The sequence below is a fragment of the Clostridium sp. KNHs205 genome, assembly GCF_000702945.1.
In the GTDB taxonomy this organism is placed as follows: domain Bacteria; phylum Bacillota; class Clostridia; order Lachnospirales; family Lachnospiraceae; genus Anaerocolumna.
In genome coordinates, this window is the sequence record NZ_JNLE01000003.1 from 3,976,419 (window position 1) to 4,034,089 (window position 57,671).

43 protein-coding genes (2 of these 43 cut by a window edge) are annotated in these 57,671 nt (G+C 38.8%); 10 read left to right on the forward strand and 33 right to left on the reverse strand.

The window, feature by feature from the left end; genetic code table 11:
* On the reverse strand, positions 1 to 446 hold the 5' portion of the coding sequence (gene rimO / locus BR73_RS0116455; RefSeq protein WP_033166428.1) for a 30S ribosomal protein S12 methylthiotransferase RimO. It extends 916 nt beyond the left edge of the window; only the first 446 of its 1,362 coding nucleotides appear in the window; its start codon is at positions 444 to 446; its stop codon lies off the left edge, out of view.
* A gap of 176 nt (positions 447 to 622) precedes the next feature.
* On the opposite strand from rimO, the gene BR73_RS0116460 reads away from it, so the two are divergent.
* Positions 623 to 2,233: a hypothetical protein gene (locus BR73_RS0116460; protein ID WP_033166429.1), complete on the forward strand. Its 1,611-nt coding sequence runs from the start codon at positions 623 to 625 to the stop codon at positions 2,231 to 2,233.
* A 295-nt stretch (positions 2,234 to 2,528) separates the two neighbouring features.
* Positions 2,529 to 3,464, forward strand: a complete 936-nt coding sequence (locus tag BR73_RS0116465) for a hypothetical protein (RefSeq protein ID WP_033166430.1) — start codon at positions 2,529 to 2,531, stop codon at positions 3,462 to 3,464.
* On the opposite strand, the gene BR73_RS0116470 is transcribed toward BR73_RS0116465, so the two are convergent.
* From BR73_RS0116470 to BR73_RS0116500, 7 genes are all read right to left on the reverse strand, one after another.
* Entirely contained in the window at positions 3,451 to 4,041 is a 591-nt protein-coding gene (locus BR73_RS0116470; protein ID WP_033166431.1) for a tetratricopeptide repeat protein, read from the reverse strand. The two genes, BR73_RS0116465 and BR73_RS0116470, sit on opposite strands and share 14 nt — an antisense overlap.
* A 274-nt stretch (positions 4,042 to 4,315) precedes the next feature.
* A complete protein-coding gene (locus BR73_RS0116475; RefSeq protein ID WP_033166432.1) occupies positions 4,316 to 4,957 on the reverse strand; it encodes a hypothetical protein in 642 nt (213 codons plus the stop codon).
* A 27-nt stretch (positions 4,958 to 4,984) separates the two neighbouring features.
* Entirely contained in the window at positions 4,985 to 5,842 is an 858-nt protein-coding gene (gene folD / locus BR73_RS0116480) for a bifunctional methylenetetrahydrofolate dehydrogenase/methenyltetrahydrofolate cyclohydrolase FolD (RefSeq protein WP_033166433.1), read from the reverse strand.
* A gap of 352 nt (positions 5,843 to 6,194) precedes the next feature.
* A complete protein-coding gene (locus tag BR73_RS0116485) occupies positions 6,195 to 8,492 on the reverse strand; it encodes a hydratase (protein WP_033166434.1) in 2,298 nt (765 codons plus the stop codon).
* Positions 8,493 to 9,183: 691 nt separating this feature from the next.
* Positions 9,184 to 10,119 (reverse strand): sugar phosphate isomerase/epimerase family protein, encoded by a 936-nt coding sequence (locus BR73_RS0116490; protein WP_242860691.1) that lies wholly within the window; start codon positions 10,117 to 10,119, stop codon positions 9,184 to 9,186.
* Positions 10,094 to 11,116 (reverse strand): sugar kinase, encoded by a 1,023-nt coding sequence (locus BR73_RS0116495; RefSeq protein WP_033166435.1) that lies wholly within the window; start codon positions 11,114 to 11,116, stop codon positions 10,094 to 10,096. The genes BR73_RS0116490 and BR73_RS0116495 overlap by 26 nt, the downstream gene beginning before the upstream one ends.
* Positions 11,117 to 11,304: 188 nt before the next feature.
* Entirely contained in the window at positions 11,305 to 12,786 is a 1,482-nt protein-coding gene (locus BR73_RS0116500) for an altronate dehydratase family protein (RefSeq protein WP_033166436.1), read from the reverse strand.
* 335 nt (positions 12,787 to 13,121) lie between these two features.
* Between BR73_RS0116500 and uxaC the strand changes: the two genes are divergently transcribed.
* Positions 13,122 to 14,522: a glucuronate isomerase gene (gene uxaC, locus BR73_RS0116505; protein WP_033166437.1), complete on the forward strand. Its 1,401-nt coding sequence runs from the start codon at positions 13,122 to 13,124 to the stop codon at positions 14,520 to 14,522.
* 386 nt (positions 14,523 to 14,908) lie between these two features.
* On the opposite strand, the gene BR73_RS0116510 is transcribed toward uxaC, so the two are convergent.
* Positions 14,909 to 16,369, reverse strand: coding sequence for a tagaturonate reductase (locus BR73_RS0116510; protein ID WP_033166438.1), 1,461 nt, complete (start codon positions 16,367 to 16,369; stop codon positions 14,909 to 14,911).
* A gap of 303 nt (positions 16,370 to 16,672) precedes the next feature.
* On the opposite strand from BR73_RS0116510, the gene BR73_RS0116515 reads away from it, so the two are divergent.
* The 3 genes from BR73_RS0116515 to BR73_RS0116525 all read left to right on the forward strand — a co-directional run bounded on the left by BR73_RS0116515 (position 16,673) and on the right by BR73_RS0116525 (position 21,378).
* A complete protein-coding gene (locus BR73_RS0116515) occupies positions 16,673 to 17,677 on the forward strand; it encodes a LacI family DNA-binding transcriptional regulator (protein ID WP_033166439.1) in 1,005 nt (334 codons plus the stop codon).
* 528 nt (positions 17,678 to 18,205) lie between these two features.
* A complete protein-coding gene (locus tag BR73_RS0116520; RefSeq protein WP_156034745.1) occupies positions 18,206 to 19,744 on the forward strand; it encodes an alkaline phosphatase in 1,539 nt (512 codons plus the stop codon).
* A 410-nt stretch (positions 19,745 to 20,154) separates the two neighbouring features.
* Positions 20,155 to 21,378: a YibE/F family protein gene (locus BR73_RS0116525; RefSeq protein WP_051685258.1), complete on the forward strand. Its 1,224-nt coding sequence runs from the start codon at positions 20,155 to 20,157 to the stop codon at positions 21,376 to 21,378.
* Between the two features lie 77 nt (positions 21,379 to 21,455).
* On the opposite strand, the gene BR73_RS0116530 is transcribed toward BR73_RS0116525, so the two are convergent.
* The 16 genes from BR73_RS0116530 to BR73_RS0116605 all read right to left on the reverse strand — a co-directional run bounded on the left by BR73_RS0116530 (position 21,456) and on the right by BR73_RS0116605 (position 43,848).
* On the reverse strand, positions 21,456 to 21,644 hold the full coding sequence (locus tag BR73_RS0116530; RefSeq protein WP_033166440.1) for a ferredoxin: 189 nt from the start codon (positions 21,642 to 21,644) through the stop codon (positions 21,456 to 21,458).
* Between the two features lie 138 nt (positions 21,645 to 21,782).
* On the reverse strand, positions 21,783 to 22,103 hold the full coding sequence (locus tag BR73_RS0116535; RefSeq protein WP_347463450.1) for a DUF3892 domain-containing protein: 321 nt from the start codon (positions 22,101 to 22,103) through the stop codon (positions 21,783 to 21,785).
* A 328-nt stretch (positions 22,104 to 22,431) separates the two neighbouring features.
* Positions 22,432 to 23,598: a PQQ-dependent sugar dehydrogenase gene (locus BR73_RS0116540; RefSeq protein ID WP_242860692.1), complete on the reverse strand. Its 1,167-nt coding sequence runs from the start codon at positions 23,596 to 23,598 to the stop codon at positions 22,432 to 22,434.
* 104 nt (positions 23,599 to 23,702) lie between these two features.
* Positions 23,703 to 24,347: a hypothetical protein gene (locus BR73_RS27535; RefSeq protein WP_051685259.1), complete on the reverse strand. Its 645-nt coding sequence runs from the start codon at positions 24,345 to 24,347 to the stop codon at positions 23,703 to 23,705.
* A gap of 370 nt (positions 24,348 to 24,717) precedes the next feature.
* Positions 24,718 to 26,469 (reverse strand): beta-galactosidase family protein, encoded by a 1,752-nt coding sequence (locus BR73_RS0116550; RefSeq protein ID WP_033166441.1) that lies wholly within the window; start codon positions 26,467 to 26,469, stop codon positions 24,718 to 24,720.
* A gap of 287 nt (positions 26,470 to 26,756) precedes the next feature.
* A complete protein-coding gene (locus BR73_RS0116555) occupies positions 26,757 to 27,788 on the reverse strand; it encodes a LacI family DNA-binding transcriptional regulator (protein ID WP_033166442.1) in 1,032 nt (343 codons plus the stop codon).
* Between the two features lie 23 nt (positions 27,789 to 27,811).
* A complete protein-coding gene (locus BR73_RS0116560) occupies positions 27,812 to 29,365 on the reverse strand; it encodes a glycoside hydrolase (protein WP_051685260.1) in 1,554 nt (517 codons plus the stop codon).
* Between the two features lie 344 nt (positions 29,366 to 29,709).
* Positions 29,710 to 30,711 (reverse strand): carbohydrate ABC transporter permease, encoded by a 1,002-nt coding sequence (locus BR73_RS0116565; RefSeq protein WP_033166443.1) that lies wholly within the window; start codon positions 30,709 to 30,711, stop codon positions 29,710 to 29,712.
* On the reverse strand, positions 30,701 to 31,606 hold the full coding sequence (locus BR73_RS0116570) for a sugar ABC transporter permease (RefSeq protein ID WP_033166444.1): 906 nt from the start codon (positions 31,604 to 31,606) through the stop codon (positions 30,701 to 30,703). Before BR73_RS0116570 ends, BR73_RS0116565 begins: the two co-directional genes overlap by 11 nt.
* 11 nt (positions 31,607 to 31,617) lie before the next feature.
* Positions 31,618 to 34,266 (reverse strand): DUF5696 domain-containing protein, encoded by a 2,649-nt coding sequence (locus BR73_RS0116575; protein ID WP_033166445.1) that lies wholly within the window; start codon positions 34,264 to 34,266, stop codon positions 31,618 to 31,620.
* A gap of 236 nt (positions 34,267 to 34,502) precedes the next feature.
* Positions 34,503 to 35,138 carry a Yip1 family protein gene (locus BR73_RS0116580; RefSeq protein ID WP_033166446.1) on the reverse strand — a complete coding sequence of 212 codons (636 nt, stop codon included), beginning with the start codon at positions 35,136 to 35,138 and terminating at the stop codon, positions 34,503 to 34,505.
* Positions 35,135 to 36,604, reverse strand: a complete 1,470-nt coding sequence (locus BR73_RS0116585; protein ID WP_033166447.1) for a hypothetical protein — start codon at positions 36,602 to 36,604, stop codon at positions 35,135 to 35,137. The genes BR73_RS0116580 and BR73_RS0116585 overlap by 4 nt, the downstream gene beginning before the upstream one ends.
* A 14-nt stretch (positions 36,605 to 36,618) precedes the next feature.
* A complete protein-coding gene (locus tag BR73_RS0116590) occupies positions 36,619 to 37,509 on the reverse strand; it encodes a carbohydrate ABC transporter permease (protein WP_033166448.1) in 891 nt (296 codons plus the stop codon).
* Positions 37,510 to 37,545: 36 nt separating this feature from the next.
* Complete coding sequence (locus tag BR73_RS0116595) at positions 37,546 to 38,448, reverse strand: sugar ABC transporter permease (protein WP_242860693.1); 903 nt, start codon at positions 38,446 to 38,448, stop codon at positions 37,546 to 37,548.
* A 56-nt stretch (positions 38,449 to 38,504) separates the two neighbouring features.
* Positions 38,505 to 41,414, reverse strand: a complete 2,910-nt coding sequence (locus BR73_RS0116600; protein WP_156034747.1) for an extracellular solute-binding protein — start codon at positions 41,412 to 41,414, stop codon at positions 38,505 to 38,507.
* A gap of 355 nt (positions 41,415 to 41,769) precedes the next feature.
* On the reverse strand, positions 41,770 to 43,848 hold the full coding sequence (locus BR73_RS0116605) for an immunoglobulin-like domain-containing protein (RefSeq protein ID WP_033166451.1): 2,079 nt from the start codon (positions 43,846 to 43,848) through the stop codon (positions 41,770 to 41,772).
* 579 nt (positions 43,849 to 44,427) lie between these two features.
* Between BR73_RS0116605 and pyrB the strand changes: the two genes are divergently transcribed.
* Together pyrB and BR73_RS0116615 are read left to right on the forward strand one after the other, a co-directional pair.
* Entirely contained in the window at positions 44,428 to 45,342 is a 915-nt protein-coding gene (gene pyrB, locus BR73_RS0116610) for an aspartate carbamoyltransferase (protein ID WP_033166452.1), read from the forward strand.
* A complete protein-coding gene (locus tag BR73_RS0116615) occupies positions 45,342 to 45,767 on the forward strand; it encodes an aspartate carbamoyltransferase regulatory subunit (protein WP_033166453.1) in 426 nt (141 codons plus the stop codon). Before pyrB ends, BR73_RS0116615 begins: the two co-directional genes overlap by 1 nt.
* Positions 45,768 to 45,908: 141 nt before the next feature.
* Here BR73_RS0116615 and BR73_RS0116620 read toward each other — a convergent pair whose 3' ends face one another.
* The 6 genes from BR73_RS0116620 to BR73_RS0116645 form a co-directional block, all read right to left on the reverse strand.
* Positions 45,909 to 46,385 (reverse strand): GNAT family N-acetyltransferase, encoded by a 477-nt coding sequence (locus BR73_RS0116620; RefSeq protein WP_033166454.1) that lies wholly within the window; start codon positions 46,383 to 46,385, stop codon positions 45,909 to 45,911.
* Positions 46,386 to 46,763: 378 nt separating this feature from the next.
* Positions 46,764 to 47,288 carry a GNAT family protein gene (locus BR73_RS0116625; RefSeq protein ID WP_033166455.1) on the reverse strand — a complete coding sequence of 175 codons (525 nt, stop codon included), beginning with the start codon at positions 47,286 to 47,288 and terminating at the stop codon, positions 46,764 to 46,766.
* A gap of 4 nt (positions 47,289 to 47,292) precedes the next feature.
* A complete protein-coding gene (gene recQ, locus BR73_RS0116630) occupies positions 47,293 to 49,599 on the reverse strand; it encodes a DNA helicase RecQ (RefSeq protein WP_033166456.1) in 2,307 nt (768 codons plus the stop codon).
* Positions 49,600 to 49,844: 245 nt separating this feature from the next.
* The gene (locus tag BR73_RS0116635; RefSeq protein WP_033166457.1) at positions 49,845 to 51,929 is read right to left on the reverse strand and encodes a class I SAM-dependent methyltransferase; all 2,085 of its coding nucleotides are present in this window, start codon (positions 51,927 to 51,929) and stop codon (positions 49,845 to 49,847) included.
* An 83-nt stretch (positions 51,930 to 52,012) separates the two neighbouring features.
* On the reverse strand, positions 52,013 to 52,699 hold the full coding sequence (locus BR73_RS0116640; protein WP_033166458.1) for an isochorismatase family cysteine hydrolase: 687 nt from the start codon (positions 52,697 to 52,699) through the stop codon (positions 52,013 to 52,015).
* Positions 52,700 to 52,741: 42 nt separating this feature from the next.
* Positions 52,742 to 53,650, reverse strand: coding sequence for an NUDIX domain-containing protein (locus BR73_RS0116645; RefSeq protein WP_051685261.1), 909 nt, complete (start codon positions 53,648 to 53,650; stop codon positions 52,742 to 52,744).
* Positions 53,651 to 54,220: 570 nt separating this feature from the next.
* Between BR73_RS0116645 and BR73_RS0116650 the strand changes: the two genes are divergently transcribed.
* Positions 54,221 to 55,945 carry a GMC family oxidoreductase gene (locus BR73_RS0116650; protein ID WP_033166460.1) on the forward strand — a complete coding sequence of 575 codons (1,725 nt, stop codon included), beginning with the start codon at positions 54,221 to 54,223 and terminating at the stop codon, positions 55,943 to 55,945.
* A gap of 7 nt (positions 55,946 to 55,952) precedes the next feature.
* Here BR73_RS0116650 and BR73_RS0116655 read toward each other — a convergent pair whose 3' ends face one another.
* Both BR73_RS0116655 and BR73_RS0116660 read right to left on the reverse strand, forming a co-directional pair.
* Complete coding sequence (locus BR73_RS0116655; RefSeq protein ID WP_033166461.1) at positions 55,953 to 56,567, reverse strand: hypothetical protein; 615 nt, start codon at positions 56,565 to 56,567, stop codon at positions 55,953 to 55,955.
* An 81-nt stretch (positions 56,568 to 56,648) separates the two neighbouring features.
* Positions 56,649 to 57,236, reverse strand: coding sequence for a Fe-Mn family superoxide dismutase (locus BR73_RS0116660; protein WP_033166462.1), 588 nt, complete (start codon positions 57,234 to 57,236; stop codon positions 56,649 to 56,651).
* Positions 57,237 to 57,627: 391 nt separating this feature from the next.
* Between BR73_RS0116660 and BR73_RS0116665 the strand changes: the two genes are divergently transcribed.
* Positions 57,628 to 57,671 carry the beginning of an autorepressor SdpR family transcription factor gene (locus tag BR73_RS0116665; RefSeq protein WP_033166463.1) on the forward strand. It continues 229 nt past the right edge of the window, so 44 of the gene's 273 nt are visible here — the first part of the coding sequence; it begins with the start codon at positions 57,628 to 57,630; the stop codon falls past the right edge of the window.

Genomic DNA, 57,671 nt, shown 5'->3' on the forward strand with positions numbered 1-57,671 from the left:
TAGGAGAAGTAACCACCAGTAGTATTAATACGTTTATGCTTTTCTGTCTGTATATTTTCTGTGGCAGTTTCTTCCACTTTGACGGACTTGCTTCCATTTAATACATCTTCAATAACAGTTGCTATTTCTTCATATCTCTTTGTTCCGACTACCGCATCCACTTCAGGTATCTCATTTAAGATATCTTCTTTATAGCGCTGTGCAAGACATCCGGTAACAATAAGACCCTTTAATATTCCTGTTTTCTTATACTGCCCCATTTCAAGGATAGTATTAATACTTTCTTCTTTTGCATCATTGATAAAGCAGCAGGTATTTACAATAATAATATCCGCTTTATCTTCCTCATCGGTTATGGTAAAACCATATTCTTTAATTATTCCAAGCATTATCTCACTGTCCACCAGATTCTTATCGCAACCCAGCGAAACAAAAAATATATTCATTCATACCTCCAAATATTCGTATACTAAAATGTTACCTTTGACATTTTAACAGCTTTTTGCTGAAAAGGAAACATTTTTTATTTTTATTTAATCTTTTGCAAATTTTAATCTGATTATAATTGACTTTTATCCTTTATTTGTTAAGATAGAAGAAATCAAACGAAAGGTTATGAAATATGAAAAAAACAAGAAATATTATTATAGGATTATTATCCTTCTTTGTTCTGGTATTTTGTTATTATTATGCAACACTTCCAGCTGTAAACATCCATTCTCATGGTTTTTGGATATTTGTGATAACAGCGCTGATCCTCTTAACTGTCATCGTTGGTTTTGCCACCAACAAAAGCCGAAGTGTTAATTCAGTTCAAGATTTGATTGCCGGAATGCCCGTTAAGATATCCGTCGGAATTACATTAATCGTAGTTATATTTTATATTGCCGGCTCATTGCTTTCCTCTCCTATTATTAACTCCGGTAAATATCAGAAGCTTTTAACGGTTAACGAAGGAGACTTTAAGACTGATATAGAAGAAATCTCTTATTCAGAGATCCCTGTACTGGACAAAGATTCTGCAAGTCTTTTAGGCTCCAGAAAGATGGGCAGCATAACAGAATATGTATCACAGTTTGAGGTGGCAGACAATTATACCCAGATCAACTATCAGGGTGCGCCAACCCGTGTTACTCCTTTAGAATACGGTAATACCATTAAATGGCTTACAAACAGAGGTGAAGGTATTCCTGCTTATATGCGTATCGATATGGCAACAGAAAATGTGGAGCTTATTAAGCTTTCCGAAGGAATAAAATACTCCATGTCCGATCACTTCGGCAGATATTTACCCCGTTATTTAAGATTCCATTATCCAACTTATGTGTTTTCTTCCTATAATTTTGAAATCGATGAAGCAGGAGTTCCTTACTGGGTATGCCCGGTTAAGGATTATACCATTGGTTTGTTCGGCGGTGAAACCGTTGGCAGGGTTATACTTGTAAATGCTGTTACAGGTGATCTTACCAATTATAAAGTTTCCGAAGTCCCCCAATGGGTTGACCGTGTTTATTCCGCTGAATTGTTAATCAGTCAGTATAATTATTACGGCACCTTAAAACATGGTTATTTTAACTCAGTCTTCAGCCAGAAGGATTCCTTAAAAACTACGGAAGGTTATAATTATCTGGCACTGGAGGATGATGTCTGGGTATATACCGGTATTACTTCAGTAGGCGGTGATGAATCCAACGTAGGTTTTGTCCTAATGAATCAGCGAACAGCAGAGACAAGATATTATCCTATTCCCGGTGCGGAAGAATACTCCGCTATGGCCTCTGCTGAGGGTCAGGTACAGCACCTTGGTTATACGGCTACTTTTCCTCTTCTTTTAAATATTGGCGGGGAACCCACTTATTTTATTGCATTAAAAGATGCCGCCGGACTTGTTAAGAGTTATGCTATGGTTAATATCTCCAGGTATCAGATCGTTGCCACTGCAGAAACCATCAAGGAATGTGAAAAGTTATATCTGGCAAAATTAAAAGATGACAATATCATTACGGAAGACACCGGAGCTCAGCTTACTATAAGCGGTTATATCAGTAAAATTTCCGATGTGGTTATAGACGGAAATTCCCACTATTATATACTGCTCCAGGGAAATGATGAGATCTTTGATGTTAATGTTTCTAAATTCCCTCAAATTATTAAATATAATGTTGAAGATTCCATTAGCTTCTCCTACAGCGCCGGTTCCAGCTACAATACTGTAGATGAAATAACAGAATAATAATTTAAGTCATAATGCGGATTCTTCGGAGTCCGCATTTTTATTTCTATCATTTATTACTAATTATCTATACATACTGCTGTTCTTCAACTACTGCTTGATTAATTCAACGACGGCTTGATAGTATTTACATAATTATTACTTTATCATATGAATATGCAGCTGGCTATTCATACATAGCTGTATAATTTAAGAATAATGAAAGGGTCACTGCCAAATATTGATTCAGTACCTGAAATAAGCATCACTTATTATTAATCAGCACTGCGGTCTTTGGTGATGAATTGGTAAAATTATGGATTATGATTATTTTTATACCCTTTGTATTCAGGGTAAGGTCTTACAGGCTATAGCTTATTTAGACCAGGAACCGGATACAGCTACCGATGAAAGCGAATTAAGGGAGCAATATTACAAAAGGTTCTGCTGGGGAAAACAACGTTATGACTTTCAAACACAGGACTTGTTATTAGAAGAGATATTAAACGGCTATTGTGAGTACTACCGCCAGGTATTAACCAGTACACCTCTTCTGGAAGCTGAAAAATATTTGACTGACACCTTAATTCAAATTCTTTCCTTAGATGAAGGGGTCGATATGGAGAATATAGAAAATCTGCTTGCACCTTTGTTTGAGGAAAGGGGTTATCACTACTTAGGGGGACAAACACTTCCCTATTGGGGGCCTTATATCTGGAAAAATACAGAAAAGGAGGTCTTTGAAGTTGACTTAAGCGATGGCAGGGAAAATGTTAACGTGTTCTTTCTTTCAGATTTTCTTATGCTTAGCTGGCTTCATTTCGCTACCTTCGGAAAATATCACACCGGTGGATATGCCAAACCCGAGGGGCTTTATTATATTGTACCTCCAAACGGTGTATTTGATATAAATGCTCCTGCATTCCAGGTGAGCTTCCTGAAACATGAAGCAAGGCACCTTAAAGACTACAGGGATTTCCCGGAGCTTAGCGGCTGGGAACTTGAATACCGGGCTAAGCTAACCGAACTAATTCATCATCCGGCTCCAGCAGAATTATTACTTAAATTTAACAGGCAGAAATCAGAGGATCAGAATACCCCCCATGCTTATGCCTCTTTACTTTTGATCAATAACATTCTGCCTATATTAAATATAGGTGAGGTCAGTCTTAGCTCATTAACAGACTTTTCACCATTAATAATCCAACAGTCAGCTCTTCAGCTATTAGAGCTTTCGATTAAACCAAGTTGAAATTCTTTAATATTTCACCTGTTTCTTCATCCTTTGTAAGCTGGTACAGAAACAGTAAAAGATAACAGGCGTATTCTGTATTGTTCTTTTCCAGTTCCAGCATGCCTGTCTTATACAAGATACCAAGGGTTTCATTTTTTCCGCCCAAGGGGATACCCTCTTTCATTAGAATATTCTGCAGGTCTTGTATATTATTAAATGCAAATTTCTTATTCATTGCTTTTTCCAGGAACCGAATCTCTTTATCGGCAGTTTCAGTTTGGTTGAAAAAATTACTATAGGTATAAGCTGCCACTGAAACTTCCGGTTTGTAGGTTTCAAGATAATACTCACCGAGAATCCGATAATATCTGCTTAAATCACTGGTGGTATAGCAAAAGGGATACAACTCCTCTGCTGTTTTATACAGCAAATCCCACTTACCGGTTCTGCGGTATACTTTCGCTAACCCGCTTCGGGTCTCTATTTCCAAAGGATTAACAGCCAGTGATTTTTCAAAGAATTCAATTGCTTCCTGAACCCTGTCCTTTTTACTGTATTTATCCGCCATTAGCCGATATAAAACATGCATTTTCATATCAGTTATTTCAAAACCTTCACTGCCAATATAATATTGATATAAATAGAGCTCAAGTAAGTGGTTTGGGCTAAAGATAATTCTGCCTTGTGACTCTTTTTCATAAAGTGCTAAAAATTCTTTCAGTTCTTTGGCAGTAACCTTATCTTCTTTCTCAAGTATTGTAAGATAATGAGATTTTAAATTATTATTTAACGTGATATTTCACCCTTTCGAAACAGGTGTGTCCGAAAAGCAAATACCGCTTTTGAACACACCTTTTTAATATGCCTTATTATTCTGTTACTTTTTTGAGTTTCTTAATATAGTTATTGATATTAATAAGTTTCATTTTCTTATGTTTTCCCGGATGTTCATAATCTCCTATAAAAGAAGTTTTTATGAAATGCCTGATACATTTTACATCTCTTTCTTTTTCAAGAGACCGCAGTCCCAGATCCAGATTCTTTCTGATCCTTGCCATAGCTTTGCTATGATCTATTTCCGTTACCAGTCTTCCGTCCTGAAAGATCAGCTCTACCACTGTCTGATAGCAATGCATTGGTTCATAATAACGTCCTGAACAAATCATGCCCGTATCATATTCTTTTATTAGTCCATTTCCGGCAATTAAACCACCGGTGAATTTAAGCGGTATATGGATTCCCTCGTAACTTGCATGGGTAATACCATAACTTATCTCACTGATTGTGGGTTTAATATCCCCGATTTCCGGGAATTTACGGTCACAAAAGACGGATAAATCCTTTAGATACAACTGGTACTCCTTTATCTCAAGATTTCCGCTGTATTGAAAGTTCTTATCCTTTTCCCATACCGGATAAATACAGAAATCTGCTGGCACATAGGGACTGTCTTCATATTTCAGAACCATATAACTGGTTCCGTCCTTTATAATATGGTTACTGCCTGTCATAATTGTTCAACCTTTCTTCTTCACTTTTTATGATATCAGTGGAACCTTATTTTTTGCACTCTCCAAACAGTTTCTCATCAGCATGGCAATAGTCATGGGGCCAACTCCTCCGGGAACAGGTGTTATAGCACTGATATGGTCTATTACATCTTCAAAGTCAACGTCTCCACAAAGCTTATTATCTGCACCTCTGTGAATACCTACATCTATTATAACAGCGCCTTCCTTCACATAATCTTTTGTTATAAATTTAGGTTTTCCAAGTGCTGCCACCAGAATATCCGCGCGTTTTGTTACCGCCTTCAAATCCTGAGTCCTTGAATGGCATATGGTAACGGTTGCATCCTCCCTTAGCAAAAGAGCTGCCATGGGTTTGCCTACAATATTGCTCCTGCCAATTATCACACACTCTTTCCCGCTAATAGAAATTCCGGAGCGTTTCAGCAGTTCAATTACACCAGCCGGTGTACAGGATACGAAGCCCTTCTGTCCGGTGCTTAAATATCCTACATTTTCAGGATGAAAACCATCTACATCCTTTGCAGGTGTTATAGCCTTTATAATAACATCCTCATTTATATGCTCAGGTAACGGAAGCTGAACAAGAATTCCGTTTACTTCCTTCTTTTCATTCAGTTCCCCAATTAAAGCAAGGAGTTCTTCCTGGGTGGTATCTTCCTTTAATTCATAGGAAAGTGATTCGAAGCCTACATATTCACAGGCTTTCTTTTTATTTTTAACATACACACCGGAGGCAGGGTCACTGCCCACCTGAACAACCGCCAGGGTAACTGTTACTCCCTGCTCTTTTAACCTTGCAGTCTCTTCTTTTACTTCATTTTTGATTTGCTCAGATATCATCTTACCGTCAATTATTTTATTCATAAACTCACTCCTGATTATACATTTCCTAGTATGGGTATTCAATCTCATATTTTACCACAGCCTGTCTACAGAAGCAATACGAAGAACCCTTATATAAGGAAAGAATCCTGTTTTCAATCATGGTATAATAATTTACAGGTAGCACTATGCTGCGCCTTTGCAAATTACAAGTCATACTGAAAATATTATCCATGCTTGGGGTCCTCCTTTCATGTTTTTTTTGCAGTATAGCACTTCATTCATATATTGTCGATATGTTTAGAAATTAATAAAATAAAAAAACCGGAAAAAACATCTCCTAAACGAGCCTCTGTTTTTTCCGGTTCAATTATTCCTGTACAATTATTTGCTATTAGCGATTATTTTCGCTTCTGTAATAGTTAATCAGACAGCCTTTTTCAATTATCTCTCTTTCGTCATCGGTTAATTCTCCCAGTCTTAGAGTGAATTCTTTCATGCCTTTTCCTACTACATAGGCTTTTATTTCAGCAGTCTTATGTGCTATGGCTTTCTTTATATCTTTGATAAACAGATAATCTCCATTTTCAAAGGGCAGTTCTCCCTCCTGTAACAGAAACGGAAGCATCCCCCAATTAATCAGATTTGAACGGTATCTCTTCGTGGCGTATTCTTTTGCGATGTTTGCAAGGCCTCCAAGAACCTTCTGACAGCTTGCTGCCTGTTCTCTGGCTGATCCGTCTCCCGGTTTAACCGCGTAAATTACACTGCCGATTTCCGTCTGCAAAGGATCTATATTAAATACTTTTTCAATTGCTTCGTATATAGGTTTTAATTCTTTACAAGCTTCAAAGATGCTTTCTCCTTTAATTCTGGCTTTCTCTGCTAACTGAATTTCTTTGGCACGCCCCACATAAGCCGGGTCTTTTCTTGAAAGGGTGAATTCAGCAAGTCCTAACGGATTAGAACGATAGGAAGAAGTCTCTCCGGAGGGAATAAGTTCATCTGTTGTAGTTACAGGGTCCTTAATTACAGATACAACCTTTAATACCAGATGCGCTGTAAGCCCTGACATGGCAGGCCAATCCACGATTCCTGGACCAAATTTGATGTCTGTTTCAGGAATCGGGTTATTGGTACCATCATAGACACGGTTATCATAAATCTTACTGTCAAAGTAATATTTGGGCTTAAGGAATTCTGTATCAATATTTTCTGCTGAAGTCAGGTAGCCTTTATTAGCTGCAGTAGCAGCGATCGATCTGGCATCCATCAGTGCTACAGAAGCAATCTGACCGCTGGTGATCTTTGAGCCTTCTCTGTTAGGGAAGTTTCTGGTTGTATGTCTGATACTGAAGCTGTTGTTGGAAGGAACATCTCCCGCACCAAAACAGGGACCGCAGAAGGCTGTTCTGATGGTTGCACCGGTTTCCATCAAGCTGGCTACGGAACCGTTCTTCACAAGTTCCATATACACAGGCTGGCTGGCAGGATAAACACTTAAGGAGAACTCATCGGCACCGATGTATTTTCCTCTTAAGATATCCGTTGCATCACAGATATTCTCAAAGCCGCCGCCGGCACATCCGGCAATAACACCCTGATCCACATAAAGTCTGTTATTTCTTATTTTCTCCTTTAAACTATATGTAATATTGCTGTTGTCAAGGCTGATGGCTGCTTTCTTCTCTGCTTCTGACAATACATCATACAGATTTTCATTCAGTTCATCAATGGTATAAACATTACTTGGATGAAAAGGCATTGCAATCATAGGTTTTATCTCAGACAAATCCACATAGATCAGACCATCATAATATACGGTTTTGTCAAGAGTAAGTTCTTTGTAATCTTCCGGTCTGTTATGTATCTCATAGAATTCTTTTACCTTAGAATCAGTGGTCCAGACGGAGGATAAACAGGTAGTTTCTGTTGTCATTACATCGATTCCGATTCTGAAATCCACAGATAATTTTCCTACGCCATCTCCGAAAAATTCCATTATCTTATTGTTAACATAACCTTTTTCAAACACTGCACCGATAATTGCAAGGGCAACATCCTGAGGACCTACACCTTTTCTGGGCTCTCCGGTTAGATAAACACCCACAACCCCAGGCATATTAATATCATAAGTTCTGTTTAAAAGCTGCTTTACCAGCTCAGGTCCGCCTTCTCCTACTGCCATGGTTCCCAGAGCACCGTAACGTGTATGGCTGTCAGAGCCTAAGATCATCTTACCGCCGCCTGCAAGCATCTCTCTTGCAAATTGATGGATAACTGCCTGATGAGGAGGTACATAGATTCCACCGTATTTCTTGGCACAGGAAAGTCCAAACATGTGGTCATCTTCGTTAATGGTACCACCTACCGCACATAAACTGTTATGACAGTTGGTAAGCACATAAGGAACCGGGAACTTTTCTAAACCGCTGGCTCTGGCAGTCTGTATGATTCCTACAAAAGTGATATCATGTGAGGTAAGTTTATCAAATTTTATTTTTAACTTCTCCATATTGCCGGAAGTATTATGTTCCTTTAAAATAGAATATGCCAGAGTATGTTTTGCTGCTTCTTCTTTCGTACAGACTTCTCCGGTTTTGGCTGTCAGTAAATCACTTGTTACTTCTCTTTCATCAAATACCTCTGTGCCGTTAAGGACGTAGGCACCTTTTTCGAAAAGCTTTATCATTCTATCGTCTCCTTTATGCTGCAGTTTCCGGCTTCAGATCTTATGAAACTGCTTATTTACAGGAAGAGTTTTAACCCTCCCTGATTCTTCTGATGTTGAGTTTATACATTTTGATTTATAAATAATAGGAATTAGAAATTCCAATAAACAGCTACCCCAATATCATAATAGTTATAGTAATAATAATCAAGATTTATTTTTAAATTTTCTTATTTTAACACTATCTTTCGTTTTTTTCTACTAGTTGAAATTTGTAAATAATCAGGAAATTAAAAGCTCTGATTCATCAGGAAAATTAACCCATATCCTATAGCAGAATGTATATATATTCAAACCATAATTTCTATAGCAATGGAAATCTTAAAGCAGTACGAAAAGAATAGGAACCTTCAGATTGGATTATTAACCAATTAGGAGCTTATAGAATAGCAAGATAAAAAAAAGGATTATTGAGATAGAAGATAAAATTACATACCGTGAAAATTTATTGATATGCTCTATTAGTCATTTGGTATATTATCCTGTATGACATCTTAATTCACAACATATCAACAGCAAACTTAAGGAGGAAAATTATCCCTCCTTCGTTTATATTCTTATAACAATAATATTATCTGACAGAGCTATAAATTAATAATTATCTTAATAGCTTTTTGTAAAAATTGAAAGCACCTAATCAACTTAAATATTCTTAATCTGCATAATAAATGTTCTTTAGATAACCAATAGCCTGAAATACATTATCCGGTGTCGTATCCTCCATTAGGATATGAATATAAGGCTTTTTCTCTTTGATCAGCTTGAATAACAACTCATAGTTGAAATCCCCCTGACCACTGGGAAGGGGCTTGAAGGTATCTCCCACCATTTTAAAATCCTTAACATGAATGGCAGCAATATTCTTTCCAAACAACTCAAAAGCACCTTTGATAATATCATCCTGTTCTTTGTAGTTACCTGCATGCAGAATATTCACCGGATCAAATATCACCTGCAGATTTGGTGAATTCACCGCCTGAAGTACCTGATAAGTTCTGTCAAGGCTGCTCATAATGTGGGTATATACGGGTTCAATACTAAAGATTACACCCATGCGTTCCGCATAATCAACAATTCTCTTAACATTCTCTATTAACCAGTCAAGTGCCTCTTTGGAGTGATTGGCTTCCTCAAAAGCATAAGCAGAATTCACTGCACCGGTTTCGGTTCCTACCATCCCACAGCCTAAATGTCTGGCAAAACGTATATGTGCTTTATAGATATCATGTATCTTCTCTCTAGAAGCCGCATCCGGATCCGTCATGTTAAGATAACAGCCCAGTACTGCTATGTCTACCTGATTTTTTGCAAATATATCCCTGATATGAAATGCCATTCCCGGTGTGAGAGCAGCAGCTTCCACATTAAAGGTGTCGATAACTTTGCTTAAAGCCAACTGGGTACAGGTCAGCCCTTTATTTTTAATATTCGCCACAAGAGTCTCTAACGGCGCTCGCTCCATATCATGGGCACGAATACCTAATTTCATATTTAATACCATGCCTTTCTCACAGCCTGCAGACTTAAGCCCGCAGGCACACATCCACCTTTGATTTGTGCTATTACCTCTGCACTCTGCCGGAAGCATCTCCTCCCACTAAGGCCTCTACATCACTTCTGGATACCAGGTTGAAGTCTCCTGGGATAGTGTGCTTTAACGCTGAAGCAGCAACTGCGAATTCCAGAGAAGCCTTCATATCTTTTCCTTCCACCAATCCGCAGATAAGTCCGGCTGCAAAGGAATCACCGCCGCCTACACGGTCAACGATACGTACCTCATACTTTTTGCTGTGATAAAACTCTTTTCCATCATAGATGCAGGCAGACCAGCCGTTATCAGAAGCTGAATAACTCTCTCTTAAAGAGCTGATAACATATTTGAAACCAAATTTATCTATCATCTGTTTAAAGATATCTTCATAACCAGCCAGCTCCAGTTCACCGCTTGTTACATTGGTACCGCTTGGCTTAAAGCCCAGAACTTTCTCTGCATCCTCTTCATTACCGATGCATACATCAACGTACTGCATTAGATTTGACATAACTTTCTGAGCTTTTTCAGAAGACCATAGTTTCTTTCTGAAGTTTAAGTCTACGGATACAGTGATGCCCTTAGCTTTCGCTGCTTTTAAGGCAAGCTCTGTAAGTTCTGCTGCTTTATCGCTGACAGCGGGTGTGATACCTGTAAAATGGAACCAGTCAGCACCTTCAAAAATAGCATCGAAATCGAAATCTTTCTCCTGTGCTTCCGCAATGGAGGAATGCGCTCTGTCATATACTACATTGGAAGCACGCATGGAAGCACCGGTCTCAAGGTAGTAGATACCTAGTCTTTCACCGCCTTTGGCAACATGGTCACAGTTAACATTATATTTTCTTAAAGCTGCTACTGCACACTCACCAATGGGATTGTTAGGTACTTTTGATACAAAATAAGCCTTATGTCCATAGTTAGCAAGAGAAACCGCTACATTTGCTTCTCCTCCACCATAATTAACATCAAAACTGTCTGATTGGATAAACTTCTGAAATCCTGGAGTAGATAAACGAAGCATGATTTCACCCATAGTAATAATTTTTGCCATTTTAATTCTCCTTTATATTGGTTTATTCATACCTGGTACAGAGCAGCACTTTAATATCAATTCAGCGCCTGGTAAAATGTTCCATCCTGTACCAGTGTAATTTAGCCTGTTTTACAGTCAGATTCAGGTTCTCATTCATGGAGATGTTTGAAACTCATCTGGGAAAAATATAAAATATCTCCTCTATTTTAGAGAGTTACGCCATCCTTCCACACAGCCATATCGTGGAAACCTTCAATTTCAGATTTTACCGTTTTTCCGGAGGCAGTGTCAAGGACAAAGCTGAATAAATTCTGGGCTATATTGTCCATTTTACCATCTTCCAGTAACACCCCTGCATTAAAATCGATCCAATTGCTCTTTCTTTCATAAAGCTTTGAGTTACTGGATATTTTCACTGTTGGTACAGGACATGCAAATGGTGTGCCCCTGCCGGTGGTAAACAGTACAATATGGGCCCCTGAGGCAGCAAGGGCTGTTGCGGCAACCAGGTCATTTCCGGGTGCGGTTAAAAGGTTCAAGCCTTTACTCTTAACTGGCGAGCCGTAAGGAAGTACATCAGAAACTGGTGCATTGCCCGATTTTTGCGTACACCCCAGGGATTTGTCTTCCAAAGTTGAAATACCGCCTTGTTTATTTCCAGGAGAAGGATTTTCATAAATTGTCTGATTATGTGAAGTATAATAATCTTTAAAACCATTGATCATGGCAACTGTTTTATCAAAGGTTCCTTCTTCTCTGCAACGGCTCATCAGAAGAGTCTCTGCTCCAAACATCTCAGGGACCTCTGTTAAGATAGTCGTGCCGCCTTTTGAAATCAGAATATCCGAAAAGGCTCCCACTAACGGATTTGCAGTAATACCGGAAAAACCGTCGCTGCCTCCGCATTTCAGTCCGATAATAAGCTCTTTTACATGGATTTCTTCTCTTGCAAAAGTGGAAGCATATTCTATCAGACCACTCAGCAGTTTAAGCGCTGCCTCAACTTCATCTTCTTCCTCCTGGCAGATAAGAAATTTCACCCTGTTCTCGTCGTATTTGCCGATGTGTTCCTTTAACTGTTCTACACCGCTGTTCTCACAACCCAGCCCAAGCACCAGAACGCCTCCTGCATTGGGATGATTCACAAGTCCTGCCAATATTTTCTTCGTGTTTTCCTGGTCCTCACCCATCTGGGAACAACCATAGGGATGCTCGAAAGCACAGACCTTTTCCACATTGTCCGACAACATTGAATTACCCTTTCTCTCCAGCAGCGCCGCTATCTTATTAACACAGCCTACCGTAGGAATAATCCATATTTCATTTCGAATACCCACCTTGCCATCTTTTCTTCGGTACCCTCTAAAATAGGCATCTTCGGTGCTTTCTAATTCTTTATAGTCTTTTTCGTATACGTAGGAGCAGAATTCACCAAGCCCGGTCTTGATATTGTGAGTGTGAACCCAGGTTCCTGCTTCAATATCTGCTTTGGCAAGACCAATTGGATTACCGTATTTTATAACCTTCTCTCCTTCTGTAATAAACTGAAGGGCGATTTTATGGCCGGAGGGAATGGCCTCTTTCACTATGAGATCAATCGTGCCAGCTTGTATTCTGTCCCCTTCTTTAAAATCTCTTAATGCAACTACCACATTATCCTGTTCATTAATTTTGATATATTCCTTCATAAAGCTCCTCTTTTCTGGAATCTGCTTCCTGCTCCGATCTTTTATATCCCGTTACATTTCGTAATAAATAAAATTTCGTTACTTCTTTGTTCCATTTCATCCAGTTATTAGGATTGTTACTCCTGATTTTACTCCCATATCCATAACCTCTGTAATATAACTATATGTAAGCTCTTACATTTAGTTTAATACAGGATTAATATAAAGTCAATTAGGTATTTTAACGATTCATCCCTTGCACCTGACTTTTAACTATGTTATAATAATTCTTAAGTTTTATTTAAAATGTAAGCACTTACAAGTAGAAATTAAAACAACAAAGCAGGAGGATAAACATGCAAAAATTTATGGATCAGGATTTTCTTTTAACCACAGAAACCGCTAAAATCTTATATCACCAGTATGCGGCCAAGCTTCCTATTATCGATTACCACTGCCATATCAGTCCAAAGGAAATTGCCGAAGATAAACAGTTCGGGAACATTACACAGGTATGGCTGGGTGGAGACCATTATAAATGGCGCCTTATGCGAGCAAACGGAATAGACGAAGCATACATTACCGGAGATGCACCGGATTACGATAAATTCTTAAGCTGGGCAAAGACATTGCAAAGAGCTATCGGAAATCCTGTATACCACTGGAGCCATCTGGAACTCCAGAGATTCTTTGGTTATTACGGAGCTTTAAATGAATCCACGGCAGAGGAAGTATGGAATCTGTGCAATGAAAAACTGGCTTCCCCTGAATTTAGCGCAAGGAATCTGATGAAGCTGTCCAATGTAGAAACCATATGTACGACGGATGATCCCATTGATTCTCTGGAGTGGCATAAACAGATTAAAGAAGATTCCTCCTTTTCCATAAAAGTGCTACCTGCTTTTCGCCCGGACAAAGCTTTAAACATTGAAAAGCCTGACTTTACAGACTATCTGCAAAAGCTTGCTGACGTTAGCAATATTTCAATCAACAGCTTTGCAGCCCTGAAGGACGCCCTAAAGAACCGAATTGATTTCTTTACCTCCTTGGGATGCTGTATCTCCGACCATGCACTGGAATATGTTATGTACATACCTGCAGAAGCTGAGAAAATCGAAGAGATTTTTCAGAAAAAGTTAAGCAGTAATACCTTAACAGAGCAGGAAATCCTTCAGTATAAAACTGCTTTCATGGTATTTGTAGGTAAGGCTTACAAGGAAGCAGGCTGGGTTATGCAGCTGCATTATGGTACCAAGAGAGACAACAACAAAAGAAGCTTTCGTTCTCTGGGTCCTGATACCGGTTATGACTGTATTAATAATATTAGCTTTTCTTCTCAATTAGCTGATTACCTAAATGCACTTCATGAAACAGATGAACTGCCAAAAACCATTGTTTATTCTTTAAATCCCAACGATAACGCTGCTATCGTAACAGTCCTTGGATGTTTCCAGGATGGCAGTGTACGAGGTAAGCTCCAGCATGGTTCTGCCTGGTGGTTTAATGATCATAAAACCGGTATGACCGATCAGATGGTTACTCTGGCCAATAGTGGACTGCTCTCTGCTTTTGTTGGAATGCTTACTGATTCCAGAAGTTTTCTCTCCTACCCCAGACACGAGTACTTCCGCAGGATTCTTAGCGACCTTATCGGCCAGTGGGTGGAAAAAGGAGAATATCCCAATGATCTGCCTCAGTTAGCTGGAATTGTTGAAGATATCTCCTATTACAATGCGAAGAAATACTTTCAGTTCTAATCTTACTAATATTGATTAGGCAAGTGAGTTGCACTAAAATGCTTAAAACAGCTGTTATCAAAGTTGATGTGACCCCTGAAGTTAAACTTTTGTCTAACATATGGGGTCGATTCAAGAATTTCTTTGATGACAGCTGTTTTCATTTGATTTCGCTTTATAATGATTGTTATGTTATATATGATCTGGTCTTATCTGATTGCATCATTTCGTTATTTTTAACTTGATAATATTTGTTATTGCATTATATTATGTTTTGTATCCTGTCTTCAATTAAATTGTTTCTTCGTAATTCTATAGCTTATTTCATGATATTAATCAACTTAATACAAGCTAAATATTCTGGTTAATTCTCGTGTACTACTATAAAGTCAACTTATTATCAGGAATCATCCCAGGATTTCCAGGCTCTTTCTCATCCCCTTCTGTTTCATGCTTTCCAGATATTCCGTTACTTTATCACTTAGGGCAGGTATAAGGGATAAATCCTGTCCATGGAAGGCTGCGTTGCTTAAGTACAATTTTACCAATTCATTTGAGGCCTTGGCAGAATTCTCTGCAAAGAACTCCAGCACCTCCTTATCATCCTGAATAATATATCCTTCTCCATTTCTTCTTCCAACTAAACTGCCGTCCTTCCATTCACTACTGCTATAGAAAGATAATAAAGCTGCTATGGAAAATACCAGATGCTCAGGCAGGGATTTATATTTTTCAAAATATCCCAGTAAACTGGGCAGACAGCGGGCTCTCCACTTGGATACGGAATTAAGGGATATTGACAGTAATGCATGCTTAATGTGTGGATTCTCAAACCTCTCAATTACCGAATCCGCAAATGTTTTAAGTTCCTCTTCGGGCAATGACAGTGTAGGAATAACCTCCTCATAGATTACCTTCTGCATGAAGTTACGTATTGCTTCATCTTTCATGGATTCTAATACATAATCATTGCCAGCCAGATAAGAAGCCAGGACAAAAGAGGTATGGGCACCATTTAAGATACGTACCTTTCTCTGTTTATAAGGTTTTTGATTATCCGTAAAAATAACCGGGAGTCCAGCCTTATCAAGTGGCAGTTCTTTACTGATATCTTTTTCGCTTTCAATTACCCATAAACCAAAAGGTTCTGCTGTCACAAGAAGATTATCCCGATAACCAAGCTTCTCCCAGATAGCTTCTGCTTCATCTTTAGGATAACCGGTAACAATCCGATCTACCAGCGTACTGCAAAATACACAAGCTTCTAAAAGCCATGTTATAAAGTCCTCCTCCAGACTCCAGATCCTGGCATATTTTAATACATATTCTTTTAATAAGATACCATTATCATCAATTAGCTCAACAGGCAGAATAATTAAGCCTTTCTCCCTGTCACCTGAGAAAGCTTTGTATCTTTCAAATAAGAACTTCGTCAATTTAGCCGGATAGGTTTTAGGCGGCAGTGCATCAAAAGAATCCTTTTCATCAAAAGCAATTCCTGCCTCAGTGGTATTCGATACCACAAATCTAAGTGTTTCTATTCTGGCAAGCCCGATAAATTTCTCATACTCATCATACACGCTGACTGCATCTTTTACAGAGGTGATAATTCGGCTTTCATTAACCTCCTTACCCTCCTGCTTACCCCGCAGCGTTAGTGTATACTGGTATTTCTGCTCATGGAACATGTCAAGGTTTCCGTATTCGATAGCCTTGAGTATAACTATGCTGCCATAAAACAGCTCCTTTTCATTGGCAACGTCAATCATATAATCCACAAATGCACGCAAAAAATTACCTTCGCCAAACTGAACGACCTTTACAGGTCTGTCTTTGGCCTTTGAAATACTGTCATCCAATAATACCATCTCTCTACCTCGTTTATCTTTTTCTTTTCTGCCAGCCAGTGTTCAGTAAATCTCCTAATGGATATAACAACACGCTGTCATGTGGGGATATTAGCACCTTGTTTCAAATAAATTATTGCATATGTAAGCGCTTACATTATTACTTTATCGTTCACACATCTGTTTGTCAAGTAATAATTCATAACTCGGCAGCAGAAAAAAATTGTTACTTGCCATATTTTAAGAATATCTGTATAATCAAACCTATGTAAGTTCTTACAATCAGTTAAGAACGAATGATTGAAAAAGGAAAAGGGGTATGGCATGAATATATATGATATCTCAAAAAAAGCAGGTGTTTCCATCGCAACTGTATCCCGGGTATTAAATAACAGTCCCAGTGTCAGTACAAAAACCAGAAATAAAGTGTTATCCATAATAGAAGAAAGCGGTTATATGCCGAACGCTTATGCAAGGGGTCTGGGGCTTAACTCTATGAATACCATCGGTATCCTATGTGCCGATTCATCTGATATCTATCTTGCCAATGCAGTATTTTATTTAGAGCGGGAATTGAAAAATAATGGCTATAACTCCATTTTGTGCTGTACAGGCTATGAGCCAAAGGACAAAGAAAATTGCCTGAAACTGCTCTTATCAAAGAAGGTAGATGCACTTATTTTAGTAGGATCAAATTTTGTAGAAAAAAATGCTGCTGACAATAATTATATTCTGGAAGCAGCCAACCAGGTACCTGTAATGCTGATCAACGGTTATCTGAAGGCTCCCAATATATTCTGTATCCTGTGCGATGAGCATCAGGCGGTTTATGATATTACAGATAAATTAATTAAGAGCGGTTATTCAGACCCTATTTTCTTATACCGATTAATGTCCTTCAGCGGTATCCAGAAAAAAGACGGATTTCTTCAGGCGATTCAAGAGAACAAAATAGAAAACCAGAACCGGGTTTATGAATGCTCCGGAGATGTGACTGATATTAAGAATTATCTTATTTCTCTCTATAAATGCGGCCGGCACTTTAACGGAATTATAGCTGCTGATGATGAAATTGCAATCGGGGCGGTCAAATTTGCTAAAGCCACGAAATTAGCTATTCCCAAAAATATTTCCATCGTAGGACATAACAATTCCAAACTTGCAAAATGCTGTGAACCGGAGCTGACCTCTATTGACAATAAGTTAGAGACTATATGTATCCAAACTGTTCTGACTTTAATGCGTATCTTTAATAATGAAAATGTTGCCGGCAGAACAGTCTTTTCAGCAGATTTAGTCCTTCGGGAAACTACCAATCTGAAGACCTGATAATATTTTCTTATTTTGAGTTATGACATTTATTCTTAAAATTTAATAAAGCTGATCTCTAATTGAACTTCCTCCTTTGATTATCTGTATGCTGTCACAACAGATTTTCAAAGGAGTTTTTTATTTGAGGATATACAGATTTGAAGATTAGTTCGGATTATCATAAAGCTTATTTCATACTCTGTTTCTTGGGTATACCACACGGCAGGCAGCTGTGGCATGTAATAAGAGTTAGATAAAAAAAGAAGCTCACATTACTCCCAGGTATTCTGTATTACTAATCAAAGGTTTTTATATTGATAAGGGGTTATATGCAGATATTGTTAAATTTTAATCTCTCTGTAAACATAATGTTAAATATTACCATGGTGTATTGTTTTTTTTGTTTGCTTATGTTATTTATGAATTAACAGTTCTTCTTAGATTGGCTCCGGAAATGCATGCAGGCTAATGTTAGGACAGGATTTGTTCTGTTACTTTAAAAAATAGGAAATGGGTCTTATGAAAGCCCAGAAGGAGTAAGAAAGTATGATGAATAAAACCTTTAAGAGAATATCTGCCTGTGCCCTGGCAGGTGTCCTTCTCTTATCCTTTGCATTCACCAATGATTTTAACAGTGCAAAAAGTACTGCTGCCGGAAGCAAGAAAGAAACACAGGCAACCAATCTTAAAGCCCCCAAGTATGTATTTATGTTTATCGGTGATGGTATGAGCTATCCCCAGATTCAGGCAGCAAGTGATTACCTCGGTGCCATTAACCAGCAAAAGGATTCCAAAGTCCTTACCGGTAACAAATATCTGAATTTTATGAAATTCCCTGTAGCAGGTTCAGCTGTTACCTATGATTCCACCTCTTTTTGTCCCGACTCCGCTTCTACTGCCACCTCACTTTCAACAGGTCATAAGACCTACAGCGGAACCATTAATATGGACGAAAACAAAAAAATATCTTATGAGACTATCTCCGAAAAAGTGAAAGAGCAGTTAGGCTATAAGGTTGGTATCATCTCCTCCGTTAACTTAAATCATGCAACTCCTGCTGCTTACTATGCTCATCAGGCCTCCAGAAATAACTATTATGCCATCGGTCTTGAAATGGTTAACAGTGGCTTTGAATATTTCGCAGGCGGTGCTTTAATCAATCCTGACGGAGACAATAAGAATGCTCCTCAGACCAGCCTTTATCAGGTAGCAAAAGATAAAGGCTACAAGGTGGTAACAACCCAAAAGGAGGCAGTAAATGTAAAAGCTTCCGATGGAAAGACGATAATTATCGGTGAGACACTGGCGGACAGCAATTCACTTTCCTATGCAAACGATGCCAAATCCAGTGAATGGAAGTTAAAGGACTACGTTAAGAAAGGCATTGATGTCCTTTATAACGAAAAAGGATTTTTTATGATGGTGGAAGGCGGTAAGATTGACTGGGCCTGTCATGCAAATGATGCCGGTTCTACTATAGCAGATACCGTTGCACTTGATGATGCAGTATCAGAAGCTATTGCTTTCTATAAAAAATACCCAAATGATACTTTAATCATCGTAACCGGAGATCATGAGACCGGAGGTCTGACAATTGGTTATGCAGGAACAGATTATGATACTTTCCTTGACAACCTGTCCAATCAGAAACTCTCCTATGCCAAATTTGATACCGATTATGTGAAGAAATACAAAGAAAACGGAACTGCTTTTGAAACAGTTCTTCAGGATATCAAAAAGAACTTTGGCCTTATAACGGACAAAGATTCCAGCGCCAAAACCAATCCTGATCTGGTACTCACCTCTTACGATTATGAGAAATTAAAAGATGCTTATATAAAAACCATAAGCGGTAAACGTGCAGAAAACAGCGAGGAATATCTCCTTTATGGCTCCTATGAGCCCCTGACTGTTACAATTACCCATATACTGAATAACAAATCCGGTATTAATTTTTCCTCCTATGCCCATACAGGGCTTCCTGTAGGTGTATTTGCACAAGGTCAGGGTGCGGATCTTTTCTCTGGCTACTATGATAATACACAGATTTATTTTAATCTTGAAAGTCTCCTGAAGGTGAAATAATACCTGTTCCAATAAGATATCATCTGCCATTTAAAAAGGAAATGGATTACTGCTGATTACTGTTAAACTTATTGTTAATCGCATTTAAATGCCATATGCAGGATATGCCTGCAAGCAGTAATCCATTTCTTTGTAAATCGATAAATCTTGTAAGTTATCTGGTAAATTATCTAAATGCACTTATGTCTTAGCAAAATTGACTTATTCCAAGACATAATATCTTAAGTTGATCTCACCATGCTTTTAATTAAAGCTATTATTTTCTTGAATTTTGCACTCAAGAACTTCAACTTATACAGATTCCATGAACATGGATTTTCAGATTCAGGTATTAGATCCATGATAGATTATTCAAATATTTTTTTAAACCTAAGTAAATAATATAATTATGAATTGAGGAAGGAATTCCCATGAGGCCTTTTAATAATAAATTTAAGTTATACATAAGTAACTTCCATAACAACTTATCCTACCATCTGCCGGTACTCATATCTATTATTGTTTTGGTATTCCTTATTCTACTGCCTACCGGTTACGAGGGTGCTATTATTTATCAGGGCACTGACCGCAGCTCGGCAAGAGTAATATCTGTTGATAATAAAAATATCATCGATACCGGACTAATTCGTTCCGGTGAACAGACCTGTGTGGTAGAATTATTAGGCGGAAAATTTAAAGGGCAGCAGGTGGAAGGTTTTAATCTCTTAAATGGCTCCCTGGAGACCGATAAGATTTTCTCCCCCGGAGATAAAGTTCTGGTGGTGATTAATTATAATGATTCCGAAATCCTCTCAGTAAATCTTATCGATCACTACCGTATAGGCAAGGAGGTATTCCTGGCAGCAATATTTGCAATTTTGCTAATTGTTGTAGCAGGAGGAACAGGTTTTAGAGCCTTAATTTCCTTTGCTACAAGCATCCTGATGATCTGGAAGGTCTTAGTCCCCTTTTATTTAAACGGCCATAATCCGATTTACTTCGGACTTCTTATCACTGTTTTTCTTACGGTATTGATTCTTTCTCTTGTATTTGGCTTCAACCGAAAGGCCCTTGCTGCCATTTCCGGTGCATCTCTTGGAATCCTCGTAACCTGTATTCTTGGAATGCTGTTTACTACAAGTTACAAGATACATGGTGCTATCATGCCAAATTCAGAAAGTCTGCTTTACAGTGGATATGAAGGGCTGAACCTTACCAAAATATTTATGGCAAGTATATTTATCGGCTCTTCCGGTGCTGTTATGGACCTGGCTGTTGATATTACTTCGGCTATTACAGAAGTAATTTCTAAGAAACCTGAAATGAAATGGAAAGAAGCTTTTCTCTCCGGTATGAATGTCGGACGTGCTGCCATGGGAACCATGACCACCACTCTCCTGCTTGCATATTCCGGAGGTTATATTGCACTGTTAATGGTATTTATGGCTCAAGGTACACCAATCTATAATATATTGAATTACAAATATGTATCCGCAGAAATTCTTGATACCTTTATCGGAAGCATTGGTCTGGTGCTGGTAGCGCCATTTACTGCATTTACCAGCAGTGTTCTCTTAACCGGGCAAAAACAAAAAGCCTCTCTCGCAGGAAGTGAAGCTGATGGCGAGGCTGTGGAATCCATTGCTCAGGAATAAAAGGGATATTTACATGAGAAAAATAAGCAGCTGCCGGTTGAGTATTTCGAACCGAACAGCTGCTTTTATTTCTGTTATTAATCAATATCAATTGCACTGGTAGGACAGCTGTCTCTGGCATCTTCAGCTTCGGATTCCTTGTCTGCCGGAATTTCATCGTCTATACCATGGGCAAAACCGTCATCACCCATACTAAAAACGTCGGGACATAGGTTTGTGCATAATTCACAGCTTATGCAAAGATCAGGACTAACACTAGCTTTCATTTTAGATTACCTTATTACCATTACAAAGCAATGGTTCCTTTCATTCAATAATAATGCTCTGACATATTTATTATTGTTAGATAAAGGACTTTTATACATATTTTGTTAAGAAACCTTATCTTTTTGTGATTACTGTTTTTAGGATAGCTTTTCATCTGTAATTGAAGGAAGATTTGACAAATTATTTTCCTCTTTGCCATCGGGTAAAGATTTTAAATATTCATTCCCTTTCCGGGTGGCAATTCCTACTCCTTTGATTTCACCCTGTCTGGCTGCTTCCACTCCTTCTTCTTTATTCAGTACTTGGCCATCAGAAAGCTGATAACCGGTAACTTTCCCGCTGTCCTTTACCAGTGCAACAATTTCCTTTGCATCCGGTTTACTCTCAGGGATATCGCTTAGAGCCATCATAGGCAGTACAGAGGATAACTCTGTTTGATTTGCATTCATATTCTCCATATGTGGAACCTCACATTCTAAATTCATTTTAACAGTTGCATTTAGTAAACCATTATTATTTTCTGTAATTATCTTTTTTTTACTCATTTTTAAAATAGCACAAAAAGAGCTGTCCTGAAAATAAACACAAAGCGGCAAGATGCTTCTTGATTTTCCTGTAATGCACTTCTTGAAAGATACGTAGCCGTTTTGTGTGATTAAAGCAAATAATTTTTGTTTAATTATAAATCACAAAATGGTTAATTGTCTTTCGCTGGTGTGTATAAGGAAGGCCAGGAAGCTTCTTGCCGCAACATTACTTAAATGCAACAGTCCTTTACCACAGATACTATTCTTCATTTATAGGTACCAATCGGATAATTTTGTCATCTCCTTCCCGAGGCTGTTCCCTGCCATCCCGGTTACTGGTAGTTATATACACAGATCCGTCAGCAGCGCTAAAGGCTTCTCTCAATCTTCCATATTGATTCTGTAGTCGCGGGATTACCTGTACTACCTGCTTACCATCTGGCGATAGCAGCATTTCTAATACTTCCATCCCTCTTAGTGCAGAAACCAGTAACCTGCCTTTTAAAGGTCCTTCTTCTATAAAGGTGATACCCGATGGTGCCCAGGTCTCTGTCTCACTGCTGATGACAGAGGTTTGAAAGCCCTGTTCTGACAAATCCTCCTCCGCATCCGTCAAAGGCCATCCATAATTTCCTCCGGGTACAATAATATTTATTTTATCTCTTCCCCAATTTCCGTGAACCGAAGCATACAAGACCCCCTCTTCACTCCAGGCAAGTCCTTGCGGATTTCGAAGACCCAGGGCATATACAGGAGAGCCAGGGAAAGGATTATCGACAGGAATACTGCCATCCAGATTTATACGAAGAATTTTCCCGGAGAGAAGCTCAGGATTCTGTGCTGATTCCGGTACATCACCATCACCGGTTGTTATATAAAGTAAGTTATCGGGTCCAATCTTTATTCTGCCTCCGTTATGTCCTCTTCCACCTGGTATATTATCAAGTAATATACTGTCTTCCCTTGTAATTCCTTCTTCATAATGCATGCGTACTACCCTGTTATAGAATTTATCTTCTGCCTGGAAGGTATACATAACATAGAAATAGCCATTGTTATCAAATTCAGGGTCCAATACCAATCCCAGTAATCCTCCCTCCCCCTGAGCGGTAAACGGAGCTGTAAAGGTATATATCGTTTCAGCTCCTTTGTTATCCTTATAAATCAGGCGGATGTTACCTATTCGCTCTGTTACAAAGATTCTTCCGTCCTTTGTAATATCTATTGCCCAGGGTACAGTCAACTCTTCACTTATTATCTCTGCAGCATATGGAAATTCACTTTGGTCTGCAACCTCTGTTTTCAGAATATTGGAACACTCAACCTGTAAATTATCAAATCTTTGAGAAATGAAGGGATACATACCTTTTTTCTTTTTAAACCAGTCTGCCATGCTCTTAATCTTATAAGAATTATTATATTCCATATTCCACCTTCCCTCCGGCTTCAGTTAAACGTGAAAATCGAAGTTTGTCATACAATCCTATATTACTATTGTATGGATTGAAAGGTAAAAAATTCCTTAATAGCTTATAGCTTTACATCAAAATCTGCTGTATCTCCTTTTCTCAAAACACCTTTACCGTTATATTCCTCTGAGTTAAGGCTTTCATATCTACCGCCTCTCTTCTCTTCACTTTCCTGCGGAAGGCTCTTATACTTATCACTTTTCTTAAATTCTTTCACAACCTCGTTAACAGCATTCGTCAAAGCTTCCCGGTCAGGATCCTTGTCATTGATCATGCCTAATTGAAGACCTGCTACCTCTTCAACTTCCTTTTTCGATTTACAATTCTTAAGGCTATTTTCTACCATCTCCCGTTTCATTTGAATACGCAAGGCTTTCATATACATATCAGGATTGGTTCTTCGCAGAAAATCCATCTCACTGGCAGTGAGCTTTTTACCGGCATTAAGCTTTTGGCTGATCTTTTCTGCTTTTCTTTTCTCTGACTCTTCATCTTCTGCACGAGATACCCTTAAAGCCTCTCTATGCTGATCTAATACAGCTTTCAGGCTGCTTCTGGCATTTTGTCTCTTTGTACTCTTTGTTTTTAAAATTGCATTTGTATTAGTATTTGTACTTTTATTTGTACTTGAATCTATATTTGTACTTTTATTTATATTTTTACTTGCATTTATAATTTCATTATTGTTTCTTAAATTAATATTCATACCTGCCCTCATTCCCATTACAAGTCATCTGATATTACCAGAGCTGCAATTTATAATTCTTATGTTTGCAAAGCTGCATGACCATGACGCTTATAGGAATATTATCGGTAAAATAATCCAATTACTTTAAGCTGTTTTTCTTCTTTCAGCATGTTCTCCAACTGCAAGGAAATCGATTATATCACAGATTATAATAGACTTCTTACTCATCTTAATATTGAAGTCAGCCAGTTAATCGCCAAAAGACTTTACAAGTAACTAAACGTTAAATAAATTTCAATTATCTCTGCTGTTTCTGCAAATAAAAGGAAAGCAAGCCCTTCCAAAAAAATTGCGAAACTTTTTAAGGAAAGTGCTTGCTTTTATTTAATTAACCCAGATCCGGTTTATCACAAAGGACTAACTCCTCCGATGCTTTTCCTTCTGTCTCGAATACGATAATTTCATTGATACCGTCTTTCAGTAATGGCGCAGGCAGGTACAATCTCTTCTGAGGTCCAATCTCCCAGAAGCGTCCCAGGTTAAAGCCGTTTATAAAGACGCAGCCTTTTCCCCAGCCTTCCATATCAACAAAGGTATCTCCTTTTTCTTCTGCCAGGAACTCAAAGCGGTAGAAAGCAGGTTTCTGCTCTTTAAAGCCTTTGGTAAAATCCAATTTATGAAGATTATCCAAGGGCAAGGTATAGTGTTCCCAGTTCATATGCTGATGACCGTTGATTACAACACTTCCGTCTATTCCTTTGCGCTGCTTATCCAGATAAGGTCCAAAATTTACTCTTCCCATATTCTCCATAAGAATATCAATAGAACTGCCTTTTTCAAAATCATAAGATATCTCGTGTTCAGTAAGCAGCTCTCTATCGTACAGTGTTGCAACAGGTTCCTGTGAAATATACATTTTTGCCCTGTCGTTTGCATTGTATAAACGAATTTTTTCCAGCTTTTTCTCTTTTACAAGAGATGAACGGTATAAGGTATAACCATAGCTTTGTCCGAGCTTTTCCATGGATTTTGGATATAAATCAGTAACAGGTGCGGATATATCCTCAAGACTTTCAAACAAGCCTACCTTTTCCTTACAGCTAAGCTTTCCATAAGCTTTTTTCTCAATCTTTGTGGTGAATTCTATCTCCGGAAGTTTTGCGTACTTACCGATGATTTCCTTGAACGCTTCGTATTTAGGTGTAATATCACCGCACTCTGTCAGTACAGCATCATAGTCATAGGAGGTTACATCCGGCGTAAGCTCATCATAATAATTAGAGCCGTTCATAAAACCGAAGTTTGTTCCACCGATGAACATGTAGATGTTAATATTACCATACTGTAAGGCTTCGTCTAAATCCTTGCAGTTCTCCTCCATATTAGAGGTTTTATGTCCTCCATTACCCCAATGATCAAACCAGCCCACCCAGAATTCCATGCACATAAGTGGTCCGCCATTGGTATGCTCTTTTAATACCGCAAACTGCTCCTTCATCTTGGAGCCGAAGTTTCCTGTGGGCAATACACCTTCTATCTTACCGCACTCCAAGGCATCTCCCCAGGGACCGTCCGAGGTGACAAAAGGGACACAGGCTCCGTTATCAACCATCAGCTGTTTCATCTGTTCCAGGTAAGCTGTATCATCTGCATAATAACCATATTCGTTTTCAATCTGAATCAATATGATTGGGCCTCCTAAGGGAAGCTGTAAAGGTGCTGTAATCTCAAAGAGTTTCTTATAATAATCAGCCGTATGCTTCATAAAGCTGGGATGACTGCTCCTAAAACGCATTCCGTCTTCTGCAAGGAGCCAGGCTGGAAGCCCGCCAAATTCCCATTCTGCGCAAATATAAGGGGAGGGTCTGAAAATTACCCATAATTCAAGTTCAGCTGCAAGCTCTAAGAATTTCTTAATATCCAGAATCCCCTCAAAGCAATAAGTTCCTTTTTGGGGTTCATGAAGATTCCAGGGCACATAGGTTTCTACCGTATTGCAGCCCATAGCCTTTAACTTCTCCAGGCGATCCCTCCAGTACTCCGGAACGATTCTGAAATAGTGTATGGCACCTGATATAATCTGCACAGGTTTACCATTTACATAAAACTTATCCTTGATTTCTATTGTGTTAGATAACATTTTTTGTCTCCTTTTTGTCAAAATACTATGTAACCGATTACATATATTTTATAAAAAAATAGCCCTGTTTCTTATAAGCTGACTACCATTACCAAACTTCACCCTTGAGCGTGTAAATTATTCATACACGTTCTTACATAGAACAGAACTTTTATTTTTCCCAATATACGTATTATGATGATACCTATATTGGGAGAAGCTTAAAATTCTGTATCCTATCCAAAGATGCAAGCATTTGCTCAAATACATGGGGTAATATTGTCTCAAATTTAAACAGGGCTAATCTCTTATCTCGTACTACCTCTGATAATAATCTCAGGTTTTATTAAAGAAGTCTTACCTGTTGTTAAGGTCTTGGCTTGCATTAGCTTATGAAGGCTGTTAAATACCTTCTTACCAAAGTACTCATACCTTGGACTGATGGATGTTATATGAACCGGTGTCATAGTTGTTATACTGACATCATCAAATCCGGTGACAGCTATATCCTCCGGTATTTTCAGTCCTCTCTCCAGAGCACAGTTAACTGCTCCTAGTGCAACATAATCGTTGATACCACAGATAACTTCCGGTAAAGGCCCGCCTTCCTCTATCAGTATTTTCAGGCTGTCATAACCTGCACTGAAGCTGAATACGTCATTGCCTGTAAGCCATCTTACCGAGACATCAAGTCCCAGTTTCTCTCCAACTGCGTAAGCAGTCTTCTTTTTGATATAGGAAGGATAGTACTGATCTCCTCCACCGATAAAACAAATCCTTTTATAACCTCTGGATTTTAGGAACAGAAGTAATTCCTCCACACCTTTAACATCATCGGTATAAATACCGTTACAGCCAAAACGTTCTGCTTCCGGACCACAGGAAACAACCGGGACGATATTTCTCATCTCCTGTATCTCCCTGACATGATTCTCAGGAAGATTCCTCTCGTCCATTCGCCCTCCCATCATGACGATACCGTCTACATGTTTTTCCTTCAGGGAGTTTAAGAATTTGGACTCAAGATTGTAATCACCTTTGGCATTTAACAGAATGGTCATATATCCATGACTGGAAGCCCATTTTTCAAATTCGTAATATACATTTGCAAAATACATATTACCAATGTGGGGGACTATATATCCGATGGTTTTCGTAAACCCTGCCTGCAGATTCTGGGCAAAGGTATTTGGCCTGAAATTATATTTCTGAACCAGTTCCATAATTTTCAATTTATTTGCTTCTGATACATAACCTCTTCCTGATATTGCTCTTGAAACCGTTGCTGCGGAGACCCCAACTTCCTTTGCAATATCATAAATGGTTAATTGCTTCGGCATGTCGTTGCCATCTAAAATAGAAATCACCAGCCCTCTGACAAAATAATTGTAGTTATAGATTGCTTTCCGACCTCAACTGCATCTCCCACGCCGTATTTTTCATTGGTTATTCTGTCTAAATTACTGCTTTCTGAGGTTTCGTATACACTTATATCAGTATATTCTACTGCCCCTTGAATATCAAGCAAAAGTTTTTTATTTGCATCGGACTCATTTATGACTACCAGCACCAATTCCTTTTTCCCCTCATCATTGGTACCGGTAAAAGCAACGGGTTTATATTCTTTCAGCGAACTGTCAGATACCTCAACCCTCTGATAACCGGGCCGTATAAATTTGGAGTAATTGCCATAACCCCATAACCGTTTTAACGGGTTCAGAGTCTTCTTTCCTTCGTTTACATAAATAAGTCCGTCACGGTAACCACCGGGGGCTACACCTACCCAGTTCTGCCAGGATACCACATCGAGTACTGTAAGATCCTCCTGTAATACTCTTGCAAGCTCAAAGGCGGAATCCATTGTAACATCAGAGCCGTTTACCATTTCACACCATTCACTCATACGCAGCTTAACCTCAGGATAGTTGGCGTCCATCCATCTCTTAAAGGCAACCTTTGAAGCGGTATCTGACCAGTAGGAATGATTATCGATAGTATCAAAGTAACATCCAAGAACAGAGTCATTTAAGAGGGCACTGGTATATAAAGTAGCATCTCCCTTCCATTCCCCGCTCTCAGGTCCGGAAAGCGCTACACCTTCTAACGCCGGCCTGCTATTTAGTTCCGTTAAAAATGCACGATATAGCTTGGGAATTTTAGCTGGTTCGTAATGACACCCTTCCTGGCCTTCAGTCCACTCCCATTGTGGTTCATTAATGGGAGAAATGTATTTTACGGGAATCCCTTCTTCTACAAAATGCTCTGCCACATCCATTACATATCGGGCAAAATCCTCATAATTCTCAGGGAGGATGTTCTCCTTACTGCCCTTAGTCACCTGAGCAGTTCCGTTCATGGTCAAACGTTCCAGCGGACTGTTACTGAACATAATAATTTCCTCTACCCCCAGTTCCACAGCCTTTCTCATAAACCAAACAGCATTGGCATCCTTATTCCAGTTATAGGTAAAAGGCGCTGTTTCAAAACTCTGTGCTCTTCTATGAGGGTCATTGTATTTACCCTTACCGCTGTCAGCAGATCCTGCTCCGAGGTTGTAACGATAACTGCTAAGTCCGATACCATACTCTCTGTCAAATAAAAGCATGGCAATCTCATCCCTTACGGAGCGTCCGGTATCCTTATATTCATTATCCCAACCGCCTACATATTGTGACCACCAGCAGCCGCTGGTGCCGAAGCTTTCAATTATCTGATGTTTCTCTGATAAGTTAATTTTCACTTCTATAGCTCCCCCTGTTATATCATTGTTTTCTTTGTTGGTTTCAGATTCTGCTGTCCCCTCCTGTGACATATTATCAGCAGCAGGAGCATCTGTTCTTTGAGAATTCGCTCCTCTCCCGCAGCCGGTTAACAGAACAAGCAGGCAGACAACTGCCACACCCCATCTTTTTCTCATAATAGCCCCTTTCGTGAATACGAAATCTTTGATGTTGTATTCCTGAATCCTGGAACTGCCTTGCAAGAATATCACTTAATTCAGCACCTGCTATTTCCGCTGATACTGGGTTGTCGTCAATCAGCGCAGGAGCTGCTACCCTTCATTCCTTCGCCTTGCCTCAGTAAAATTTCAAGCGCTGTTATAAAGCGTTATTTATGCAATGCAGTACCAGTTGAAAAATCGTTTTGAATGCTCATCTATTAATCATTTTTTGTTATTGCTCTTCCAGGTATAAGGCATAATAAATGTTTGCTTTCATCTTATAACCGGAAGAGCTTAAACTATTTAAATTATTGATACCTTTAGCCAACAAGTCCGGAATTCTCGAGATTTTCCACCAGCCACTTCTGCGCACCAAAGTACACCAGCAGCAAAGGTATAAGGAAAATCAGAACAGCTGCCTGCTTAATGGCATCAAAAGCAAAATCTGTTGCCAGCGGTACATCGAACCATACTTTTACTGCCCCCAGTACAAACTGTTTGTTTGCCGGTGAAAATACCCTTGCAAGACTTGAACTTAAATAAGGGCCATCCTTATTAAAGTAGCTGGTAAAGTAGGTATCTCCATAATTCCAAACAAAGGATAATACGGCTACCGTTGATATGGCAGGCAATGCATTGGGTATCATAATCTTAAAATATGTCTTATGGAAGCCGCAGCCATCAATAAGAGAAGCTTCTTCCAGTTCTTTTGGTATATTCTTAAAAAACTGACTGAAAATGAAAACAAATAAACTCTGCTGAACACCGAAACCCAGTATTGCAATCATAAACAGCGTTGCCGGTTGGTTGATCAGGTTGATTTCACCTGACTCAGTAAAAAACTTCAGCAAACCAAATGCATTAAAGTGAGAATAATAGATATACTGTGCCAGCAACAGTGACTGTCTGGGAACCAAAAATACAAGGATAACCAGAAAGAATACAAATTTGTGTCCGAAGAACTTCACTCTTGCCAGGGAATAACCTGCCATTGCTGAAACAAACACCTGTATACCCATTATCAAACCTGCATATAGAACAGATTTAACAATTGTCATAAAACCTTCCGGCATACTAAAACGAATGGCAGCCTTAAAGCTGGTCATGGAGAACTCCATAGGCAGCCAGATTACATTCGGATTGCCCAGATCTTCAATGTTAGAAAATATGGAAGGAATCAGCTGTATGATAGGATAGAGAATCGTAAAGCATAAACCTACAATAATACAGAAAAGGAAGGCGGACTGCAGTATGTTCTTTGATTTCTTGCGAAACAGATATACCTTAAGCCCAAAGGAGGCATTCTCAGTCTTATTTTTCATATTTCTTTACCACCTTTCTTAACACCAACAATACAATTCCAAGAACCAGGAGCACATTTAATATGTAAATTACAGATAATGCAGAACCGGTTCCAATCTTACTCTGTTCAAAAGCAAAGCTGTAGGCTTCTTCTGAAATAGGAGATTTTAAGAACATATCCACAACAGTATAAACGGTAACAAATAAAGTTATATGCATAATAGAGGGTATGGTAACCTTCCAGAAGGTCTCATAACCGGTAGCTCCTTCAATTTTAGCAACCTCATAAAGGCTTGGACTGATGGATTGAAGTCCCGCCAGATAGATCAGGGTCTGTACACCGGATTGGGAAAGTACATCAAAGATCTTATCTACATATGATATTACCGGCAGTAAAATGCTGTTAGGTATATTCGTATAATGCATCAATAAGGAACTGATATAACTTTCGCTGAATAGTCCGGAGCTTTCTTTGACCCATTCACCTCCGGTGGTTATGGCAAGCATATCTGTTACAACCTCAAGTCCGAAAATAATAGGCAGGAAGTAGATAACCCTTACAACCCCTCTTCCTTTGAATTTCAAATTCGCCAAAAGTGCCATAAATAAACTGAAGATTACAATCAGGGGCACATTGGTGAGTATGGAAAGATTCTGATCTGCAAAAAGCCTTATCATTGGCTGTGCGGTAGTGGTTACTTCATTCTGAAACAAATCAATATAATTTTTGAAACCGCTGTAGGCAAATTTCATACCACCGGTGTCATTTACACTTACGGTATTAAAGGAATACCTTACAGTATTAAATAGCGGTATGGCAAAACATAATAAAAAACCGATGAGAAAGGGCAGGACATAGAGGAAGCCGTTGAGCTTTCTTTTGGTTTTGTATTTTAACGGAAAAATATTTCGCATCCTCTTTCCTCCTAATTTCCTGAAATAATATATCCAAGGGCTGGTATATCAGTACCGTTTACGTTCACAGTGTGCAGGTTATAGTTGGTAATAACCGCAACGCCGGAAGCATATTCCGTACGAAATACATTTTCTCCAAGGATTTTATGACCTGTAATCTCCATGTCTCCGATTTCCTCCCAGGCCGTCTTGCATGCTTCGTATACCTGATTAATGGTATCTTTCTGTTTCTCATACTCTGTTGCGTAATAATAGGAATACGCGCTTTCCTGCAGGATATCATCACTCTTAGCCGTTAAGGTAAACTTTGGATATACTCCCAGCTCAACTGCCTGTAGTACATAATAAGCCGGATTATTGGAGGACATATTGACATTTTCTGTGGTTACCTGTATCAGACCATTCATCACCAGTTGCCTGAAAGGTATGGTTGTATAAAAGGTTGCATAGTCACTGCTCTCTCTTGAAATATCCTCGGCATAAGAACCATATACCAGATTCTTCATCATAGGATTTTCCAAAGACAGCTCATGACTTTCAGAGATTTTCTCCAGATTCCTGTCTACGATTCGACCTGCTTCATAAACCGATACATTCTTCTTGAAACGATAGTCTGCAAGATTATAATGTGCAAGGTCAGAAATGGAGAGTTTATCGTATTCCGATGCACTTTTTAAGAAATCATCCACCACACCGTTTAAATATCTGGGTGAAAGGAGATAGAAATAATTCACATCAAAACCGGTATAACCATCTAATATTCCTAAGGACAACAGATAACGATACATGGTAGCAGGTGTGTTAGAGTAATCATATACCGCATGCTTCTTTGCCCTGAAACCGTTCCCTTTGTCATATACCTTTGCCAGATTAACCTCCAGGAATAAATCAGCGTTACGTTCCTTGGTCAAAGCTTTCAGTTTCTCAAATTCTTTCTCAGACCCATTTGCAGCTACCTGTTTCGCTTTATTGTTTAACTTATTCTCAAAACCTCCGTTAAAGAAACCTGTGTACTTAAGCGCCAGATCCATGTCCGGCAGGTCATTTAATATGTCTGTCATTTCCTCATAAGTAGTCATAGAATAACTGGACTGATAAGGTATGCCGAGAAAACGTTCGGTTAAGGAAATTCCTCCAAGAAAGTCCAGATATAATTTTGCTTTTTCCGGATAAGCTGTCTCCTTCACATCCCACTGCTGCATCAGATACTCCTGATAGGCTTTTGCCATGTCATAATAGGTGACCTTACCGGGAAATAGCTTGTAACGAATAGTGTAATCCACGTCCAGAACACCGGTATCCACCAGGTAGGAGGCTTTGTTATCACTATAGGGTCCATACACCTTAACGCTGCTGTACTGTGCGGCATCAAAAGATGCAAAGGCTTTATTATAGGAGGAGGCACTGTCTTTTGAAGTGGAACCAAGCTTAACATTTATGTATGAGGTTTCAGCACCTTTTTCGATAATTCCAAGGAAACCATGGGAGGCATTCTCCATAGGACCATAGGTCATACCAAATACCGGCATCATAAGCTCTTCACCAAATTCAGGCGCGAAATAATAATCCGTTAAATAATCATTGTCATACACCGGTCTGATATAATCCGGCACTGCTGCATTGAAGGTATTAAACTGAAACAACGCTCCCGCTCCATCCGGTACCAGAATATGTCCTTCTTCATAGTCCTTGGATGCTGCTGCCCCGAAATTGGGAAGCACCTTTAAGTTCTGGATGGTATAGAAGGAATTTCCGCTGACCATTTTCTGGGTAGGAACTCTGAATACAAAATCATCTCCCTCAAGTACCGCTTCCGCAACTACCTTAAACTGTGCAGGTTCTGCAAAGGTTACGCTAAGCCCCATCTCCGTACTGTCTTCCATGAGCATATCTCTGGTATAGCCCAATAATTCTGCCAGTTTGATCAGCTGTTTTACCGCACTCCTTGGAGGTGTTCCATTATAGGAGACAGCATAAGCTTCTTCTGTAATACTCTTTTTGTATAACAGTTCCAAGGTCATTTTATACTTATCAGCAGTAGCCTGGTCCGTCTTACCGGAATCAACAAGAGTCTTTATCCCGCCCAGAAAGAAATTCTCGAATCTGTCAACGGACATTTTCTGGGGATAATACTCTGTAAAACGTTCTGACTCACCTTCATTGATGTCCATGGTAATCTGAACACCATTTTCAATTTTATTTAATACATAACTTCCCAGCTGGGTACAGTAGGTATAAGAATCCCACTCATAAAGATTATTATCCTCGCCCAGATAGGAAATGGTCAGAAGTGCAAGTTCTGCTGCCTGGCTGCTGCCGTTGACAGCTGAATACCAGGAATTACCGTTATTCTTATCTTTCACCTTCAGATTCATTGTTTCGGCATTGATATACAGCTGTTTTGAGTCACTCTCTGCTACCAGAACCTCTCCAGCCGTATGAGGTATTTCCTCTCCTGCTGCTGCCAGTTCTGCATTATCTGCCGGAGGCAGAATATTAGCCTTGACACCAAGCACCGGTATATAGCGCAATAACCCGATAATTAAACACAGAATCAGAACCGTTGCAATCATCTTGCGGGCAAAATGTCTGGCATATATCTTACGGAGCTTTTCTGTTACAGGCTTTAAAAAGTTCGCAATATCACTTAATCCTTTCATGTTTTACACCCATTGCATATCACAGGCTGACCTGCGATACTGCCACAACTATGAAAGAGTGAAAGAAGCTCATTGTGGCAGCCTTTCCTTTAAATTTTCTTTCACTCTTAGGCCGTGTTAGAGAAACCAAACCACTCCTTGCTTTCACAAAGCGAAACCCCGGCATGGCACAAGCGGTTTTCAAACACATCCCAGCGACATGATGCCACTTATGCGGCGTCGCAAACTATGCACTGTCAATTAATCCTTCTAACCATCTCCTGAGCAACAGTCATTACAAAGTAATACATACGCTCCATCAGCGAGAAGAACAGTATACCTAAAAATACGATAATAAAGGCAGCTACGGCTGTCGCCAGCAGTGTCTTGATATTAACAGCAAAGGAATATTCATGAATAATGCACAAGCCTGCCAACAGGATAAAAACAAACCATACCACTCCGATTCCCTGCAGGGATCTTAATATAATAACTTCTTCTGTTATAACAAAATTACTGATAAAAACGGTCAAACCGTTAAGCAGCAGCATTGGAACAACAGAATACCCTAAGACAATATAGATATCTCTCATATTGCCTTTCCCATTAAACAAGGTGGTAATTGTCCAGTTGCTCACAGTAAAGAGCAGGAAGACAGACAGGGCAGAAATAAAAATTGATATGCTGTTCATTTGAAATATGGCATTCATATTCATAACGAAACCGGTATACTGATAGGAAACACATTGCATGATTCCATAAAGTATCAGAATAACAGAGGCTATAAGGGCACTTCCTTTTCCCCTGTATTTTATCTCATAGAAGCCGTCAAAAGGGTGGAACATGGCATATTTTAAATAATGCAGTTGTTCTTTAAAAATCTTATTTTTCATTTATGTCCACTCTCCTTCTTATGATATCTTACTTCCGTATATAGAATAAGGGATATGAAAGCTAAGAAAATTACAGCAATGATTCCGAAGTTATCCTGCAACACTTCACCTCTGTGCCCGTTATAGGCCTTGGAATAAAATTCACGGTTGTTGCCAAGTTTGAAGTAATACATGGCTTTTTCAAAATCATCCTTCATCAGATAGTTCTTACCGATACCTACATATGCCACTTCATAATTAGCATTTAATTTAAGGATATTATCAAACTGTAACAATGCTTCATCCCAATCGCCGTAATAATAGCTCTTACTTGCCTGTAAGGCTGCTTTGCCAAAGTCTGTAGGTTTCAGTATATATGCACATTTTAAAGCACTGTCTGTAACCACCAGATTATCTCCTGACCAGGTAATACCAGTTGGCATTGAGAAGGAGCCTTTTGTTTTTCCGATGGAGCCAAAGGCATTCAGAAGCTGTCCGTCAAAATCATAGAGAAAGATTCTTCCCTTGTATTTATCTAAAACCGCATAGGTTCCATAATCTTTTACTGCTACATCAACAAACTGACTCTGCTCATTCAGATTCATTTTGTGAATATCACCTATAACAAAGGTATTTCCTTCTTCTCTTAAGACATTTTTTCCACCGGAATTTAAACGGAATACCATATGTTCCGCAGCTGCATCAAAGGTAACCGCATAAACAAAACCGTCTGAATCCAAAGCCACATTATTAAAAGCAGGTGCAAAGGTTTTCTTCATCTGCTCCTTCTGTCTGTCAGAGGAGATGGATTTCCAGAAATAGTCCAGAAAATTTACGGAAGGAGAATTGACACCAAAATATCTGGAAAAAGTACCATCCGGATTTAATTCAATGATTCCCTCATAGCTCGACTGAACAACCACATAGATTCTGTCCGCACTGTCCACAACTATCTTAGAGGGTCTGAATTCTGAGACACCTGCCATATTTTCCGGCTTCTTAATTACCCGCTTTAAGGTATAATCAGAGCCATCCAGGACTACAATTCTTTCCGCTCCTGTATCCGCTACATAAAGCTCTTTGTTTTTCTCCTGGTAAAATACACCTTCCGGAGCATTAAATACCAGCTGTGCACCACTCTCATCTATAACGATTTTATTATCAGCATCCCGGATGACCTTTAAGGATTTTATAAAACTGCCGTTCTGATCGGTTATATTAACTCTGCTCTCAAGGGTATCCACAAGGAATATATGACCATCTGCACTGGCAGCCACATCATTAAAGCCCTGAACTTTGATTCCCCCCATATCAGCTTCATCAATTACAGTATCAAGCTGGAAGGCCGCCGGACTTTCTACCGCATTTCCCCAGTAATTATAGGTATATCCATCATAATCATAACTTTTACCATCGGCAGCATAAACTCTGGTTGGAAGGAACACCAGCAGGAATACCAGCAGGATTAGTAAACTTTTTTTCTTCATCGTAACATTTCCTCCTAACCCTTCACACCGGAAGTTGCCATAGTTTCAATAACATTGCTTTGGGACAGCACGAATACCGAAACAGGAACCAACAGCATGATAAAGGATATGGCTGAGGATACGCCTGTTCGGGATATACCGCCGCTTACCAGCTGCTGGAGCACGTAAGTTACCGGCTTTAATTCTTCCGTATAGATAAATACACCGCCTGTTGTACCCCACATCTGCTGAAAGGACAGGATAACCAGTGTAATCCAGGCAGGCTTACACAAAGGCATAACAACACTCCAGTAGGTCTTAAATTCCCCCGCACCGTCAATTTTGGCTGCTTCCAGCATTTCATCAGGTATCTGCACCATAAAGTTCTTCATCAGGTAGAGTCCTAAGGTAGAGCCTACTGCCGGAAGGATAACTGCCCAGTAGGTATCAATCATTCCAAGCCTGCTCATGATCAGGTAATTGGGAATAGCTGTTACGGAAGCATTGAACATAAGTGCATAAACGATGATGTTACTCATTGCCCTGGAACCGGGAAACGTATATTTTGCCAGCGGAAAAGCAGCCATAGAACCTAGCAGCACCGTTCCGAAGGTACCAAGAAAGGTTATCATACCGGTATTAAAAATATATCTGGACAAAGGTACATTAAAACTCTCAACTATCGTTGCCAGATCAAAGAAGTTATTCAGAGTAGGATTCTCAACCGTCATCTTAGGAGGTATAATGAATATTTCGCTTAATGGCTTAAAGGCATTTACCACAGTGAATATAAGCGGGAAAAGGCTGAATAAACCAAAGAAAGCAAGCACCAGTGTAAGACCCATATCTCCCATAAGGCTTCGGTTTCTTCTTCTTAATTTTCTTGCACGCAGTTTTGATACAAGAAATTTATATAATTTTTTCATTCTATTAACTCCCATCTGCGCGCCACAGCGCACGTATTAGCCTAATTTACGAAGCAGTTTCTGAACAATGATATTGCACAGAAGCATGATAAAAAACAAAACGACTGCAATCGTACATGCATAACCAAGCTCATATCTGACATTTCCGTAGTCATGTAAATGTGTCAGTATGGTATGGCCTGCATAGCTGACAGAAGGGAAGCCTGCCAGATCGATGGATATCTGGGAAACCGATAGGGATCCCGTAATCTGCATAACGGCACCGAACATCAGCTGAGGTTTCATGGACGGGAGGGTGATATACCACAGCTCCTGCCAGCGGTTCTTGACACCTTCTACAGCAGCTGCTTCATACCAGGATTTATCCACATTCTGAAGTCCGGCAATAAAAGCCAGGAAGCTGACACCAAGGCTTAACCACAGCTGTACTACTATCAGAATCGGCATGACGTATTTCGCTGTTTCAAACCACATGATACGGCTCTGTATAAATCCCAGCTTTAACAGCCAGGCATTTGCCCATCCATAGGTATCAGAGGAAAATATCAGCTTCCAGATCATATAGGCATTACCGGAGATAGAAGGTGCGTAAAATACCAGTGTTATAATAGATCTTGGCACCGGGGGCAGCTCATTGATCATCCAGGCAAAGAGAAAGCACATGATATAGCTGATTGGTCCGGTTATCAATGCAAACAGCAAGGTATTCTTGATGGCTATAAGGAATACATCATCCCTGACCAGCAGATTTATGTAATTGGACAGACCGTTAAAACTTGGTGCTTCTACCATATTAAAGGATGTAAAACTCAATACGATAGATACGACAACAGGAATCAAAGTAAATACCAAGAAAACAATAGCAAAAGGTGCGATCAGTAAATACTTGTATTTATGATGCTTCCATACCAGTGAAAACGGCTCTTTATTCTTTTTCAAGGAAATTCCTCCTTCATAATTTTTATAGCTGAAAAACCGTAATGATAAGTTGTCTGCTACTCTTCCACAGACAGATGGAATTCCCGCCTTTTATTGGTAATCTCCTTATCAATGGTCTTAAGGTTAAGATACAGGGTCTCTCTTGGGTTAGCACCCTCTGCTACAACATTATTGAAGGAATACAGTACCATTCTGGTAAGCATATAGTTACCTGGAACTGCAGGTATTCCTTCCGTAGCTTCAAACTGCGCCAGTATCTGAGTAAGTTCTGCGTTACTCCAGGGTAATCTCTTAATAACCTCCGGATCCGCAGCCGGATAACGGGCAGAGGTTCCCATAACAGATTCTACCGTATTGGCATACTGAAGCTGTGTTTCTGTATCCGTCCACCATTTAATAAATTTCCAGGTATCCTCTTTTCTATCAGAAGTATTGAGGATTGCACTGTTAATGGTCTCTAAAACATAAGAATTATTTATTTGACCGTTATCATCCGTTATACCCGGTAATGTGGTAAAAGACCAAAGACCTTTGATTTCCGGTGCAAATACCTCTAACTGGCAATAGGTAGTATATTTAACCACACCTATAGGCATTTCTCCGGTACGGAACCTGGTAGGGAAATCCACATTAGGGTTAAAACCATAATTGGTAAAGAAATCTGTATAGGTCTTAAATGCTTCCATGGCAGCATCTGTTCCAAGATCACTTGCGATACCATAATCATTGCCGGTACCCTTAAATAAGTCTCCGCCAAACTGATATACCAAAGAAGGATAGAAATTCGGTGCTCCAGAAGCATTGGGAAGGAAGAACTCATAATTATTTTTCTTTAAGGCCGGAAGAATATCTTTCACCTCCTGCCAGGTCTTTGGTACCTTGGCGCCAACGGCTTTTAAGATATCATCCCTTGTAAAAAGCATCATAAAATCTGCCTGCTCAGGAATACCATAGATTCCATCCAGATACCTGGCAGCTTCCAATTCACTCTGATAATACTTATCAGTAGCTTCCTGAAAGCCCTCAAGCTTTGACAGATCCACTACTGCTCCACGCATTGCAAAGTCCTGTAACGTTGCCTGATTAAGACCAATTACAGCATCAGGGCTATTACCTGCAAGTGCAGCTCTTAATACAACATCAACAGGGATTAGCTGAAGGTCGATATTAATATTGGTTTCCGGTGTAAATTTCTCATCTATAAGATTTTGAATGATCTGTGCCTGTTCACGGCCGATAGATTGTACGTTGGTTGCCGATCCTCCATTTACCATCCATACCTTAATGGTATTGGAATCGGAACTGCTCTCCGACTGGCTTATCTGGCTGCTCTTTGCAAAGAAGGTGGAGAAGAAACGGATTGTACCGTAATAAGCTCCTTCTATAAAGTTACTCTTTGCTTTTGGTAACTTTGCTTCCGGGGCTGACAGGATTAAGCTGTCAAGCTCAAGAGGCATTTCCGAAATATTAACCAGCCAGGTTGCCAAAGCTGAGATATTTTCCTTAAGCTGTGCAACTTCCACAATTACGCTTTCAGGATTTTTAGCAAGACCTTTGGCTTCGACTGCCATCTTTTCAAGGAGACTGGTATTCTCACCTTTCTCGCCGGTGATAGCTACCAGCTTTTCAATTATCTGATTCAGTCTTACTTCTTCGGTGCTCATAATTTCCTGAAACTCAGGTATTTTCTTTGCAATCTGATAATCTATGAATTTGTCCGGAGTCTGTCCGGTAATCTGAGTAACTTTAAGATATAATTGATTTAAAGCATACATACTCTCTTCCACATCATTGATAACACTTCCGAAATCACCCATTACGCATTCCAGGGTAAGGGTATTCGTTCCTTCTTTCAAATAGAAGAGGTAAGGTGTCCCATCGGTCTGTGATACCGTATAATTAACCATATCACTGCTGTAGTCAAAGTTAACGGCATTCATTTCCGCATAAGGAACAGTTCCATTTATGTATAATCTTCTAACGGAGGTTACTCCCCGCTTCAGACTCTGTCTTCCTTTAAAAGTTATTTCATATAGCCCTTCTTTGGGAGCAACGACATCCCAGGAAATAGAATTACCCGGCTGTTTCCAGTTATTTGCTCCTATGGTATTATATTTAATCTTATAAGGGTGATATGGATACAATAAAGGATCAGAGTAATTCTTCTGAATATTAATAGAAGACGAATTTTTTTCAATATAAGAAGTACCGCCCTCAGAACGTTCCGCCTGACCTACGATATTCTCTCCTGCATACACCTGATACTGGTTCCTTAAGGAATCAATCACCGATGCATAATCCGGTGCTTTCTCCGCTTTTTTGAATTCAATAGAGGTATATTCTACAGGCTCCTTGATGGCTTCTAAGGTTAAAGTGTTGATACCTTTCTTCAAATAGAATACATAGGGTTCGCCTATTCTTCTCTTGGCATCCTCCACGAAAACTTTGCTTTCTTTATATACTTCATTGGTATTAGGTCTTATTTCATTACCATTTTTGCTCTTGATAGCTTCATCAGCCCAAAAACGTTTAAATACCACCTGTTCCAGTCCGTCATAGCAGACCTCTCCATTGAGCAGCAGCCTTCTCTGAATATCTGAAGTAGTACCCGGCTGCGGGATATACCCGATTTCTAGATTATAAAAACCCTCTTCCTGGGCTGTAAAAGTCCAGGTAATTGAACCGCTGTCGCCTGTTACAAGGCCGCTGTCCTGAATTTCTGCCGTCATTCCATCAGTTGACTGATAATCTTTAAGATCTATTTGCAGACTGGCTTCCAGGGTAGTTCCGCCATAGCCATTCTGGTCAAGATAATTCTTATAAGAGGTGTCATAAACAACGGTATTTGAAGCTGGAACTGCATTCATTCCCTTAGAATGATCCTTATTCAAAATCACGGCAATAACCGCTGCAGCTACTACAAGAACGGCTACTATGAGAACTATCAAGGACTTCTTCGATTTCATACTGATACCTGTGCCTTTCCAGATAAATTTAGCAAATAAATATAAATCACTCTCTTCCACTATAAATCGGTTGCTGTAAACCGGCCTGATACTGCAGCAGTATCTTAAGGGCTAATTTACAGCAACCAGATTTTAATTTAAATTACTGTGTATTTAGTCTGTATAAGTCTTTCTCCTCCAATTAGGAAAAATCGTATTACAATTTTATGGAGTAATACAAAATACAATACATTTATACAACATCTACGCTTCAGAAATGTTAAGTTGAACTTTTTTCTATTAAAGTATCAAAACACTTGAGTATATGGTATCTTCATGCCTGAAAAGTTACAAAAGCTTGATTCAACTTATACAATTACTCAGCTTCACCAACTGTGACAGTTAAGGTTACTTCGCTGCTGTTTCCTGCAAAGTCTGTTACAGTAACCACAACATCATAATCTCCTGGTGTAGAGGTATCAAGACTTGAAATATCTGCTGCAATATTAGCAGAAACATCCAGTCCGTCTGCATCCAGTGCACTTGCTATAAAATCACCTTTCCAGGAGATCTTGGAAGCATCCTCATCCAGTTTAATCTGACGGTAACCTTCAACAGGTGTAACTACAGGAGCAGTTTTATTATCAGGATTAAATACGATAACTGTTGTGTTCATGCTGCCTTCATTACCAGATTTATCAGCCATCTTAACCTTAAGTCCGTCGCCATAGCTTCCAACCTTTGTAAAGTCAGTTGCAGAATAGTCATAAGTTGCAGTTGTTGCATCAAGCACACCATCTACCGCGTCTTCAATGGATACATAATCAGAGAAGGCAACGCTCTTAGGATCTGTTCCAACGGGGAATACAAGTGCTGTAGACGCTGAAATTGAAGGAGCAATATTATCTCTGATCTCATCACTGGAAAGAATCGCTTCCATATTAGCTGCTTTTTCTGTAAACAGGTTCTTATTGGCTGCGATAGATACATCATAGGATGCATAACCATCAACACCGTAAAAAGATTTACCTAATATGTCATCCCAAACCACACGGAAACCAAGAAGGTCAGAGTAGTCATTGGGTACTGTCTGATTCGCAATATACTGGAAAGTCTTTAACAGGTCATCGCCATAAGTTTCATTAAAGATATCAAAGCCTAAATTAGTAGCCTGTGCAGTTGCTGCACTGTCTTTATAGGCAGAAACACTGTCAACACCGCCAAGGGTCTTATAATATGTACTGTAATATACCTTTAAGAATTCAAGAGCAAGTTTTGTTGTTTCAGCATCAACACCCTTTAAGATACCCATACTGTCACCAACTGTTAATACCTGTTTGTAGTTGGGGTCATCAGCAGCCATATCATCGGGTCTTGGCCAGGGAACGATACCAATGGATTCACCTCTGTCTGCTGCAGCAGAAGCTGCACCGGCAATGATCCAGTCAGCACTGTCTGTAAATACAGTTGCACCTGCACCAAAATCATTGGAACCCTGTAACCACTTGGGTGTGTAACCATCGTCATAAAGCCCGCACTCTGTTAATACACCCGCATCCATAAGCTCCTTTACATATGCAACTGCTTTTAAGGATTCTTTGGAATCAGCAGCTAAACCGTTGGCACCATAAATTTCTCCGCCAGCTGCAAAGGTAGCTGAAAGTCCGGCAAAACGGTGATCTGTCTCATAAGCTTTAACAGTATCAAATTCAGTACCGTCTGGAGCTTTTGTATTTGCATAAAAGCTCTGGATTTTTGAAAGATAATCTTTAAAGGCACTCCAGGTCCACTTACCATCCTGGAAAAGATCCGTAGGATAGATGGTTTTTCCTTCACTGTCTTTTAAGGAATCTACTTTTTCTATCATGGTTGCATTATATACTAATGGCCATCTGGGAATAAAAGCCTGCTTGGAAGTCAGGAAATAATTGTGACCATATAACTTATCATAAAACATCCAGGAATACTCGGAATCAGAGAACATATCCGCATAATCATCAAGAGGCTGTAAAATGTTCTGTGATAAAATCGTATTTTCTGAACCACCCCAAAGGACTGCAATGTCACAAACAGGATTATTTGCAAGTACACTTGTTATCAATTCACTTCTTGTATCTGTTGCATACTGTACAAATTCCACATCTACATTAAGCTGTTCTTTTGCTGCCTGTAATGCGGCTAAAGATGCCTGTCTGGAGGCTTCATCCATCGTGTATTCCCCTGTAGTAGGATCCTGATAATTGGGATCCAGACCTGCCTGCCAGTGTGTTCCCCAACGCAGGACTTTTGCTTCTCCTGCAGGTGTAGCTGTTTCTGTCGGCTCGGCAGTGACAGCTTCTCCTGTTGGCTTAACTGTTTCTTCCGTACCTTTTTTGGAGCAGCCAGTCATTGCTGCTGCCAGCATTGAAAAGATGGCTATTACCGCTACTGATCTTTTCATTACTTTTTTAATCATAAACCTTCCTCCTTATTGATAAATATGCAACCGATTACACATTTTGATAAAATTCGCCTTCATCATTTTGTACAATGCAACAATGTGTGTAACCGATTTCATATAACTATAATATAGCACCCTATCCTATTTGTCAATTGGATATTTCAACTTTTTTATATATATTTAATGAAACACTTCGCATTTTCACCATACAATCATACAATTTACTCATTACTTTTTTTGGTAACTTGTACATTTTTAATGAAAAGTCCGAATCGAAAGACAATAACCCCATGAAGTTAACCATTTCAATAACCAGGCGAAACTTGTATAAAATTAGTTATTTTCTATGAAGAGTTCCTAATTGCCTTTTTATGTCAACTAGTATTACTATTATTAAATTCGCGTCCTTTCCAAACTATCCTTTTATGGACTTTCCAGGATGACAGAAACTTCTTTCCTTATTTATAGCGAATTTTTCCCTGAACATTAGATAGATATTTTTCTGATTTATATAGAATTTTGAAGTTGTAATCTATAAGACTATATAGTATAATAATCAGTTGAATGAAAATATAACAGTCAATGGAGGTAGTCATGAAACATCTTATTAGTCCCCTCGACTTATCTGTAACAGAATTAGAGGATATCCTGGAATTAGCCGGCAATATTATTAATGCTCCAAAGAATTATTCGGATATCTGCCATGGTAAGAAACTGGCAACTCTCTTCTATGAGCCAAGTACGAGAACAAGATTAAGTTTTGAAGCCGCAATGCTTAACTTAGGCGGCAATGTTTTAGGTTTTTCATCTGCTGATTCTTCATCTGCAGCAAAAGGTGAAAGTGTTGCCGATACCATCCGGGTTATCTCCAGTTATGCTGATATCTGTGCTATGCGTCATCCCAAAGAAGGCGCTCCCTTAGTTGCTTCTACTTATTCTTCTATTCCAGTAATCAATGCCGGTGACGGCGGTCACAATCATCCCACCCAGACTTTAACGGATTTATTTACCATTTCCAAATTAAAAGGCAGACTTAATAATTTAACTGTTGGTTTCTGTGGTGACTTAAAATTCGGAAGAACAGTACACTCTCTCATTAATGCTCTTGTACGATATGAAAATATCCACTTTGTTTTAATCTCCCCTGATGAACTGAAAATACCTGCCTATCTAAGAGAAGAAGTATTGGATACTTCTGAAAATTCTTATGAAGAGGTAAGGAATCTGGAAGCTGTCCTACCGAGCCTTGATCTTTTGTATATGACAAGGGTGCAGAAGGAACGCTTTTTTAATGAAGAGGATTATATACGCTTAAAGGACTCTTTTATTCTGGATAGCAAGAAAATGACCCTGGCAAAGGAAGATATGCTGGTACTCCATCCACTGCCAAGAGTTAATGAAATTGCAACGGAAGTGGATAACGATAAACGTGCAGTTTATTTCAAGCAGGCTGAATTCGGCGTATATGTCAGAATGGCTTTGATCATGAAATTATTGGAGGTGGCTTAATGCTTAATATCGGCGGTTTAAATGAAGGAATCGTAATTGACCATATTGAGGCTGGCGGAGCGATGAAGATATATTCTTATCTTAATCTCGAGAAGCTGGACTGTAGTGTTGCTATTATTAAAAATGCCAAAAGCAATAAAATGGGTAAAAAAGATATTATTAAAATAGATGGCAATCTGGATATGGACCTGGATATATTGGGCGTTCTGGACAGAAATATCACTGTGAATATTATTGAAAAAGGTGAGATTAAGAGAAAGAGAAACCTGAACCTGCCGGATAAGGTAACCAACATTATCAAATGTAAGAATCCAAGATGCATAACCTCAATAGAGCAGGATCTTCCCCATATCTTTAAGCTTACAGATAAAGGAAAAGGAGTATATCGCTGCGTTTATTGCGAACAAGCTTTTAAGAGATCCTAAACATAAACAGTAAGTCTTCAGACAAAAAAACACTATGAGAAATTGATATACTCATAGTGTTTTTCTTATTATAATGAAGTAAATATTAATGAAACGTTTTGTTTTAGTGATATTTTTGATAATGATATTTTTTGATGTCTTTTATTTTTCGTATATTGGGTCATGATTTATATCACTGAGTTTCTCAGTTTTCTTATAACCGCAAAAATTCCAAAATTGTCCCATTTCATCTGAGGTCAGATAAATATACCGGACTCCTTTATTATAAAGTTCCTTTTCAGCGCCAGCAACTAGTTTCGTACCCAGGCCTTTTCCTCTCATATTGCTATTAATATAGATTTCCCTAATAAATCCCCAACCTTCCCGTTCACACCAATCACTTTCAGGATTATCGATTTGATAGTAGATAAAACCTGACAAATTGCCATCAACCAAAAGCATGTCCATCCATGTAATCTTTCTAGTCACACTTTCTGCTATTTCATTGCATATAAAATTTATCTTAGCATCCGAAATTTCAATCTTAAAATCCTCTCGAAAATAAGTGGAGAACATTTCCTTAAATCTGTTTAAATCCTCATAACCAAAAGGACGTATTTCAATTCTTTCTATCAGCATTAACTTACCTCCTATAATAATCAGGAGGGTTTTATTGCGGGCGAACCCTCCATACACGCCTAAGTAAAAATCTGCTTTTCCTCATAAAACATCACCCTTTCTATGTAAGATTTATTGTTTGCAAAAGCAAGGTAATATATTTCAACTGTGAATAAAAAAACCAAAACATTTATGCAATGCCATTACCATAATTATACATTCCCTGTAGAGAATATCTTCACCATTTTTTCTCATGTTCATAAAATCGAATACCATTATATACTTTTTACAATGTTATAAGACAGCACGTCTTAAGGTAACATATCTTAAGGCAGCATGTCTGAATGCTCATTGCAACCTTCTGAACGTTCAAACTGGTACAACAGCTTCAGACACAGTTTAGGTAAAGTCTATAAAATCTGCCTGGGTCAGCTCATAATCAACAGAGGTTTGTAACCTTCCTAACTGATCCTTCCAGACATCCTTATTAACTCTCACCTTCGAAAAGCCCAGTTTTTCATATATATGCTGGGCTCTTGTATTATTAAGGTTCGTATCCAGCAAGATCTTGATATACCCTGTACGGAACAGTTCTTTGATCAGCATGGATAATAATATTCGTCCATACCCCTTTTCCTGTTGGGTTTCATCACATATTTTTATTCCTATTTCCGCACCACCATCTTCTGTATTACTATAACTCATTTCACCAATTGCTCTATTATCCGCTTCTATTATCAGGCGGTTAACTGTACTATCTTCAGGAACAGCAAGTTGCTTCTGTAATTTTTCTAATGAGATACCTATTCCATTAGGAAATCCGGCATGTGCCATCACCCTGCCATCATTCCACCAAAGACACAGGATTTCGGCATCTTTTATAGCTGCATCTCTGATTATCAGATTTCTGTTTTGTATATACATCTATTTATAGCCTCCGAATTTTTTGCTCATCCACTAATGCTAAAAGAAGTTTCTGCCCATGGGTATTGTATACAACAGCTTCATATTCATTACCCTTCTGACTTAATCGGCTTTCTGTTATAATCCCTGCCTTCCTGCCTTTTTCCGTGGGAAAGGTTTCATTTCTTCCAAGAAGATTGTTATACCGTTCCTCCAGGTACCCTTCTTCTTTTAGTAAAGTTGTCATGCTGACAGAAGTAAGTCTCTTCATTACAGTTTCATCCCGCATTTCATTTAGCTTATCTGTAAACTGACTGATAGAAAGATTTTCTTCCGGTATAAAATTGCTTTTCATTTCATCCGTCAGATAGAACTCTTCTTTTGCTTTTCTGGTACGCACAGCACTTTTTGTTACGGCTTCCGGTTCTACTGGTTGTTCGTAAGCGTAAGTTTCTTTTCTGCCATTGGTATATTCAAGAATAGCCTGTATGAATTCTTCTCCGAATCTTTGGTATTTGTTCTCACCAACGCCTGTTACATTAAGCATTTCTTCTTTGTTAAAAGGTAACTTTACACACATGTCTGTCAGAGTCTTATCTGAGAAGATAATGTAAGGCGGCATGCCTTCTTCCCTTGCTATGGCTGTTCGAATCTGTCTTAAATGATCAAATAAATCCAGTCCTTTGGAATTTAAAACCTCTGAACGTTTCAAACCTCTGGTTTTGCCGTAGTTCTTATCGACGGAATCTTGATGGCTGGCATTGGCTTTTGAGGTCTTTATAATAATTGATGCTTCTCCCTCCAAAAGATTTAAAGCTTTACGATTTAGCTTCACCACAGAGTACTTATCACTTGTTGCAAATAGGTATTCATCTATTATCAGTTTATTGAACACTTGCTTTAGGAAACTTTCCTGATGATGGGATTGTTTAGCATAATAGCTGGAATTGACCATGTTGTTAGCCGTTAATTTGGCTGCTCGGCTCCCAAGCAAGGTCGCTATAATTACATTAACTCCGTATCTTTGTCCGCTTTCTTTAATACAACCCGTAATATCCCTGCTAAGCTCCGTTACATCAGTTTCTTCATATTCTGTTATACAGTTTGAGCAGTTACCACAGGCGTTGTCTCCGTATTGACCAAAATAATTTAGAATATACTCCCGTAAACAGTCTTTCGTGAAGCAATAGTAAGTCATTTTCTTAAGCCGGTCCATATCACGCTCTTTGATAAGTTCTTTTGCATAAGGATCTATTTCCTCATTGTTATTACCCTTTTCGATAAGGAACTTATTGATTTCTACATCCTTGCCGCTGTATAATAGCAGGCATTCAGAAGGTTCACCATCACGCCCTGCTCTCCCTGCCTCCTGATAATAGCTCTCCATATTCTTTGGCATATTATAATGAATGACAAACCGAACATTTGACTTATCAATACCCATTCCAAAAGCATTGGTTGCAATCATTAAAGGCTTCCGATCGTATATAAAATCCTCCTGGTTCTGATTTCTTTCACCATCCGGCAATCCGGCATGGTATTTAGCAGTCAGAATGCCTTCTCTGTTAATCAGTTCCCACAGCTCCTCTACGTTATTTCTGGTATTGCAGTAAATAATTCCACATTGATTTCTGTGACTTTCCAAATATTCCATTACAACTGCTGTTTTATCCTTCGGAGCTTTTACTTCATAGAAGAGATTCTCTCTGTCAAAACCCGTCACAACCACTTCCGGAGCCTGAAGCTTTAGGATACAGCTGATATCCTCCATAACCTCTTTTGTAGCTGTAGCTGTAAAAGCACAGAGAATTGGCCGTTTGGGCAGTAACTCGATAAATTGAATTATTTTAAGATAACTCGGCCTGAAATCCTGTCCCCACTGTGAGATACAGTGAGCTTCATCCACAGCCACCATGGCTATTTCCGTATTTAATGCAAAGTCAAGAAATTCCTGTGTTTCCAGTCTCTCCGGTGCCACATAGATCATCTGATATTTACCTTCTCTGGCATATTGGAGGGCAAGGCTTACCTGCCTGGCAGACAGGGAGCTGTTGATATAAGCTGCATGAATACCTGCTTCATTCAATGCTGCTACCTGATCCTTCATAAGAGAGATTAAAGGTGAGATTACCAGTGAAACACCCGGAAACAGAATGCCCGGAACCTGATAGCATATAGATTTACCAGCTCCTGTAGGCATTACCCCAAGTACATCTTTCCCTTCCAGAAGGCTGCCCACCAGCCTTTCCTGTCCATGTCTGAAACTATTGTATCCAAAATATTTTTTAAGTATTTCTCTTGCCTGTTCAAGTCTGACTGTTTCCTGCTTCATTTATCCTCCTGTATCTACCTTAAAAGCTTTAAGCTTCACTCGAGCAAATTCCCAAAACCCCTGTATGTTTTCTATTTTATACAGGTATATTATCTCTATTGTATACCATGGAAAGAGTTATTGACTCTACCACTTCTGCTCCTTTTAATCCCCACGTACCGCATACTTTATGAGCTTAATCAAAACTTTAGATTAATATGACTAAAAAACTAAACAACAGTATATAATATTTAAGTCATAAATCCCTATCTTAACTTTTCAATTACCACCAGGCAGGTACTGTCAGGAAGCTTTGCTGTATTTCTGTTTATATCATAAAATTCAATTTTCTGAGACAGTGCTATGGTATATCCCTCTTGCAGAAAATGTTTTTGAACAATTATCTTCGCTTTATCACCAAGGACCTTTGTAATAAAATTTTCAAAACCCAAGGGTGTAAAATATCCAAACTGCTCATTCACTTCATGAATATAAGATTTTTCTCCCCAGGTATAAGTAAAAAGAAACTCCATTGCATCATTTACAGGAAGTATTACTTCATTATGTCCGATGACTTTATAACTAATATCTCTGCCCTTAAAATCCTCTGCATAACGCTTTAAGAATTCCATTCCGTCCTTTGATAAAAAACGTATAATACGCTGTTCCTCAGCTTCTTCTGTCATTATTCCATCACGTATTATAATTCTGCCTCCGGTTTTTAGTACATCAAAGGCACTTATAAAAGCCGCTGCAAGGGTATCGTAGTTAAACTTCTTTCCCTCGTATTCAATATATGAGAAGAGCTCATGGAGTATGGAACAAAAGATTATGGTATCCACACTGTTCTTCTCCATATACTGGCTTAGATTCAGTGCATCTCCATACATAACCTCCCATTTCTTACCTTCCAACTGCTTCTTACGTTTTAGATTATCCAGTACGTTCTGGGCAATATCAATTCCTATCACCTGTTTATCCGGTGCATTTACCTCAATCAGATCCATTAAGGCACCGCCACCGGGACCAATATCAATGATTTTATCACCTTTCAGATATTCTAAGATTATTTTCTTATAATCAATACTCTGGTTCATGGTGCTTAAATAGGTTTCTTCCTCATAGAATCTGTCATATTTATCTTTTCTTAAACCAAAGAGATCGAAGAGAAGTATTATTGCACTTTCATAAAGGACATCGGCCTTCTCCGCCTCCACACAGAATTCAATCAGCTTCTCTCCTGCCGGAGAATATTCAAAGGTAAAGAAAAGGGTATCATCCAGTTCCTTATAAAGGCTTACTCTGTGAGAAACATGGGGACTGTCCCGGTATTTTTCCAGAAGAATCTCTTCAAGCGTCATACCTGACAGATAATGCTCCAGTATGCGTTTTTTGTATATATTAATACGCTTCTTACCCTCATGCTGGTAATAGATATCTTTCATAAGGGGTTCAAAGCTGATGTGTTTAACAGAATCCTTTAATTCTTTGCCGGTAAGGAGAAAGATCTTTATGAATTCCTCCAGAGTAAAGTCATACAGTGCACTTTCGACAAACCATAAGTCCCTGTTATTAAGCAATTTCTCAAGAGCAGTTAATACCTCATTCTCCTTCGTCAGGTTATCATAGGCTGCTGTAAAGTCCTCACCGTTTAGCACTGATGTCTTTCTAAGACGTTTCAACCGTTCACGTATATTATAATCATCTTCAAGATCACCTGCTGTGATACGGTTTATAGCCGCAACTGCCTCTGCTTCAATTTGCTCCCAAAGTTCAGTATCTACTGCTGATATGATACAGTGGTTCAGGGTTGTTAAAATAAGGGTCAGCTCCTCTTTAGTTACAAACCTTCTGTCAATCAACTCAGTCAAAGGTTTATTCTCTTTAAGAGAAACTTCTCCTCTGATGTACTGCCCAATCAACCCATGAGTGCTTATAAGAGTATAAATTATATGTTTTTCTCTTTCTTCTGCTTTTCCATCTTTTAGATATATTTCCGCTGAGCCTTTGTTGTGGACAAAGAGGTTTATACCCTGTTTCAGCCAGCGTCTGCGAAAGTAATCCGTACCACCCTTTGCAACTTCAGACCAGATAAGTACCTCTTCAACCAGGGAAGATATATACTCAGGTACCTTAAGGTTATCCAGTATATAAAGCGTACGTTCTACATAATCGCAAATATAACTGCTGCTTTTTTCTTCCATGGAATGCAGCCTTTCCAGATTAATATTCTCCTGAGCAGTAACTGCCAGATACATCAGCCATCTGGCTTCCCGCAGAACCTGCCTTTCACCGCTTCTTAACCTCTCAATTAATTCATGGGATTGCAGTTTTTTTCCTTCGTCTTTCATAATATACCCTTTCGTAAGTAACCCTGGATTCTATACCTCATAAACTGTTGCTGAAAAACCGCCTTTTGTTTATTCATCAGAACCTATTCCTGAATATCCAGGCTAATATTCCGTACCACTTCTACTCCATTTATTATCATATTGTATAGTGCCATCAATTGAACCAGATCTCCATTATGGCTTCCAAGATCATAGGTTTCTACCAGGTCTATGGGAACCAGCACTCTTGCTTTCTTATTCTCTTTGTTAAACCAGCACTTTAAGGTTACGGCAAATTGTTGAATACAGATATCAGTACAGTCTCCGACTATAATAAATGTATCAATTATCTGTCTTTCGGATAACCATTTTTGGAATTCCTCTTCCAGAAAACCATTGGTAGAGTTCTTATGAATCAATTGATATCCGCCTGCCTGCTGCAATTCAGTTACAACTTCAGCTTCACTGGTTCCCATTAAACAATGTACTGGATAGGATTCAAATTCCGGTGAAGCCTCACTATGACTATCTGCAAATGCCAAAATCTCAAACCCCTTATCTATACTTTCCTGCTGAAGCTTCACCACTTCCTTTAATATACTTTCCACTCTGGCGCTTTGCAGGGCTCCCTCTCTGGTAAAACCATTAATAAGATCAACCATAATCAGAGCGGTCTTATCTGACTGTAATTCCTGTAAGGATATGCTTTTAGCAGAATACAGCATATCATAGATTTCATTTAAAGTTTTTTGACTGTCTTTCAGTAATTTTTCCTTTGCTGCAAGTGTCATAATTACCTGCCTTTCTGCGCAATGGTCTGCGCCTGTGATTAATCAATATCTGTTAAACTGATAAAGTTTTGAGGGTCTGTGGCCTGCATCTGTCCGGTATTTCTCTGTTTCCAGTACCATATCTGCTATCTTTCTTCTGAAATTAGCTTTTAATAATTCTTTATCCAGCAGCACTTCATAAACCTGCTGCAATTCCGTAAGAGTAAAATATTCCGGCATTAAATGAAAGGCGATATCCGTGTATAAAACCTTATTGCGCAGCCTATCTATGGCATATGCAATAATCTTGCCATGATCAAATGCAAGGCCATTGGATTCCGTAAGTCTTCTTTCGGTATGGATGGTGCCTTTACCTATTGTTTTCGTAATCTCATAACCGGCAGACAGAATTTCCTGCTCACCTGTAAGTATAAGTTTATAAGTTTGCTTCAGTTTATATCCATTTTCATATTTCTCTTTCTTTTCTTCCTTAAGTTTAAGCTCTGCACTGAACCAGGCTGCATTTGCAGCGTCATCCGAAGCCTTAGGCACCAGGGATTTACTGTCTGTTAACGCCATGTAAGAAGTACTGATTACTCTGGTTCTTGCATCTCTTCCAACATCTCCCCAGGTATAGAGCTGTTCCAGGTAAATATCTTTGAGTCCCGTCTCTTCCTCCAGCTCTCTTAATGCAGCATCTTCAAGATTCTCTTCCATACCCACAAAACCTCCTGGTAATGCCCATTTACCAAGATGCGGATGCTCACCCCTTTGAATAAGTAACAGGCTAAGGGTCTTCTCCGGAAGTTTCCTGTAATTATTCTTTTCCTGCTCCCTTATAGTAAAAATAAGCATATCCACGGTAACAGAAGGTCTTTCATATTTTGCGGGATTATATCCTGCCAGAAATTCTTCTTCCGTTAATCCTCTTTTATCTCTGGGCAATTCCTGGTTTAAATTTTGATTCTTCATGGCTGTTACCATCCTTGTTTTTTCTTTGTATCTATGTATTTCTTTGAGGCTTTGTATTTTCTTTGAATCGTTTAATTTTAAATGATGTATTTTATATAATGATGTATTTCTCGAATGATGTATTTTCTTCGAATAATGTATACTTATTGCTATTAAGAATTTTTTACATTTTCCATATATATCTCAATGTTTGTTATTATCTTTTTGATATTATCATTATGCTGCTATACTATTGCTTTGTCAATAAATTCTTAATTTTTTACTTTCATTAAATTATCAAAGAGCTTAAATTTCATTAATTAATTGAATTTATAACGTTCTTTTGTTTTTCTATATGTTTTTCTATATGTTTTTCTATATGTTTTTTATAATTTTATTCCAACTATTATATTTGAACTACTATTAATTATTTTATCTGTAACCCTCCTTAAATACAATTCTCAACTTTATAACCAAAATCTGATATACGCATAAAATAATTAATAATTTTAAAATCTGTTACCCAGGTCCTACTTTATATTATTTTATTATTGAAAATAATAATCTGCAGGTTTTCAGAGAAGGAATTATATGGCAGAAAAGCTGATTTTTGATTATATAATCATCGGAGGCGGAACAGCCGGAGGTGTTCTTGCAAAGAAATTAACAGATAGTTATACCAATTCCGTACTGGTTCTTGAAGCCGGTCAGAATCGCAGCAGCGAGTTAAGCAGCGCTTCCATAGCTGATGCCTCCCTTAATTCATCCAATAACAGGTATTCCTTTCAAATCCTGACCAATTCAGAAGAACAATTAAACAGATCACTGCTTCTTTCCGGAGGCAGGGTTATAGGTGGCAGTTCAGAAACCAACTCTATGTTTGCCGTTCGGGGCAGTCAGGGACTTTTTGACAGATGGGAAGCAATAACGGGTGCTCCCTGGGGTTACAGGGAGGTATATCAGCTTTTCATGGAAAATGAGACTTATGATGGCTTAAGTCAGACACCTGAACTCAGAGGTTATGATGGGCCAATAAAGATAAGGCAGCAGAATATTCCTGATAAAAGTATAAATCAGATATTGGCACAAGCAGTCTCAACCGTTTATGAAGTGCCGGTTGTTGAAGATTATAATACCGGAATCGGAGGCTGCGCTTTTACAAAAACACAATTTACACAAAGTTGGATGAACCATGAATATCTTCGTTCTTCTACAGCTACAGGGTATTTAAATGCTACAGTTGTTACTCAGGGAGATCTGGTACTACCAGATGAATACGGAATGTATTCAAGACGTCTTGTGATATTTACAAAAACAACCGTTAATCGGATACTATTTCAGGTTAAGTTTAAGATACCAACTGCTTGTGGTGTGGAATATATAAGAAATGGGATTACCCAAAGAGCTTACGCAAGAAAGGGTGTTATATTAAGTGCCGGAATCTTTTCTTCCGTAATATTGCAGCGTTCCGGTATCGGAGCCAGAGAAGAACTGGAAGCTGCAGGTGTTACAACCGTCGTTGATAACCCTAACGTAGGACGTAATTTTATGTCACACTTTGACGCAAGTATGGGAATTGAAATTAATACAGATCGTCTTTTATCCATTATGGACGCGGATCCGGATATGCCCATATCTTTAGGGGCATTTGCAGAAGATTCAGAGGGATCACGCCGTTTACAGCTTATCGGCATTGCGACCTCAGTTTTTTTACCAATACAAGAGGTTTTGACAAATCACTGGCGGTTTGACAGGGATAAATCTTCTAATATTATGAGCCTGCTATTAATCGACTTAAATGCTTCCAGCAGAGGGTTTATGACTATTAATACCAGTGATCCCACAGCTTATCCAACAGTCAGCCTGAATCCATTGACAACTGCAGATGATCTGGAATTCATGGTGGATCAATTTATAAAGGTAAGTAAAATCTTTGACCTTGCCAAAGAAATAGACCCGGAGGGCATATACCGTATTGTTTATCCCCCGGAAAATATTTTCACCATAGCCGATCGGGAAGAAAAGCGCCGGATTCTGTCCTCCTATATAAAAGCCAGTTATTCTGCTGCCTATCATTACGGCGGACAGTGCAGAATGGCAGTCGACAGTACAGAAGGTGTAACCGATGGTTACCTTAATGTCTTTGGAACTGCTAATCTAAAAGTTGCAGACCTTTCGGTCTCTCCTATTCTGCCGGATGGAAATACCGCTGTGCCTTCACAGATGATAGCTTTAAATGCAGCACGCTTTCTTCAATCGGAAACAGCTTATGTATTTTCAGATAATGAATTTGAAACAGAACAATGTGGTTACTAATCCTATCTCATTTAAGTTCTAAATTAGGATTGCTGTCATATGCCGAACCAATCTCACACATATATTCCAGAACATCAGCAAATAGGTCAAATAAAGCTTTCAAAAGCTCAATATCCCTAATTTCACCGGCTACACTGAAATATAACTCATCCACCCCTTCTGGAAAATCCTCACCAAACCAGCCTTCATCCTCCTTTACTTCCAGACAGAATCTTGGCTGCAATTCAATGAGTTTTTGTATGCTGGTCTTAGAAAAAAGTTCCCTTACTTTATCTTCATGATTTCCTTTGATTATGTATTCCGTATCAAATTCAGGAAAGCCGGTTTCTATATCCTGCATTCCCAACCGCTTACCCAATTCACTGAAAAAACCTGATTTGTAAATCTTAAACCATATACCATCTTTGTTCACATAGGGAGCTCTCATACGTGTATAGGTAACGGTGGTTTTTCCGGTGGAAACAGTATAGGTATCCAAAGTGATGGTCCATTCCTTAACACGGGCCATCACTTTGTTCTTTCCAAAAAATCCTTCATCTACATAATCCGCACCTATCAAACGGCTTAACTCACTCCAGACTTCCTTTCGTCCCGGTCCGAAAATACCTCTTACAAATCCCATTTTCTTTCCTCCTCTTCTCTTTATGTATTTATAAATGAATTTATATCTAGTATATCAGTATTTTCCTATCATTTCCACCCTTTATTGCAGCAGTTCCATTCTCTCACCTACCACCTGCCAGTCAATATTCTCCATAAATCGATTGATATATTCTACCTTATTGTCAGCATACTGTAGAAAATAAGCATGCTCATACATATCTAATACCAGTAAAGGAATTGACATTGACATATTTCCATAATCATGTGCATCCAAGCTGTCATTACGAAATGAATCTGATCTTGGGTCATAACAAAGAATAGCCCAGCCTCTGCTTGATTTCGCCGTAGCAACAAACTGTGCCATCCAGTTATCAAAGCTTCCGTAATCTCTGGAAAGCATACGCCGCACCTGTTCATTGGGTGTATTATTTAAAGAACCGATATTTTCAAAATATAGTTCATGAAGGATTACACCATTTAATGCAAATGTTTCTCCTCTTTTAATCCCCCGGAATTCACTGTAAGTAGAATTCGCTTCATCAATACCAGTATCCGCCTGTAACAGTGCGTCTATCTCATTGATTTTATTGATATAACCTTCATATAATCTCATATGTACGTCAAACTGTTCCCTGTTAATCACAGTTACATCATCGGAATACTCAAAATTTACTTTTACAATTTCCATTTTGAACCTCCTGCCTCATTCATAAACTCAATTATAGCTTTATAACTAAATATACGCAGTGATTACGGAAATAGTATAACAATCTTATGACAAAAGGACTTCTACTACATTTTTATAATTGCTCATCGCAGGTATTCTCTGCCCAGTAATGCATATTGGTGTGGCTTGTTTTGGGTCTGGTCAGAACATGCCGGCGTCTTTCTTCTTTCTATTGTTGATAAAATCCTGAGTTCATCTTAAACTTAAAACAGGACTTTTATTATCAGATAAATTATTGTATTTCATAAATTATAACAAAGTTAGTGACAAAAAATGAAAAAAGATATATAATCTAATTAAAATTATTTTTAAATAGAATTAATTAAATCGAGTAAAGGATCGAGGTGGTTTCTTGGGTTTGCATGAAATTTTCAGCGCATTGTCAGAACCCGTCAG

Bases quoted from the DNA above. Each gene is read 5' to 3' on its own strand.
- BR73_RS0116460 (WP_033166429.1), top strand. From the start codon at position 623: ATGAAAAAAACAAGAAATATTATTATAGGATTATTATCCTTCTTTGTT.
- BR73_RS0116465 (WP_033166430.1), top strand. From the start codon at position 2,529: ATGGATTATGATTATTTTTATACCCTTTGTATTCAGGGTAAGGTCTTA.
- BR73_RS0116470 (WP_033166431.1), bottom strand. From the start codon at position 4,041: ATGAAAATGCATGTTTTATATCGGCTAATGGCGGATAAATACAGTAAA.
- BR73_RS0116475 (WP_033166432.1), bottom strand. From the start codon at position 4,957: ATGACAGGCAGTAACCATATTATAAAGGACGGAACCAGTTATATGGTT.
- folD (WP_033166433.1), bottom strand. From the start codon at position 5,842: ATGAATAAAATAATTGACGGTAAGATGATATCTGAGCAAATCAAAAAT.
- BR73_RS0116485 (WP_033166434.1), bottom strand. From the start codon at position 8,492: ATGATAAAGCTTTTCGAAAAAGGTGCCTACGTCCTTAACGGCACAGAG.
- BR73_RS0116490 (WP_242860691.1), bottom strand. From the start codon at position 10,119: ATGCTTCCGGCAGAGTGCAGAGGTAATAGCACAAATCAAAGGTGGATG.
- BR73_RS0116495 (WP_033166435.1), bottom strand. From the start codon at position 11,116: ATGGCAAAAATTATTACTATGGGTGAAATCATGCTTCGTTTATCTACT.
- BR73_RS0116500 (WP_033166436.1), bottom strand. From the start codon at position 12,786: ATGAAGGAATATATCAAAATTAATGAACAGGATAATGTGGTAGTTGCA.
- uxaC (WP_033166437.1), top strand. From the start codon at position 13,122: ATGCAAAAATTTATGGATCAGGATTTTCTTTTAACCACAGAAACCGCT.
- BR73_RS0116510 (WP_033166438.1), bottom strand. From the start codon at position 16,369: ATGGTATTATTGGATGACAGTATTTCAAAGGCCAAAGACAGACCTGTA.
- BR73_RS0116515 (WP_033166439.1), top strand. From the start codon at position 16,673: ATGAATATATATGATATCTCAAAAAAAGCAGGTGTTTCCATCGCAACT.
- BR73_RS0116520 (WP_156034745.1), top strand. From the start codon at position 18,206: ATGATGAATAAAACCTTTAAGAGAATATCTGCCTGTGCCCTGGCAGGT.
- BR73_RS0116525 (WP_051685258.1), top strand. From the start codon at position 20,155: ATGAGGCCTTTTAATAATAAATTTAAGTTATACATAAGTAACTTCCAT.
- BR73_RS0116530 (WP_033166440.1), bottom strand. From the start codon at position 21,644: ATGAAAGCTAGTGTTAGTCCTGATCTTTGCATAAGCTGTGAATTATGC.
- BR73_RS0116535 (WP_347463450.1), bottom strand. From the start codon at position 22,103: ATGGAGAATATGAATGCAAATCAAACAGAGTTATCCTCTGTACTGCCT.
- BR73_RS0116540 (WP_242860692.1), bottom strand. From the start codon at position 23,598: ATGGAATATAATAATTCTTATAAGATTAAGAGCATGGCAGACTGGTTT.
- BR73_RS27535 (WP_051685259.1), bottom strand. From the start codon at position 24,347: ATGAATATTAATTTAAGAAACAATAATGAAATTATAAATGCAAGTAAA.
- BR73_RS0116550 (WP_033166441.1), bottom strand. From the start codon at position 26,469: ATGTTATCTAACACAATAGAAATCAAGGATAAGTTTTATGTAAATGGT.
- BR73_RS0116555 (WP_033166442.1), bottom strand. From the start codon at position 27,788: ATGCCGAAGCAATTAACCATTTATGATATTGCAAAGGAAGTTGGGGTC.
- BR73_RS0116560 (WP_051685260.1), bottom strand. From the start codon at position 29,365: ATGAGAAAAAGATGGGGTGTGGCAGTTGTCTGCCTGCTTGTTCTGTTA.
- BR73_RS0116565 (WP_033166443.1), bottom strand. From the start codon at position 30,711: ATGAAAAATAAGACTGAGAATGCCTCCTTTGGGCTTAAGGTATATCTG.
- BR73_RS0116570 (WP_033166444.1), bottom strand. From the start codon at position 31,606: ATGCGAAATATTTTTCCGTTAAAATACAAAACCAAAAGAAAGCTCAAC.
- BR73_RS0116575 (WP_033166445.1), bottom strand. From the start codon at position 34,266: ATGAAAGGATTAAGTGATATTGCGAACTTTTTAAAGCCTGTAACAGAA.
- BR73_RS0116580 (WP_033166446.1), bottom strand. From the start codon at position 35,138: ATGAAAAATAAGATTTTTAAAGAACAACTGCATTATTTAAAATATGCC.
- BR73_RS0116585 (WP_033166447.1), bottom strand. From the start codon at position 36,604: ATGAAGAAAAAAAGTTTACTAATCCTGCTGGTATTCCTGCTGGTGTTC.
- BR73_RS0116590 (WP_033166448.1), bottom strand. From the start codon at position 37,509: ATGAAAAAATTATATAAATTTCTTGTATCAAAACTGCGTGCAAGAAAA.
- BR73_RS0116600 (WP_156034747.1), bottom strand. From the start codon at position 41,414: ATGAAATCGAAGAAGTCCTTGATAGTTCTCATAGTAGCCGTTCTTGTA.
- BR73_RS0116605 (WP_033166451.1), bottom strand. From the start codon at position 43,848: ATGATTAAAAAAGTAATGAAAAGATCAGTAGCGGTAATAGCCATCTTT.
- pyrB (WP_033166452.1), top strand. From the start codon at position 44,428: ATGAAACATCTTATTAGTCCCCTCGACTTATCTGTAACAGAATTAGAG.
- BR73_RS0116615 (WP_033166453.1), top strand. From the start codon at position 45,342: ATGCTTAATATCGGCGGTTTAAATGAAGGAATCGTAATTGACCATATT.
- BR73_RS0116620 (WP_033166454.1), bottom strand. From the start codon at position 46,385: ATGCTGATAGAAAGAATTGAAATACGTCCTTTTGGTTATGAGGATTTA.
- BR73_RS0116625 (WP_033166455.1), bottom strand. From the start codon at position 47,288: ATGTATATACAAAACAGAAATCTGATAATCAGAGATGCAGCTATAAAA.
- recQ (WP_033166456.1), bottom strand. From the start codon at position 49,599: ATGAAGCAGGAAACAGTCAGACTTGAACAGGCAAGAGAAATACTTAAA.
- BR73_RS0116635 (WP_033166457.1), bottom strand. From the start codon at position 51,929: ATGAAAGACGAAGGAAAAAAACTGCAATCCCATGAATTAATTGAGAGG.
- BR73_RS0116640 (WP_033166458.1), bottom strand. From the start codon at position 52,699: ATGACACTTGCAGCAAAGGAAAAATTACTGAAAGACAGTCAAAAAACT.
- BR73_RS0116645 (WP_051685261.1), bottom strand. From the start codon at position 53,650: ATGAAGAATCAAAATTTAAACCAGGAATTGCCCAGAGATAAAAGAGGA.
- BR73_RS0116650 (WP_033166460.1), top strand. From the start codon at position 54,221: ATGGCAGAAAAGCTGATTTTTGATTATATAATCATCGGAGGCGGAACA.
- BR73_RS0116655 (WP_033166461.1), bottom strand. From the start codon at position 56,567: ATGGGATTTGTAAGAGGTATTTTCGGACCGGGACGAAAGGAAGTCTGG.
- BR73_RS0116660 (WP_033166462.1), bottom strand. From the start codon at position 57,236: ATGGAAATTGTAAAAGTAAATTTTGAGTATTCCGATGATGTAACTGTG.